The organism is Mesorhizobium sp. M1143, assembly GCF_040318435.1.
GTDB lineage: Bacteria > Pseudomonadota > Alphaproteobacteria > Rhizobiales > Rhizobiaceae > Mesorhizobium.
On the sequence record NZ_JAMYMJ010000007.1, the window covers coordinates 56375 to 112757 of the forward strand.

Annotated in this window: 55 protein-coding genes and 1 pseudogene (2 of these 56 cut by a window edge); 24 read left to right on the top strand and 32 right to left on the bottom strand. The window is 63.1% G+C overall.

Annotated features, from left to right (window positions below; translation table 11 throughout):
- The 4 genes in view from NKH35_RS08110 to NKH35_RS08125 are tightly spaced (at most 33 nt apart) and all read left to right on the top strand, a layout consistent with a single transcriptional unit that may run on beyond the window.
- Window positions 1–402, top strand: the 3' portion of a protein-coding gene (locus NKH35_RS08110) for an HAD family hydrolase (RefSeq protein WP_352914083.1). The gene continues 261 nt to the left of window position 1, outside the view; 402 of the gene's 663 nt are visible here — the last part of the coding sequence; its start codon lies beyond the left edge, outside the window; its stop codon occupies window positions 400–402.
- A gap of 20 nt (window positions 403–422) precedes the next feature.
- Window positions 423–1772: an aminotransferase class III-fold pyridoxal phosphate-dependent enzyme gene (locus NKH35_RS08115; RefSeq protein ID WP_023708115.1), complete on the top strand. Its 1350-nt coding sequence runs from the start codon at window positions 423–425 to the stop codon at window positions 1770–1772.
- A gap of 33 nt (window positions 1773–1805) precedes the next feature.
- Window positions 1806–3113 carry an aminotransferase class III-fold pyridoxal phosphate-dependent enzyme gene (locus tag NKH35_RS08120; protein ID WP_023732267.1) on the top strand — a complete coding sequence of 436 codons (1308 nt, stop codon included), beginning with the start codon at window positions 1806–1808 and terminating at the stop codon, window positions 3111–3113.
- A complete protein-coding gene (locus tag NKH35_RS08125) occupies window positions 3110–4141 on the top strand; it encodes a phosphotransferase enzyme family protein (protein ID WP_023667832.1) in 1032 nt (343 codons plus the stop codon). The genes NKH35_RS08120 and NKH35_RS08125 overlap by 4 nt, the downstream gene beginning before the upstream one ends.
- Before the next feature lie 17 nt (window positions 4142–4158).
- Here NKH35_RS08125 and hpaH read toward each other — a convergent pair whose 3' ends face one another.
- Genes hpaH through NKH35_RS08150 form a run of 5 tightly spaced genes read right to left on the bottom strand, consistent with a single transcriptional unit; the run spans window position 4159 to window position 8777 of the window.
- Window positions 4159–4968 carry a 2-oxo-hept-4-ene-1,7-dioate hydratase gene (gene hpaH, locus NKH35_RS08130; protein ID WP_023682710.1) on the bottom strand — a complete coding sequence of 270 codons (810 nt, stop codon included), beginning with the start codon at window positions 4966–4968 and terminating at the stop codon, window positions 4159–4161.
- Window positions 4962–5837, bottom strand: coding sequence for a fumarylacetoacetate hydrolase family protein (locus tag NKH35_RS08135; protein ID WP_352914087.1), 876 nt, complete (start codon window positions 5835–5837; stop codon window positions 4962–4964). Before NKH35_RS08135 ends, hpaH begins: the two co-directional genes overlap by 7 nt.
- A 29-nt stretch (window positions 5838–5866) precedes the next feature.
- Window positions 5867–6847 (bottom strand): 3,4-dihydroxyphenylacetate 2,3-dioxygenase, encoded by a 981-nt coding sequence (gene hpaD / locus NKH35_RS08140; protein ID WP_352914089.1) that lies wholly within the window; start codon window positions 6845–6847, stop codon window positions 5867–5869.
- Window positions 6848–6861: 14 nt separating this feature from the next.
- The gene (gene hpaE, locus NKH35_RS08145; RefSeq protein WP_023667828.1) at window positions 6862–8379 is read right to left on the bottom strand and encodes a 5-carboxymethyl-2-hydroxymuconate semialdehyde dehydrogenase; all 1518 of its coding nucleotides are present in this window, start codon (window positions 8377–8379) and stop codon (window positions 6862–6864) included.
- A gap of 11 nt (window positions 8380–8390) precedes the next feature.
- Window positions 8391–8777 (bottom strand): 5-carboxymethyl-2-hydroxymuconate Delta-isomerase, encoded by a 387-nt coding sequence (locus NKH35_RS08150; RefSeq protein ID WP_023686935.1) that lies wholly within the window; start codon window positions 8775–8777, stop codon window positions 8391–8393.
- A gap of 201 nt (window positions 8778–8978) precedes the next feature.
- Here NKH35_RS08150 and hpaR point away from each other — a divergent pair, with 201 nt between their 5' ends.
- Window positions 8979–9374, top strand: a complete 396-nt coding sequence (hpaR, locus tag NKH35_RS08155; RefSeq protein ID WP_023695202.1) for a homoprotocatechuate degradation operon regulator HpaR — start codon at window positions 8979–8981, stop codon at window positions 9372–9374.
- Between the two features lie 10 nt (window positions 9375–9384).
- Here hpaR and NKH35_RS08160 read toward each other — a convergent pair whose 3' ends face one another.
- Both NKH35_RS08160 and NKH35_RS08165 read right to left on the bottom strand, forming a co-directional pair.
- A complete protein-coding gene (locus tag NKH35_RS08160) occupies window positions 9385–9894 on the bottom strand; it encodes a flavin reductase (protein WP_023692271.1) in 510 nt (169 codons plus the stop codon).
- A 6-nt stretch (window positions 9895–9900) separates the two neighbouring features.
- Entirely contained in the window at window positions 9901–11445 is a 1545-nt protein-coding gene (locus NKH35_RS08165; RefSeq protein ID WP_023825931.1) for a 4-hydroxyphenylacetate 3-hydroxylase N-terminal domain-containing protein, read from the bottom strand.
- 92 nt (window positions 11446–11537) lie between these two features.
- On the opposite strand from NKH35_RS08165, the gene NKH35_RS08170 reads away from it, so the two are divergent.
- The 3 genes from NKH35_RS08170 to NKH35_RS08180 all read left to right on the top strand — a co-directional run bounded on the left by NKH35_RS08170 (window position 11538) and on the right by NKH35_RS08180 (window position 13690).
- On the top strand, window positions 11538–12407 hold the full coding sequence (locus NKH35_RS08170; protein ID WP_023699850.1) for a helix-turn-helix domain-containing protein: 870 nt from the start codon (window positions 11538–11540) through the stop codon (window positions 12405–12407).
- Window positions 12408–12675: 268 nt separating this feature from the next.
- Complete coding sequence (locus NKH35_RS08175; protein ID WP_023825929.1) at window positions 12676–13422, top strand: IclR family transcriptional regulator; 747 nt, start codon at window positions 12676–12678, stop codon at window positions 13420–13422.
- Window positions 13423–13444: 22 nt separating this feature from the next.
- Entirely contained in the window at window positions 13445–13690 is a 246-nt protein-coding gene (locus NKH35_RS08180; protein ID WP_081731529.1) for a helix-turn-helix domain-containing protein, read from the top strand.
- Window positions 13691–13758: 68 nt separating this feature from the next.
- On the opposite strand, the gene NKH35_RS08185 is transcribed toward NKH35_RS08180, so the two are convergent.
- On the bottom strand, window positions 13759–14484 hold the full coding sequence (locus NKH35_RS08185) for an SDR family oxidoreductase (RefSeq protein WP_023682721.1): 726 nt from the start codon (window positions 14482–14484) through the stop codon (window positions 13759–13761).
- Window positions 14485–14631: 147 nt separating this feature from the next.
- On the opposite strand from NKH35_RS08185, the gene NKH35_RS08190 reads away from it, so the two are divergent.
- Window positions 14632–15528 carry an AraC family transcriptional regulator gene (locus tag NKH35_RS08190; RefSeq protein WP_023667819.1) on the top strand — a complete coding sequence of 299 codons (897 nt, stop codon included), beginning with the start codon at window positions 14632–14634 and terminating at the stop codon, window positions 15526–15528.
- A gap of 70 nt (window positions 15529–15598) precedes the next feature.
- Here NKH35_RS08190 and NKH35_RS08195 read toward each other — a convergent pair whose 3' ends face one another.
- Window positions 15599–16618 carry an NAD-dependent epimerase gene (locus NKH35_RS08195; RefSeq protein WP_023834918.1) on the bottom strand — a complete coding sequence of 340 codons (1020 nt, stop codon included), beginning with the start codon at window positions 16616–16618 and terminating at the stop codon, window positions 15599–15601.
- Window positions 16619–16649: 31 nt separating this feature from the next.
- Window positions 16650–17930 carry a nucleotide sugar dehydrogenase gene (locus tag NKH35_RS08200; protein WP_023710049.1) on the bottom strand — a complete coding sequence of 427 codons (1281 nt, stop codon included), beginning with the start codon at window positions 17928–17930 and terminating at the stop codon, window positions 16650–16652.
- A gap of 102 nt (window positions 17931–18032) precedes the next feature.
- On the opposite strand from NKH35_RS08200, the gene NKH35_RS08205 reads away from it, so the two are divergent.
- The 3 genes from NKH35_RS08205 (at window position 18033) to NKH35_RS08215 (ending at window position 21559) form a co-directional block, all read left to right on the top strand.
- Entirely contained in the window at window positions 18033–18215 is a 183-nt protein-coding gene (locus NKH35_RS08205) for a hypothetical protein (RefSeq protein ID WP_023667816.1), read from the top strand.
- A gap of 179 nt (window positions 18216–18394) precedes the next feature.
- Window positions 18395–19372, top strand: coding sequence for a UDP-glucuronic acid decarboxylase family protein (locus NKH35_RS08210; RefSeq protein ID WP_023667815.1), 978 nt, complete (start codon window positions 18395–18397; stop codon window positions 19370–19372).
- Window positions 19373–19597: 225 nt separating this feature from the next.
- Entirely contained in the window at window positions 19598–21559 is a 1962-nt protein-coding gene (locus NKH35_RS08215; protein ID WP_352914095.1) for a 3-hydroxyacyl-CoA dehydrogenase NAD-binding domain-containing protein, read from the top strand.
- A 7-nt stretch (window positions 21560–21566) separates the two neighbouring features.
- Here the strand turns inward: NKH35_RS08215 and NKH35_RS08220 are convergent, their stop codons facing one another.
- The 5 genes from NKH35_RS08220 to NKH35_RS08240 form a co-directional block, all read right to left on the bottom strand.
- Entirely contained in the window at window positions 21567–22838 is a 1272-nt protein-coding gene (locus tag NKH35_RS08220) for a cysteine desulfurase-like protein (protein ID WP_023682725.1), read from the bottom strand.
- Between the two features lie 45 nt (window positions 22839–22883).
- Complete coding sequence (locus NKH35_RS08225; protein ID WP_023667812.1) at window positions 22884–23558, bottom strand: amino acid ABC transporter permease; 675 nt, start codon at window positions 23556–23558, stop codon at window positions 22884–22886.
- A gap of 150 nt (window positions 23559–23708) precedes the next feature.
- Window positions 23709–24506 carry an ABC transporter substrate-binding protein gene (locus NKH35_RS08230; RefSeq protein ID WP_023682726.1) on the bottom strand — a complete coding sequence of 266 codons (798 nt, stop codon included), beginning with the start codon at window positions 24504–24506 and terminating at the stop codon, window positions 23709–23711.
- 77 nt (window positions 24507–24583) lie between these two features.
- Complete coding sequence (locus NKH35_RS08235; protein ID WP_023682727.1) at window positions 24584–25783, bottom strand: pyridoxal phosphate-dependent aminotransferase; 1200 nt, start codon at window positions 25781–25783, stop codon at window positions 24584–24586.
- Between the two features lie 155 nt (window positions 25784–25938).
- The gene (locus NKH35_RS08240; protein ID WP_352914098.1) at window positions 25939–26700 is read right to left on the bottom strand and encodes an HpcH/HpaI aldolase family protein; all 762 of its coding nucleotides are present in this window, start codon (window positions 26698–26700) and stop codon (window positions 25939–25941) included.
- 123 nt (window positions 26701–26823) lie between these two features.
- On the opposite strand from NKH35_RS08240, the gene NKH35_RS08245 reads away from it, so the two are divergent.
- Window positions 26824–27915: an LLM class flavin-dependent oxidoreductase gene (locus tag NKH35_RS08245; RefSeq protein WP_352914170.1), complete on the top strand. Its 1092-nt coding sequence runs from the start codon at window positions 26824–26826 to the stop codon at window positions 27913–27915.
- Between the two features lie 22 nt (window positions 27916–27937).
- Here NKH35_RS08245 and NKH35_RS08250 read toward each other — a convergent pair whose 3' ends face one another.
- The 14 genes and pseudogenes from NKH35_RS08250 to NKH35_RS08310 form a co-directional block, all read right to left on the bottom strand.
- Window positions 27938–28333 carry a RidA family protein gene (locus NKH35_RS08250; RefSeq protein WP_023682729.1) on the bottom strand — a complete coding sequence of 132 codons (396 nt, stop codon included), beginning with the start codon at window positions 28331–28333 and terminating at the stop codon, window positions 27938–27940.
- A gap of 54 nt (window positions 28334–28387) precedes the next feature.
- A complete protein-coding gene (locus tag NKH35_RS08255; RefSeq protein WP_023682730.1) occupies window positions 28388–29536 on the bottom strand; it encodes an acyl-CoA dehydrogenase family protein in 1149 nt (382 codons plus the stop codon).
- Window positions 29536–30348, bottom strand: coding sequence for an enoyl-CoA hydratase family protein (locus NKH35_RS08260; RefSeq protein WP_023682731.1), 813 nt, complete (start codon window positions 30346–30348; stop codon window positions 29536–29538). The genes NKH35_RS08255 and NKH35_RS08260 overlap by 1 nt, the downstream gene beginning before the upstream one ends.
- Entirely contained in the window at window positions 30345–30815 is a 471-nt protein-coding gene (locus NKH35_RS08265; RefSeq protein ID WP_023682732.1) for a MarR family winged helix-turn-helix transcriptional regulator, read from the bottom strand. The genes NKH35_RS08260 and NKH35_RS08265 overlap by 4 nt, the downstream gene beginning before the upstream one ends.
- Window positions 30809–31582 carry an SDR family NAD(P)-dependent oxidoreductase gene (locus NKH35_RS08270; protein WP_023682733.1) on the bottom strand — a complete coding sequence of 258 codons (774 nt, stop codon included), beginning with the start codon at window positions 31580–31582 and terminating at the stop codon, window positions 30809–30811. Before NKH35_RS08270 ends, NKH35_RS08265 begins: the two co-directional genes overlap by 7 nt.
- Window positions 31579–33873, bottom strand: coding sequence for a bifunctional salicylyl-CoA 5-hydroxylase/oxidoreductase (locus NKH35_RS08275; protein ID WP_352914101.1), 2295 nt, complete (start codon window positions 33871–33873; stop codon window positions 31579–31581). The genes NKH35_RS08270 and NKH35_RS08275 overlap by 4 nt, the downstream gene beginning before the upstream one ends.
- A gap of 141 nt (window positions 33874–34014) precedes the next feature.
- Window positions 34015–34614: a VOC family protein gene (locus tag NKH35_RS08280; RefSeq protein WP_023804450.1), complete on the bottom strand. Its 600-nt coding sequence runs from the start codon at window positions 34612–34614 to the stop codon at window positions 34015–34017.
- 77 nt (window positions 34615–34691) lie between these two features.
- The gene (locus tag NKH35_RS08285) at window positions 34692–35522 is read right to left on the bottom strand and encodes an ATP-binding cassette domain-containing protein (RefSeq protein ID WP_352914104.1); all 831 of its coding nucleotides are present in this window, start codon (window positions 35520–35522) and stop codon (window positions 34692–34694) included.
- Window positions 35515–36393, bottom strand: a complete 879-nt coding sequence (locus NKH35_RS08290; RefSeq protein ID WP_352914107.1) for an ABC transporter ATP-binding protein — start codon at window positions 36391–36393, stop codon at window positions 35515–35517. Before NKH35_RS08290 ends, NKH35_RS08285 begins: the two co-directional genes overlap by 8 nt.
- Window positions 36390–37238: an ABC transporter permease gene (locus NKH35_RS08295; protein ID WP_023732283.1), complete on the bottom strand. Its 849-nt coding sequence runs from the start codon at window positions 37236–37238 to the stop codon at window positions 36390–36392. Before NKH35_RS08295 ends, NKH35_RS08290 begins: the two co-directional genes overlap by 4 nt.
- Window positions 37231–38238 carry an ABC transporter permease gene (locus NKH35_RS08300; RefSeq protein ID WP_023732284.1) on the bottom strand — a complete coding sequence of 336 codons (1008 nt, stop codon included), beginning with the start codon at window positions 38236–38238 and terminating at the stop codon, window positions 37231–37233. Before NKH35_RS08300 ends, NKH35_RS08295 begins: the two co-directional genes overlap by 8 nt.
- A 42-nt stretch (window positions 38239–38280) precedes the next feature.
- Window positions 38281–38393, bottom strand: a pseudogene (locus NKH35_RS32010) (endonuclease domain-containing protein); the annotation flags it as partial.
- Window positions 38394–38426: 33 nt separating this feature from the next.
- A complete protein-coding gene (locus NKH35_RS08305) occupies window positions 38427–39956 on the bottom strand; it encodes an ABC transporter substrate-binding protein (protein ID WP_023686913.1) in 1530 nt (509 codons plus the stop codon).
- Window positions 39957–40068: 112 nt separating this feature from the next.
- Window positions 40069–41643: a phytoene desaturase family protein gene (locus NKH35_RS08310; RefSeq protein WP_023732285.1), complete on the bottom strand. Its 1575-nt coding sequence runs from the start codon at window positions 41641–41643 to the stop codon at window positions 40069–40071.
- 119 nt (window positions 41644–41762) lie between these two features.
- On the opposite strand from NKH35_RS08310, the gene NKH35_RS08315 reads away from it, so the two are divergent.
- Genes NKH35_RS08315 through NKH35_RS08335 form a run of 5 tightly spaced genes read left to right on the top strand, consistent with a single transcriptional unit; the run spans window position 41763 to window position 48404 of the window.
- On the top strand, window positions 41763–42554 hold the full coding sequence (locus NKH35_RS08315) for a cyclase family protein (RefSeq protein WP_023682742.1): 792 nt from the start codon (window positions 41763–41765) through the stop codon (window positions 42552–42554).
- A 14-nt stretch (window positions 42555–42568) separates the two neighbouring features.
- Entirely contained in the window at window positions 42569–44140 is a 1572-nt protein-coding gene (locus NKH35_RS08320; RefSeq protein ID WP_023815146.1) for a phytoene desaturase family protein, read from the top strand.
- A complete protein-coding gene (locus tag NKH35_RS08325) occupies window positions 44140–44622 on the top strand; it encodes a MarR family winged helix-turn-helix transcriptional regulator (RefSeq protein ID WP_023682744.1) in 483 nt (160 codons plus the stop codon). Before NKH35_RS08320 ends, NKH35_RS08325 begins: the two co-directional genes overlap by 1 nt.
- Window positions 44623–44665: 43 nt before the next feature.
- The gene (locus NKH35_RS08330; protein WP_023815145.1) at window positions 44666–46819 is read left to right on the top strand and encodes a thiamine pyrophosphate-dependent enzyme; all 2154 of its coding nucleotides are present in this window, start codon (window positions 44666–44668) and stop codon (window positions 46817–46819) included.
- Window positions 46812–48404 carry an indolepyruvate oxidoreductase subunit beta family protein gene (locus NKH35_RS08335; RefSeq protein ID WP_023815144.1) on the top strand — a complete coding sequence of 531 codons (1593 nt, stop codon included), beginning with the start codon at window positions 46812–46814 and terminating at the stop codon, window positions 48402–48404. The genes NKH35_RS08330 and NKH35_RS08335 overlap by 8 nt, the downstream gene beginning before the upstream one ends.
- A gap of 133 nt (window positions 48405–48537) precedes the next feature.
- Here the strand turns inward: NKH35_RS08335 and NKH35_RS08340 are convergent, their stop codons facing one another.
- The gene (locus NKH35_RS08340; protein ID WP_023815143.1) at window positions 48538–49434 is read right to left on the bottom strand and encodes a LysR family transcriptional regulator; all 897 of its coding nucleotides are present in this window, start codon (window positions 49432–49434) and stop codon (window positions 48538–48540) included.
- 228 nt (window positions 49435–49662) lie between these two features.
- Between NKH35_RS08340 and NKH35_RS08345 the strand changes: the two genes are divergently transcribed.
- The 4 genes from NKH35_RS08345 (at window position 49663) to NKH35_RS08360 (ending at window position 52586) form a co-directional block, all read left to right on the top strand.
- On the top strand, window positions 49663–50397 hold the full coding sequence (locus tag NKH35_RS08345) for an SDR family NAD(P)-dependent oxidoreductase (protein ID WP_352792282.1): 735 nt from the start codon (window positions 49663–49665) through the stop codon (window positions 50395–50397).
- Between the two features lie 34 nt (window positions 50398–50431).
- Window positions 50432–51184: an SDR family NAD(P)-dependent oxidoreductase gene (locus NKH35_RS08350; protein ID WP_023815142.1), complete on the top strand. Its 753-nt coding sequence runs from the start codon at window positions 50432–50434 to the stop codon at window positions 51182–51184.
- Between the two features lie 32 nt (window positions 51185–51216).
- Entirely contained in the window at window positions 51217–51816 is a 600-nt protein-coding gene (locus NKH35_RS08355) for an NADPH-dependent F420 reductase (RefSeq protein ID WP_023815141.1), read from the top strand.
- A 137-nt stretch (window positions 51817–51953) separates the two neighbouring features.
- Window positions 51954–52586 carry a class I SAM-dependent methyltransferase gene (locus tag NKH35_RS08360; protein ID WP_023815140.1) on the top strand — a complete coding sequence of 211 codons (633 nt, stop codon included), beginning with the start codon at window positions 51954–51956 and terminating at the stop codon, window positions 52584–52586.
- A gap of 269 nt (window positions 52587–52855) precedes the next feature.
- On the opposite strand, the gene NKH35_RS08365 is transcribed toward NKH35_RS08360, so the two are convergent.
- Window positions 52856–53449, bottom strand: a complete 594-nt coding sequence (locus NKH35_RS08365; RefSeq protein WP_023686902.1) for a DJ-1/PfpI family protein — start codon at window positions 53447–53449, stop codon at window positions 52856–52858.
- 160 nt (window positions 53450–53609) lie between these two features.
- Entirely contained in the window at window positions 53610–54308 is a 699-nt protein-coding gene (locus NKH35_RS08370; RefSeq protein ID WP_023729141.1) for a GntR family transcriptional regulator, read from the bottom strand.
- A gap of 174 nt (window positions 54309–54482) precedes the next feature.
- On the opposite strand from NKH35_RS08370, the gene NKH35_RS08375 reads away from it, so the two are divergent.
- Window positions 54483–55712 (top strand): iron-containing alcohol dehydrogenase, encoded by a 1230-nt coding sequence (locus NKH35_RS08375; RefSeq protein WP_352914113.1) that lies wholly within the window; start codon window positions 54483–54485, stop codon window positions 55710–55712.
- 58 nt (window positions 55713–55770) lie between these two features.
- Window positions 55771–56383: the 5' end (the start) of an NAD-dependent succinate-semialdehyde dehydrogenase gene (locus NKH35_RS08380; RefSeq protein WP_245271347.1), read on the top strand. It continues 836 nt past the right edge of the window; 613 of the gene's 1449 nt are visible here — the first part of the coding sequence; its start codon is at window positions 55771–55773; its stop codon lies off the right edge, out of view.

The window sequence follows — 56383 nt, forward strand, 5'->3', positions numbered from 1 at the left end:
TTCGTCCAGCGCGCACGCGGAGCCGAGCCGGAAAAGATCGTGCGGCCCGAAGCCGTCCGCGCCATCCGGACCGTGCATGCGGCGGGATTTCGCCTGGCGATCCTGTCCAACGAGCTAGATCTGTTCTATGGCGCCGGCTTCCGTCAGCGGCTGCCGCTGCTCGAGCTGTTCGACACCATCGTCGACGCCACCTATACCCGCATCCTCAAGCCCGATCCGCGCGCCTATGCCTTGGTGGCCGAGGCGCTTGGCCTGCCTGCCCGCGCCTGTGTGTTCGTTGACGACCAGCAGCGCAATGTCGATGGCGGCCGTGCCGTCGGCATGCGCACCGTTCATTTCGACGTCGCGCGGCCGGCACTTTCCTATGCCGAGGCCCTCGGCCATTTCGACCTCATCTCCTGAGACATTTGCGGAGCCTTGCGATGCGCGACATCAATTTCCTCACCGAGAAAAACGCCAAGCCGATCTGGCATCCGATGGCACACCCGGCCGAGATGCGGGCCAACCCGCCAAAGGTGATCATGAAAGGCGAAGGCGTGATGGTCACCGACATCGACGGCAACACCGTGCTCGATGCGGTTGGCGGACTGTGGAACGTCAATCTCGGCTACTCCTGCGACCCGATCAAGAAGGCCATCGCCGACCAGCTCAGCGCCCTGCCCTACTATTCCGGGTTTCGCGGCACGTCGACCGGCCCGTCGATCGAGCTCGCTTACGAACTCAGCGAATGGTTCGAACCGGAAGGCATGGTGCGGACCTTCTTCACCTCGGGCGGCTCGGATTCGGTCGAAACCGCACTGCGGCTCGCCCGCCAATACTGGAAGATCCGCGGCCAGGGCGACCGGACAAAATTCCTCGCGCTGAAGAAGGGCTATCACGGCACCCATTTCGGTGGCGCGTCAGTCAACGGCAACGCCAATTTCCGCCGCAACTATGAGCCGCTTATGCCCGGCGTCTTCCACATTCCCGCACCCTGGACCTTCCGCAATCCGTTCGATGAGACCGATCCGGCGCGGCTGGCCAAACTGTGCGCCAAAGCGCTGGAGGATGAGATCGCCTTCCAGGGCGGCGACACCATTGCCGCCTTCATCATGGAGCCGGTTCTCGGCGCCGGCGGCGTCATCGTTCCGCATGACAGCTTCATGCCGCTGGTCCGCGAGATATGCGACCGCCACGAAATCCTGCTGATCGCCGACGAGGTGGTCACGGGGTTCGGTCGCACCGGCGCCTGGTCGGGTTCGCGGCTATCCGGCGTGAAGCCGGATTTCATGACCATCGCCAAGGCGATCACCTCGGGCTATTTCCCGCTCGGCGCCACCTTGATCGGCGCCAAGGTCGCCGACGTCTTCGAGGCCGACAAGACCAGCTTCGGGGCGATCGGTCATGGCTATACCTATTCCGGCCATCCTGTCGGCTGCGCGGCAGGGCTGGCTGCACTTGCCGAGACCAAGCGGCTTCGCCTGGACGAGAACGCAGCCGCGCGCGGCATCGAGCTCGCGGCGACGCTGGAGGGGCTAAAAGCCAAGCACGCGATCGTCGGCGACATCAGGTACAAGGGCCTGATGGCTGCGCTAGAGCTGGTCTCCGATCGCACGACGAAAAAGCCGGTGGACAAGAAGACCATGGCCGTGGTTTCGGAAGCCACTTATGACGCCGGCGTCATGCTGCGCGTGTCCGGCAACAACATCATCCTGTCGCCGCCGCTGATCATCGGCGCCGCCGACGTGGCAAAGATCGGCGAGGCCATCGATGCAGGTCTGTCGAGGGCCTGATAGACCCGCTGACGCAATGGAGTTTGGTACGCAATGACCCAATCTGAGAAGAACCCGAGCGAGGAAGCGCTCGTCAAGCGGCGTGCCCGCCTGCTCGGCGCGAAATCGCAATTGTTCTACGACGAGCCCGTGCACCTGGTGCGCGGCGAAGGCGTCTGGCTCTACGATGCCGACGGCCGCAAGTATCTCGATGCCTACAACAACGTCGCCCATGTCGGCCATTGCCACCCGCATGTGGTCGAGGCCTTGTGCCGTCAGGCAAGCCTGCTCAACACCCACACACGCTATCTGCACACCGCAATTCTCGACTATGTCGAGCGGCTGACGGCGACCTTCAATGCAAGCCTCGCCACCGCAATCCTGACCTGCACCGGCAGCGAGGCCAACGACATCGCGCTGCGCATGGCGCAGGCCGCCTCCGGCAATATGGGCATCATCGCCACCGACGCCACCTATCATGGCAACACGACGGCGGTTTCGCAGCTGAGCACGCGCATGCCTCCGATCCGCGGCCGCGCCCCCCATGTCAGGCTGGTGCCGGCCCCCGACAGCTATCGCCATCCCGATGCGATGGCCAATGGCAAGGCCTTTGGCGACGCCGTGCGTCAAGCGATCGCCTCGCTGGCACAGGATGGCATTGGCCTGTCTGGCATCATCTTGTGTCCGCTGCTCGCCAATGAAGGTTTCCCGGCTCTGCCCACCGGATTTTTCGACGACGCCTTGGGGGCCGTGCGCGAAGCCGGTGGTCTGGTCATCGCCGACGAAGTGCAGCCCGGCTTCGGCCGCACCGGCAGCCATTTCTGGGGCCATCAGCGCGCCGGCTTCGTCCCCGACATCGTCACCATGGGCAAGCCGATGGGCAATGGCCATCCGATCGCGGCCGTGGTCACCACCAAGGAGATACTGGCGACCTTCCGCGACGCTTTCCGCTACTTCAACACCTTTGGCGGCAACCCGGTCTCCTGCGCAGTCGCCAATGCCGTCCTCGACGTCATCGAACAGGAAAACCTTGTCGCCAACGCGCAAGACGTCGGTGCCTGTGCGCTTGGCCTGCTGCGCCCGCTGGCCGATCGGCATGAGTGCATCGGCGAGGTCAGGGGGGCCGGACTGTTCTTCGGCGCCGAGCTGGTCCACGACCGCGACACGCGCGAACCGGCGCCCGACATTGCCGAGCAGGTCGCCAATCGCATGCGCCATCGCGGCGTGCTGATGGGCAAGACCGGCATCCACGGCAATGTGCTCAAGATCCGCCCGCCCATGCCGTTCTCGCGCGACAATGCCGAGTTCCTGATCGGCCTGCTGGACGAGGTGCTGGGCCAAGTCGGCGGAGTGCCGGCGTGAATTCTGTTTCCACCCAATCCCAGCCCGAAACGGCAGCCGATGTCACGGAGCTCGCCAGGCGTGCGCTCGAACATTGGGGCGTCCGCAACTCTGAGCCGGAACTTCTGAAGCACCGCGAGAACGCCGTCTTCCGCGTGCGGCTGCCGGATGGCCAGCCGGCAGCCATGCGCATCCACCGGCTCGGCTACCACACGGACGCCGCGCTGCGTTCGGAACTGCAATGGATGGGCTTCCTGCAATCCGCCGGCGTCGCCACGCCGTCTTGCGTCGCAACACAGGCCGGCGATCCGTTCGTGCTTGTCAGAACGGCCACCTCGGCGCAGCCCCGGCAGGCCGATTGCCTGAGCTGGCTGGAGGGCCGCGCCGTGGGCGCACGCGGCGTGCCACTGGCCTACACGGCCGACCAGTCGATCCAGATCTTCACGGCGATCGGGCGGACCATCGCCCATATGCACAATGTCACTGCCTCGTGGACGCCGCCCGCGGGCTTCGTCCGCCATGCCTGGGACTTCGACGGCTTCTTCGGTGCGAACCCGGTCTGGGGCCGGTTCGAGACCTCGCCCTTTCTCGATGGTCCTCGCCGCGCGCTGGTCTTGCAGGCGCGCGACAAGGCAGTGAAGGCGCTGTCGGAACATGAGCGCAGCGCGCGCAATTTCGGCATCATCCACGCCGATCTGGTGCGCGAAAATGTGCTCATCCATGACAGCGCGGTGCGCATCATCGATTTCGACGATTGCGGCCATGGCTGGCACATGTACGACCTTGCCGTCGCCCTCTATCAGAACCGCGAGGAGGCGATCTACCCGCTGATCGAAACCGCTTTGCTTGACGGCTACCAGCAAGAGCGTGCGCTGATCCCGCAGGACATCGCCGCATTGCCTCTATTCGCCGCGTTGCGTGCCTTCGCCTTTCTTGGCTGGGTGCAAAGCCGCGTCGAAGGCGACATCACCAGGGATGTCGGCTTGCGGATGTCGACCATCGCAGCCGATGTGGTGATTGACTACCTGCGCGGCGAACAGCCCAACTGACGAGCCGATGAGAGCCGTCAGCTCTTGGCGAAATGGATGCTGACCGTTCCCGAGCTGCCGAAGTCGGCGACGATGGTATCGCCGGGCCGCGCCTCGACCGGGCGCACAAACGATCCGGACAGCACCACCTCGCCGGCCGCGATGGACATGCCGTAGCGGGCGAGCCTGTCCGCCAGCCAGGCAATGCCCATCGCCGGATGGTTGAGCACGCCGGCGCCAAGCCCGGTCTCCTCGACCTCCGCATTGCGCGAGACGATGGCGCCGATCCAGCGCATATCGGCTTCATCGGGTCGTTGCGGCCGGCCGCCGATGACAATGCCGGCATTGGCGGCGTTGTCGGAAATCGTATCGAAGAAAGTGCGCGCCTTCTTTGTCTCGGCATTGACGCGTTCGATGCGCGTGTCGAGGATTTCGAGCGCCGGCGTGATATAATCGGTGGCGTTGAGCACGTCGAAGATGGTCACGCCTGGGCCCCTCAGCGGCGCCTTCATGACGAAGGCTATCTCGGCCTCGACGCGCGGCTGGATGAAGCGGCCGACGGGTATCGTCGCGCCGTCGTTGAAGAACATGTCGTCGAACAGTACGCCCGAATCCGGCGTGTCGATGGCGAGCGCATATTGCATCGCCTTCGATGTCAGGCCGATCTTCCAGCCCTTCGGGGTCAGCCCGGCATCGGTCTTGCGTTTCACCAGCGCTGCCTGGACGCGATAGGCATCCTCCATCGTCGCGTCGGGAAAATCGAGGCTGAGCAGACGGATCTGGCGGCGCGAACGCTCGGCTTCGAACAGCCTTGCCGCGGCATCTTCAGCTTGCTCGGGGGTCACGATGCTACCTCGTCGACGACGCCGTTGCGGAGCACGCCGATGCCGTCGGCTTCGACTTCGATCACGTCGCCCGGCTTCAGCCAGATCGGCGGGTCGAAGCGGGCGCCGGCGCCGGTCGGCGTACCGGTGACGATGATATCGCCTGGCACCAGCGTGGTGAAGGTGGAGACATAGGCGATGATCTTGCGGAACGAGAAGATCATCCGGCTGGTGCGGTCCTGCTGGCGCAATTCGCCATTGACGCGGGTGGTCAGCGCGATGTCGGCAATCTGCGCCTCGTCGGTGAACGGCACCAGCCACGGACCGAGCGAGCCGGTGCGGTCGAAATTCTTGCCCTGCGTGACGTTGAACTTGGCGTGCCGTACCCAATCGCGAATGGTGCCTTCGTTGCACAGGGATAGTGCCGCGATATGGTCAAGCGCATCCCTCTCGGCGATGCGTCGTCCACCCTTGCCGATGACGATGACGATCTCGCCCTCATAGTCCAGCTGCGGCGATTCCGGCGGCCGCACCAGCGGCGCGTCGTGGCCGACGAAGGAGCGGGGGAAGCGGATGAACAGCGACGGATTGGAGGGCGCTGCCTGGCCGTCTTTGTACTCCTCGTTGCGGTCGGGATAGTTGACGCCGACGCAGACGATCTTTTCCGGGGACGGCACAGGGATTTCATAAGCGACGGCGTCGACTGGAAAATCGACGGCGTAGGCTTCGGCCTCTTCCGCCAGCCGCCGTAGCACGCCGGCCTCGATCACTTCGCGCAGCGTCGGCCACTGGCTGTGCCGCGCCGACAGGTCGACGACGCCCTTATCTGTGACCACGCCATAGCGCGTCTTGCCGCCGACAGTGAAGGTGGCGAGCCGCCCATGTGCAGTCATCCCGGTCTCCGTCAGGTTCGCGTCTGTGGTCACGGTGCGATGATCGGCGACGCCGTCAAATCCGGTTGGCGCGCGGCCGCGCCGGCAAAGATGCTACCCTCCTCGAACCAGCTTTTCGGCGCGGGCGCGCCCCACAGCGTCTGGCGCTGCGGGTCCTTGAGGTCCCACTTGATCGGCTCCAGATCCGGATCCACCGTCTGGTAGTCCGAGCAGTAGATCTCGATGCGGTGATTGTCAGGATCGCGAACATAGAGGAAGAAGGCGTTGGAAATGCCGTGCCGGCCTGGGCCGCGCTCGATGTTTGCGAGGTAACCGGTCGTCGCCATCAGGTCGAGCAGGTCGATGATGTTGAGCGGTGTCGGCACCCAGAAGGCGACGTGATGCAGGCGCGGACCCACACCGTTGGTGAAGGCGATGTCGTGGACGCCGCCCTTGCGGTGCGTCCAGGCCGCCCACAGCTTTCCGCTAGTGGCATCCTCGGTGTATTCGGTGACGCGGAAGCCAAGCTCGTTGTAGAAGGCGACGGACTCGTCGACGTTGGGCGAGAAGCAGTTGAAGTGGTCGATGCGCAGCGGCTTCACGCCCTTGTAGAGCGCATATTTCTGATGAATCGGCGGCAGCCTTTCCATCTGGGCAAAGAACTCGAGCGGAATGCCGTGCGGGTCGCGGGTGCGGAAGGTGCGCGACTGGTAGGGTCGCTCGACCCACTCCACCGGCAGGCCTTTTGCCTTCAAGAAGTGCTCGGCCTTGTCGAGATCCTCATCCGAGAAAACCTTGAAGCCGAGATCGCGGGCTTCGGCGCTGCCGGCCTTCTTCAGCACGATGCAGTGGTGTCCGCGCTCTTCCAACGCCCTTAGATAGATGGCTTCCGATGTCTCGTCGGTAACCTGCAGGCCGAGCGTGTCGACATAGAAGGCGCGGGATTTCGCAAGGTCGGTGACCGCCAGTTCGACATGGCTGAGGCGCACGATGTTGAAGGCGGGATAGAGGTTTGGTTTGGGCAGTGGCATCCGATGTCCTCCGGTCAGCCGCCGAGTTTCTGGATCGCGTGCGCTGAAGTGGCGAAGGCGATGTTCTTCGTCTCCATGTAGAAATCGAAGGAATGGTCGCCGCCGTCGCGGCCGATGCCCGAATTCTTGACGCCGCCAAACGGCGTCGGCAAATGCCGCACATTCTCCGAATTGACCCAGATCATGCCGGCGTCCAGCGCATCGGTGAAGCGGAAGGCGCGGGTAACATCCGACGTCCAGAGATAGCCGGTCAGGCCGTATTGGGTGTCGTTGGCCAGCGCCAGCGCTTCGGCCTCGTCCTTGAAGGAAATGGCGGTCAGCACCGGCCCGAAAATCTCTTCCTGGGCAATGCGCATCCTGTTGGTGGCGCCGGTAAACAGCGTCGGGCTGACATAGCAGCCACCGCCCGGACCGGCGAACTTGCCGCCGCCGGCGGCTACCACCGCGCCTTCCGATTTGCCGATCTCGATATAGGACAGCACCTTTTCCTCGTGCACCGGATGGATCAGCGGACCGACCACCGTTTTGGGATCGAGCGGATGGCCAACCTTGATGCGCTTTGCCTTCTCCGCGACCAGATCCGTGAATGTGTCGTAGACCGAGGCTTCGACCAGCAGCCGCGACGATGAGGTGCAGCGTTCGCCGTTGAGCGAGTAGATCATGAACACGGCCGCATCCGCCGCACGTTCGAGATCGGCGTCGGCGAAGACGATCACCGGGTTCTTCCCGCCCAGTTCGAAATGCACGCGCTTCAGCGTATCGGCGCCCTGTTTCATGATCATCGAGCCGGTGCGGCTCTCACCGACAAAACCGATCGCCTTGATGTCAGGGTGCTCGGTCAGCGCCTTGCCGGCGTGCTCGCCGAGGCCGTTGACCAGGTTCCACACGCCTTTCGGCAGGCCGGCCTCCTCGGCGATCTCGACCAGCAGGCGAGCGGTCAGCGGCGAAAATTCGGCCGGCTTGTGGACGACGGTGCAGCCTGCCGCCAGCGCCGGCGCGATCTTCCATGTCGACAGCATGAACGGCGTGTTCCACGGCGTGATGATGCCGACCGGGCCGATCGGCACGCGCGTGGTGATGTTGACCTGGCCTGTCGTGCGCAGCGTCTCGCCGTCGCGCGCTTCCGGCGCGCGGTCGGCGAAGAAGCGGAAATTCTCGGCGCCGCGCAGCGCGGCCTTGGCCATGAATTTCAGCGCCTGGCCGGTGTCCATGCACTCGACGAAGGCGATCTCCTCGGCGCGCGCTTCGATCGCATCGGCTATCTTGTGCAGCAGCTTCTTGCGCCCGTCGCCCGGCATGGCGGCCCAGGCCGGGAACGCCGCCTTTGCCGCCTTGGCGGCGCGGTCGATATCGGCGGCGCTGCCACGCGCGACCTTGGCCAGCGGCTTGAGATCGACCGGCGACATGCTCTCGAAGGTCGAGCCATCCACCGCCGGCACCGCTTCGCCGCCGATCTGGTTCAGCACGCCGTCGCGCTTGAAACGGGCCAGATAGGCCTCGGCCTTTTTCAGATTGCCTTCGAGGTCGGACATATCAGCTTCCGTCACTTGCCGCGCAGTCGCGGGTGGATTGCATTTTTCTTCCAGCTCAGTACCGGGTCGATCTCCCTGATCTCCAGGGAAAGAGCGAAATGCGGGGTCTCGAACAGGGGGCCAAGGTATTCGCTCACCGCGGCGAAGACCGCCTCCCCGGTTCGTTTCTTGTCCTGGGCGCTGCGCCCGGTTCCAATGCGAAACGACATGTCGAGGAAAGCGTTTTCCGGCAGGCTGTCGGCGATGGCATAGGCTTCCGCGCGGAAGGCCCGCACCCGCACCGCGCCGGTTTCAAACAGCCCGGTGCCGAGCACGGTGCGCAACACCAGCGCGCACAATTCGCTCATGTCGACCTTGGCATCGAGGTTGGCCGAATACTCGATGGAAAAGTGAGGCACCGCGTCTCGTTCCCCGGATTGTTCCACTGCTGTAATTAACGCGTTAATTACATGCAGCATCCCTGAAGTCAAGACTTGCATCCAAGTTGAGGCGACGATACGGGATGGAAAGGTCAGGTTTTGGCGTGCGGTCCCGCCGACCGCCCGCATCATTGGGGACGCTGCTTCTTGCTGCCTGAAAACACCCGTCGTTCTCTGCCGATGGCGCTGCTCCATGCCCGCGAAGTGGTGATGGCGCGGTTTCGCCCTATGCTGGCGGCGCATGACGTGACCGAACAGCAATGGCGTGTGCTGCGCGTTCTGAGCGAGGCCGGCCCTGTCGAGGCGACGGAACTTGCCGATCGCGCTTCGGTGCTGCCGCCCAGCCTGACACGCATCATCAAGACGCTCGAGGGCCGAAAATTCATCACCCGCAACAAGGCGGAAGGCGATGGCCGCCGTGTCGTGCTGACGATCGCCCCGGCGGGTTCCGCCCTTATCGATGCCTTGTCGCCGGAACGCCTCGTCATCTACCGCGACATCGAACAGCGCTTCGGACATGAGAGGCTCGAGCAATTGCTCGATCTGCTGGAGAGCCTGATCGCCGGCGAGAACTGACTGCTCCCGCTCAGCCGCCAAAGCTGCCAAGCCGCGTCGGCTGCGTGTAATTGCGGTCGACATAAAGCAGCGCCGAGCCGCCGCTGCCGTGCCTGACGTCGATAACGCGGCCGATCATGACATTATGCGTGCCGACTATGTGCACATCCTCGATCTCGCAATCGAAATTGACGATCGCATCGGACAGCGCCGGCGTGCCTGAGGCCAGCGTTTGCCAGCGCGCCGCCGAATAGCGTGCCTCCATGTCCCTGGTCGCGCCGGCGAACTTGCCGGCCAGGTGCATATGGTCATGCGTCAGCACGTTGACGCAGAAGCGCCGGTTGGCGAGGAACATGGCGGCCTGCGTCGAGCGGCCGTTCATGCACACCAGCAGTGTCGGCGGTTCGTCCGACACACTGCACATGGCGGTGGCGGTGAAGCCGCCGCGCCCGGCCGGACCATCTGTCGTGACGATGTTGACCGGCGCGCAGACCCTTGCCATGGCGTCGCGGAAATCGGCCTTCGAAATCTGCGTGGCCATCTGACATCACCCGGCCGTAGAAGCGAGCGGATTGAGCCAGGTATCTCCCGTCCAGCCGTTCTCGTCATAGTCGGCCATGCAGGTGTCGACCAGTTCTTCCATGGCCTTCAGCCGGCCGCCGCGTTCGGCGCCCTTCAGCACCTGCAGCCGCACCTCTTCCGGCGCACCGGCATAGTTGAGTTCGTAGAGCGCGTGGCGGCCGCCGAACTCGGTGCCGGTCGCGTCCCACAACAGTTTCATGATCTTGATGCGCTCGACATGGCCCATGTCGTTGGAACCGCGCACATATTGCGCGAGGTATTTGTCGATCTCGGGATTGTTGAAGTCGCGCACTGATGACGGCAGGTAGATCAACCCAGAAGCGATCACCCGGCGCACCGTGTCGATGACGCGCGGATAGGCTTCCGACATGAAAGTCCGGTAGGCAAGGGCTGCTTCCAGGTTGGGCAGGACAGCGCCATTCGCCCAGGGGATCGGATTGTAGGCCATGGCGTTGGAGAAGCTCCAGAACATGTGCCTGAGCGCGATCACCTCGCCCAGCGCCGCCTGGTTGCCGCGGAAGGCATCGCCGCCGGTGGCGCGCAGCGCCTTTGCCAGCAGGCCGGCGAGGAAGTCGAGCTTGACGGCAAAGCGTGTGCAGCCCTGGAAGCAATAGCCATGCATGAAGCCCGAAGCCGGATGGAAGGACAGGATTTTCTGCGCCTCGCGCAGCACCAGCACGTCCTCCCAGGGGATGAAGACATTGTCGAGCACCAGGATGGCATCGTTCTCGTCGAAGCGCGACGACAACGGATAGTCGAACGGAGCCGCCGCCGTGTTGGCCGTCTGCTCATAGGAGACGCGGCAGAACATCTTTACCCCCGGCGCATTCATCGGCACGATGAACATGACCGACAGCGACGGATCTTCGGTGACCGTCGCCGAACTCTGCGCCAGGAAATTGTAGTGGGTCAGCGCCGAGGACGTCGCCACCACCTTGGCGCCGGAGACATAGATGCCGGCGTCGGTCTCCTTGGTGATGTGGACGAAGACATCCTTCACCTGTTCGGCCGGCTTGTGGCGGTCGATCGGCGGGTTGACGATGGCGTGGTTCATGAACAGCACGGCTTCCTGCGCACGCTTGTGCCAGGCGAGCGCATTGTCCTTGAACGGGCCGTACCAGTCGGCATTGGCGCCGAGCGTGTTCATCAGTGCCGCCTTGTAATCGGGCGTGCGGCCCATCCAGCCATAGGACATGCGTGACCACTCGGCGATCGCGGTCTGCTGGGCCGCGAGTTCGCCGGAGGATTTGGCGACGCGGAAATATTTGTGGGTGTAGCCGCCCGAAGCGGTATCGGTAGGCGAGGTCAGCGTGCCCTGCCGCTTGGGATCGTGCAGCGCATCATAGAGGCGCGCCAGCGACCGCGCCGAATTGCGCATCGCCGGATGGGTGGTGACATCGGCAATGCGCTCGCCGTTGATGTAGACCTCGCGGCCGTCGCGCAAGCTCTCCAGATACTCGGCCCCGGTGAACGGGCGCCCATTGTCGGCACGAAAGTCTTCCGATCGCATGATGTTCCTCCACTTATGGCATCAACTCTAGCGCTCCTGGCAAGGATCGGTTAGGACGTAACGGCAAAACCGATTGGACTTTTTCCGGCGCAATGAGCCTCAATTCCATTCCTGATTTCTTTGTCTATGGCGAGCCGGTGCGGCCGCTCGATGTCGGCTTCCTGCATGTCGAGACGGTGCTTGCGCGCAGCAACATTCATCTCGGCCAGGTTGCCGCGCACAAGCATCCGCAAATGGGCCAGATCACCTACTGGACCAGCGGCTCCGGCACCTACCGCATCGAAGACCAATCCTGGGACTTTTCGGCACCGGCCGTCAGCTTCGTGCCGAGCACCATCGTGCATGGCTTCTCGATCGGGCCCGGCACCGACGCCATCGTCGTTTCGGTCGCCGATGATGCGCTTGCGGCAATAGCCGCTCACAGCCTGCTGCCATTGGACCGGCCGGTCTTTGCCGATAGCCTTCCTCAGCACGTCGCGTGGAAAAGGCTGGCGGCGGTGCTGGAGATGATCGCCGCCGAATATGCCGAGGCGCAGGCCGGCAGTGACAAGACCCTGCCGGCGCTGATCGCCGTCGCGCTCTCGCACATCGCGCGCCTTGGTCCCGAGGTGAAGGATGCCACCGGTTCTTCCGATGCTGCATTGGCGCGCGGCTTGCGCCGTCTGGTCGATGCGCATTTCCGCGACAACTGGCCCGTCGACCGCTACGTGGGGGCGCTGGCCACGACACCGCATCTTCTCGACAAGGCCGCCCATACGGTGCTTGGCAGCGGCGTCAAGCGGCTCATGGGCGAGCGACGGTTGCTGGAGGCCAAGCGGTTGCTGCTGTTCACCGTGCGCACCGTCGAGGACATCGCCTACGAAATCGGCTTCGAAGATCCGGCCTATTTCTCACGCTTCTTCCGGGAGCGGGTTGGCCAGGCGCCCGCCGCCTGGCGCCGCGCGCAGCTGGGGCAGAGTTGAAGCTTCCGCGCCGGCCAGGATCAGGCGTTTGGGCCGACACGCCGGCCAGGCGCAGCGCCGCCGAGTTGATCCACCTGTTGATAGGTGTTGCCGCGCAGCATCACCCCGCGCACGGCGCGGCGCATCGAGATTGATGTCGCCGCGAAACTTGCTGGTGTTTTTTGTCGCTTCCAAACGGTTCGTTATTTGAACCACCATTTTATGTGCTATGAGCGGACTGCAAGGTGGATTGGCTTCCGTCCCATGCGAAGTATCTTGAGGACGCACGATGAGCACAGTCGGCAAAGCGATATCGCTGTTGGAACAGTTCACGCTCGGCGAACCGGAGATCGGCCTGTCCGAGCTCGCCCGCAAAACCGGCCTCGACAAGGCGACGGCGCGGCGCCTGCTGATGGCGCTGGCCGACCACCGCCTGATCGAACAAGAGCCGGCAAGCCGCCGCTACCGGCTCGGCGCCGGCCTGTCGCGGCTGGCCCGGTTTCGCGACGCGCATTTTCCCTTCGTGCGCGTGGCAGCACCTGTGGTTCGCGAGCTGGCGCTGGAAACCGGCGAAACGGTGCATCTGTCGGAATTCAGCGCCGGCGCACTGCTGACGGTCCATGTCGAGCTGTCGGCAAAGGCCAACCGGGTCAATGTCGATGTCGGCCAGGTGCTGCCCTTGCACGGCACCGCCTCCGGCATCGCCTTTCTCGCCGCTTCGCCTCGGGAAGCGGCCGAGGCCTATGTCGACAAGCCGTTGCCGACCTTCACGCCACACACGGTGACGCAGCCCGACAGGCTGATGAAGGCGATCCGGCTTGCCGCCAAGCGCGGCTATTCCTCGAGCTCCCAAGGCTATGAAGAAGGCGTGCACAGCATAGCCGCGGCAATCCTCGGCTCCGATGGGCGTCCTCTCGGTGCGCTCGCGGTGGCCTCGCCTGTGTCACGCGCCGATGACAGCATGGCGGCCAGCCAGGGCGAAGCGGTGATCCAGGCGGTGCGGCTGATTTCAGCGCGCCTGGCCGGCGAAGCCTGACATCTCTACCGTCGCAGGGGAGATGATTAGCGGGTTAAGTTCCCAGCGGCGCACCGGCCTTGCCGCGAGACCGGAACGCTTCGTCTGGGACAGGCGGCTGGAGCGCAGCAAGGAAGAATTGTTGTCGCCCGCCCGAGCGTCGCCCACGATCTCGGAAATCGCCTTTGCTTGCGGGTTCAATTCGAGTGCGCATTTTTCGCGCGCGTTCGAGAGCCGGTACGATGTGGCCCGCGGGAGTTGCGCCAGAGGCTGGGGGCGGGTGCATTAAGGGGTGGGCCGTTTGCCGATCTCGGAGAGCGCCCTAGCTCGCCGAAAGCCGGCATCCGGCAGCAAGTTCTACATATTGGCAGCGGTTGGCCGCACGATCACTTCGTTGACGTCGACGCCATCGGGTTGATCAAGCGCAAAACGGATCGCCCGTGCAATGGCGTCCGGTGTGAGCGACTTCTGCCGCCATTCTTTCAGAGCCGTGGCGACCTGAGGATCGCTGATATCGTCGCCCAGTTCGGTTGCGGTCACTCCGGGGGAGATGATCGTGGCGCGGATGTCGTCATGCTCCTGCCGCAGCCCCTCGGTGATTGCCCAGACGGCATATTTCGTGCCGCAATAGACCGCCGCGGTGGGCAGCACGATATGCGCGCCGACCGAGGCGACATTGACGATATGCCCATTCTTCTGGGCGACGAAGCGCGGCAGCACCGCGGCGATCCCGTTCAGCACGCCGCCGATGTTGACATTGATCATGCGAGACCACTCATCGCGCTTCAGCGCGGCAAGCGGCGACAGCGGCATGACGCCGGCATTGTTGACCAGCACATCGATCTGCCCGAATTCGGCATGAGCGGCATCGGCAAAGGCGTCGAAATTCGCCGCGTCAGTCACGTCGAGTTCGCGCCACGCGACGCCTTTGCCTATTTCTGCGGCCAGCGCCTTGAGCCGCTCGGTGCGGCGGGCCCCGATGAACAGTCTGGCGCCGGCACCGGCAAGTTCCCGAACCGTCGCTTCGCCGATGCCGCTGGAGGCGCCGGTGATGAGTACAACCTTGTCTTTAAGTCCCGTCATGATCGTTCCTTTTTCGCTGCGGTGACGGGGAGATAGATGGCGCGAACCGGCAAAGGCCGGTAGCGTGATCGTCCAAAGAGTTTGCACGATCCTCCAAATGAACTCGAAATGCCTTGCAACATTTCGCGCCATGAAGATTTATGCGGCATGGAGAAAATCAATGAACTCGCCGAGCTGATCACCCGCTTTGCGCCGAAATCTGGCATGGCCGGCACTGCGGTGCCGCGGCTGTCGCTCATTCGCGCCAACCAGCCCAGTGCACCCGTGCCTGCGGTCTACGAGGCGTCGCTTTGCATAATCGCCCAAGGATCGAAGCGCGTCTCGCTGGCCGACCAGAGCGTGGTCTATGACGCATCGAGCTACCTGCTCGTCTCGGTCGACCTGCCGCTGGTCGGGCATGTGTTGGAGGCGAGCCCGGCGGCGCCCTACCTCTGTTGCAAGATAGATTTTGATTCCACCGCGCTGGCCGAACTGCTTGTGAAAGAAGGACGTGCATCCCCCAGCAGGGATCTGCCGGTGTTAGCTGCCTATCCAAGTGACCCCGACCTGATTGATGCCGCCTGTCGGCTTGTCAGGCTGCTCGATCGCCCCGAGAGCGTCACCGTGCTGGCGCCGCTGATCGAACGCGAAATCCTTTACCGGCTCCTCACCGGACCGCACGGTGACACGCTTCGCCAGATGGCGTCGGTGGACAGCCACCTGAACCAGGTCAGCCGCGCCATCGCCACGATCCGCAATCATTTCCAGGCACAACTGCGCATCGAAGAGATTGCGGCGGCATCAGGCATGAGCGCGTCGTCCCTTCATGCCCATTTCAAGGCGATTACGCGCATGACCCCGCTCGAATACCAGAAGCAGCTGCGCCTGCAGGAGGCGCGAAGGATTATGCTTGCCGGCGGCGCAAACGCAGGCACGGCCGGGTTCGCGGTGGGCTATGACAGCCCTTCGCAGTTCAGCCGAGAATATCGTCGCCTGTTCGGTGCGCCGCCCCGGAAAGATATTGACCGCCTTCAGGCAACACCCAGTTCGGCTGCGGCTTATTGAGTTTTCCGAGCGGCATGCGCCAGCCATGGCTGGTCAGGAGCCAGCCGCCTCCAAGTGGCGAAGCGTCCGATCATGCTCGGTAGAACTCCCGGTACCATTCGACAAAGCGCGGAACCCCTATTTCGATCGGGATTTTGGGCTTGAAGCCGGTCGCCTCCTCGAGCGAGCTGACATTGGCAAAAGTTGCCGGAACGTCGCCTGGCTGAAGTGGCCTGAGGTTGCGGTTTGCCTTGCGTCCCAGCGCGTCTTCGAGCACCTCGATCAATCGGTTCAGTTGAACGGGCGAATTGCCGCCGATGTTGTGAATCCTGAACGGGGCGTTGCTGGTCGCTGGGTCTGGCGCGACACTTTTCCACTCAGGATTGGGTGTCGCGGGTTGCTGCATGACGCGGATAATACCTTCGACAATGTCGTCGATATAGGTGAAATCCCGCTGCATGTTGCCATAGTTGAAGACCTCGATCGGCTCGCCGGCGAGGATAGCCTTGGCGAAGATGAACAGCGCCATGTCCGGCCGCCCCCACGGACCATAGACGGTGAAAAAACGCAGCCCGGTGGTCGGCAGTCGAAACAGATGGCTGTATGTGTGCGCCATCAGCTCGTTCGCCTTCTTGCTTGCGGCGTAAAGGCTGAGCGGATGGTCCGCCGGATCGTGCACGGAAAACGGCATGCGGGTGCTGCCGCCATAAATCGAACTCGACGATGCATAGACCAGATGGCCGACGGAGGCCTGCCGGCATCCTTCCAGGATGTTGACAAAGCCGCTGAGGTTGCTTTCCACATAGGCGTGCGGATTGCTGATCGAATAGCGTACGCCGGCTTGCGCCGCGAGATTGACGACAACCTCCGGCGCGGCCGAGAGGAAGAGCTCCGAAATACGGTCCCGCTCCGTGAGATCGGCATGCTCGAAACAAAAATTCGAAAACGCTTTCAGCCGCTCGAGACGAGCCTGCTTCAGGCTGACGTCATAATACTCGTTCATGGAGTCGAGGCCGATAACCTGGCGTCCTTCGGCAAGCAGCCTCAGGCAAAGATGAAACCCTATGAACCCGGCTGCGCCGGTGATCAGTATCGGCCTGCTTGATGTCACTGCATATCCTAGCGTTAATTTCAGGCGAGCTTTACAAGCTCCAGTATTTTATGTTGTCGGGAACTTCATTGGGCTTGATGGCCGACTTGACATCGAACAGTGTCCCCCCCGGCCTGATCATTTGAAAAAGACGCGCTCTTTCGTTGGTGAGATATTGCCTGTGAGGCACCGCCAGAACAAGCGCCTGCAAATCGTTTATCTCATCGAGCGGCAGGATTGTTTCGCCGTGATCACGCCGAGCGGTTTCGACATCGGCAAGGGGATCATGGACTTTGGGGACAATTCCGAACTGCCTTAGTTCCTTGACCATGTCGAAAACGCGGCTGTTGCGCAAATCCGGCACGTCCTCCTTGAATGTCAGCCCGAGAATGCCGACAGAAGCCCCTTTGACGGGCGTGTCAGAACCAATCAGCCGTTTGACAACCTGCTGGGCGACGAAGGCCCCCATGCCGTCATTGATGCGACGTCCGGCGAGGATGATCTGCGGATGGTAACCTTCGGCCTCGGCCTTGGCGGTCAAATAATATGGATCGACGCTGATGCAGTGGCCGCCGACGAACCCCGGTTTGAAGGGAAGGAAGTTCCATTTCGTCGACGCAGCATCAAGAACATCCTGCGTCCGGATATCGAGCCGCTCGAAGATCATTGCCAGTTCGTTCATCAGCGCGATGTTCAGATCGCGCTGGGTGTTCTCGATAACCTTCGCTGCCTCGGCCACCTTGATCGACGGGGCGCGGTAGACGCCGGCATCGATGATACGGCCATAAACGTTCGCGATGCGCTCCAGCGTCTCGTTATTCTCGCCGGAGACGACTTTGACGATCTTTTGCAGCGAGTGTTCCCGATCGCCGGGGTTGGCGCGTTCGGGCGAATAGCCGAGGGCAAAGTCGCGGGGATGTCGCAGGCCGGAAACCTGCTCGATGATCGGCCCACAGAAATCTTCGGTCACACCTGGATAGACTGTCGACTCAAAAACGACGACGGCGCCTTTGCTCACCGCCTCGCCGACGAGTTCGGACGCCAGTTTCAAAGAAGCTAGATCGGGAGCGCGATTTGCGTCGATAGGGGTTGGCACGGCAACGATGAAGAAAGTAGCGCCTTTCAACATCTCCCGATCGGTGGTCAGCCCTATCGAGGTCTCCTTGAGCGCCGTTGCGTCAACTTCCCCCGTACGATCGACGCCGCCACGCAATTCCCCGATCCGACGCTCGCTGATGTCAAAAGCTATGGTGCCGGGGAAAACCTTCCCAAAGGCAATGGCTACCGGCAGGCCGACATAACCCAGGCCGATAACTGCAATGCGTTCGGACATCCGTGGGGTTCCTCGAGCCACCTGTTGAGCCGACGTGCTTGTATGGCAGCCTGTTGGCCAATTCAACGATGCTCTATCGCGAAGAGGAATGTCTCACGAAAAATGGTCGTTGCCATTTTCATGTTGCCATCCGCCGATGCCATCGATGTTGTGGATAAAATCCAGCAGGACCGGGTTTCGAGCCACTCTCTGCTGCGGATTGGGGTGAACCGTCAGGTTCTGCCGGCCATCTACGCAGCGGCGGCCCTGACGACAGGGCTGATATTCTCTGCTGCCAATCCATAGGCCACTATCGGCCTCAATCGTGCCTTCTGATCAAACCAAATGCCCGGATCGGAATTCGCATCGGCACCGAGCGGATCTGCGAAATTTCAGTTTGGTCCATGTGCATTGGCTGCGGACACGTCGTATCCTGCGTGTGGCGACCGATATCTGGTCGATCAGCATTTGCCTGGGAGCAGAAATTGGCCAGACTCTATGACAGCCGCAGACGCATTCTCGTTACCGGGGGCGCAGGGTTTATCGGCTCGCATCTTATTGACCGCCTGTTGGAACGAGGCGACGAAATCTTGTGTGTCGACAACCTTTTCACCGGATCAAAGCGCAATATCGACCATTTGGCCAAGCATCCCCGCTTCGAATTCATGCGCCATGACGTGACCTTTCCGCTCTACGTCGAAGTCGATGAGATTTACAACCTGGCGTGTCCGGCCTCGCCTGTTCACTACCAGTACGACCCGGTTCAGACGATCAAGACCGCCGTGCACGGCGCCATCAATGTTCTTGGACTGGCAAAGCGGCTGAAATGCAAAGTCTTTCAGGCCTCCACCAGTGAGGTCTATGGTGACGCGTCTGTGCATCCGCAGCCCGAGAGTTACTGGGGCAATGTAAACCCGATCGGGCCGCGCTCATGCTACGATGAAGGCAAACGCTGCGCCGAAACGCTGTTCTTCGACTATCACCGACAACATGGCTTGTGGGTCAAGGTCGCGCGGATTTTCAATACGTTCGGGCCGCGCATGCACCCGGCAGACGGCAGGGTTGTCTCAAATTTCATCGTGCAGGCGCTTCGTGGTGAACCGATAACCATTTTCGGCGACGGCTCACAGACAAGGTCGTTTTGCTACGTCGACGACCTGGTGAGCGGCATGCTGCGCCTCATGGATACGGGGCCGGAGGTGACCGGTCCAGTAAACATCGGCAATCCAAGGGAAGTAACGATCCGGCGCTTGGCCGAACTGACGACGCAGATGACCGGATCAGGTTCGGATATAATTTACCGCGATCTTCCGCAAGACGATCCGCGGCACCGCCAGCCCGATATCACCCTTGCCAAAAGGCTTGTCGGCTGGGAGCCGACGGTGACTTTGGAAGCCGGGCTGCAACAGACGATCGACTATTTCAAAGCCCTGCTGCCGAAGGTTTCCACAAACTCGCCTTGACCCGGCACCGCAGTGCAACCGTCAAGTCTGACCGATCACCGTCGTGGTAGCGACGCCTTTTGCAGTCGACTCCGGTAGGCTTGAAGTTTTTTGAATTCTAATTATTTTAAGCTTGAAATTATTTGAAGAACCCCATGGCGCTTCATCCGTCCGAGCCGGGACACCGGCATTTGGCGGAGAGCAGAAGGAGGAGGAAGATTTGCCGTCGTTCCGGGATAAAACTCCATGAACACAGCACGATTTTCCGAGAGTGTCACAGGCAAGATCGTCGATGGCGTTCTCGTCGTCACGATCGAAAATCCGCCGGTCAACGCGCTGTCCTTCCATGTCAGGGCCGGACTGATGGCTGCGCTTGGGCGTGCGGCGTTGGATGAAGTGTCTGCCGTGGTGCTGACCGCCATTGGGCGCACCTTCATCGGTGGCGCCGATATCAAGGAATTCGGCAAGCCCGCTATCGAGCCCACACTGCCTGAAGTGATCGAAGCGATCGAGAGCTTCGCGAAACCCGTCGTCGCGGCAGTTGGCGGCGCGGCGCTCGGCGGCGGCTGCGAGATTGCGCTGGCCTGCCACTACCGGGTGGCCAGCAAGGCGGCCAGCTTCGGCCTGCCCGAGGTCAAGCTCGGGTTAGTGCCTGGGGCCGGCGGAACCCAACGCCTGCCCCGCCTCATCGGCACGGTCGCCGCAATCGACCTGATCGGCACGGGTCGGCCCGCGAAAGCCGACGAAGCGCTCACTCTCGGTCTGATCGATGCCATTGCAGACGATCTTCCCGAAGGCGCGCTCGATGTCGCCCGCCGTCTCGTTGGCCAACCGCTGTGGCGCACGGGCGCGCTTTCCGTCCCGCGCTCGCAACCTGAGGCCGACGCGGCAGCCGCAAAGAAGGTACTTTCCCGCAACCGAGGGCAGATGGCGCCTGCAGAAGCCGTGAGACTGGTCCAGGCCGCGTCCACGGCCAAACTTGAGGACGGTCTTGCGGACGAACGCGCGACCTTCCTGCGCCTCCGGGATTCTCGCGAAGCGGCAGCGTTGCGCCACGTCTTCTTTGCCGAGAGGCAAGCCAGCAAAGTCGACAGGCTGGAGGGTGTCACGCCTCGCAAGGTCGAGACCGTCGGTATCGTCGGAACCGGCCTGATGGGTGCAGGCATCGCGGTCTCGGCCTTGAATGCCGGCTATCGCGTAATCGGCATCGAGCAGAACGACGACGCCGCGGCAAAAGGATACGAGCGTATCGCCGGGCTTCTCGACAAGTCGGTCCAATCCGGCCGTCTCACCGATCATGCGCGCAGGGAGGCGCTGAGCCGGTTTGAAGCGGCCAGCGACGCCGGCAGGCTGGTGCAGGCCGATCTGGTCATCGAGGCAGTGTTCGACGATCTCGCGGTAAAAACCGAACTCTTCCGGAAGCTCGAACGTATCGTCCGCCCGGACGCCATCCTTGCGACCAACACCAGCTACCTCAACCCCGACGAGATCGCCTCTGCAACCGCCCGGCCCGAACGGATCGTCGGCCTGCATTTTTTCTCCCCGGCCAACGTCATGCGGCTCACCGAAGTGGTGGATTGCGCGGCGACGGCGCCCGATGTGCTCGCCTCGGCGATCGCCTTCGTCAGGAAGCTCGGCAAGCTGCCTGTCGTGTGCGGCGTTACCGAGGGTTTCATCGGCAACCGCATCTATTCGGCCTACCGCCGCGAGGCGGAGTTCATGGTGGAGGATGGCGCAGCACCCGATGAGGTGGATGCCGCGCTGGAGGCCTGGGGCTTTCCGATGGGGATCTTCGCGGTCAACGATATGGCTGGGCTGGAGATAGCCTGGGCGCGGCGCAAGCGACAGGCGGCGATGCGCGATCCGCAAGCACGTTATGTCGAAATCGCCGACCGGCTGTGCGAGGCCGGCCGCTTCGGCCGCAAGACCGGGCGCGGCTGGTACGATTATTCCGACGGCGAGCGCAGGAGCGACCCGCAAGTGGCCGCGCTGATCGAGGCCGTTCGGGCGGCCAAGGACATCGTGCCGCGCCGCTTTTCGCCCGATGAGATCGTCACGCGCTTGCTGGCGGCAATGGCCGAAGAGGGCAAGGCCTTGCTTGCCGAAGGCATCGCGGCGCGTGCCTCCGACATCGATCTGGTGATGATCAACGGCTATGGCTTCCCGGCCCACAAGGGCGGGCCGATGTTCCGCGCCGGAGAGGTTTAAGGACCAGCTACGACAGCCTTGCGATGACGGCGCGCAGTGCCTCGCCGAAACGCCTGACCTCGTCGACCGTGTTGTAATGGACCAGCGAGGCGCGGATGGCGCCGCTGTCCATCGACAGGTTGAGACGCTTCATCAGCCGGGGCGCATACATATGGCCGTCGCGGATGCCGATCTGCATGTCAGCCATTTCCTCGACGATCCGCTGCGGCGACAGCTTGCCGATGTTGAAGCAGAATGTCGGCACGCGTTCGTTGATGCGGGCTTCCTCGGCGACGCCGTAGATCGTGGCATTGCATCCCTTGAGCACGGCGAGCATCTCACGCGCCAGGAGCACTTCGTAATCGCGGATGGCGCCCATGCCGGCAACGATGTTGTCGCGCCGCGAGCGGTTGTTGGAGGGCGCCAGATTGCGGCCGATCAGTTCCAGGTACTGCACTGCGGCATCCATGCCCGAGACGTTCTCGTAGATGAAGGTGCCTGCCTCGACCTTGTAAGGCGGCTCGTCGGGGATGAAATCCTCGCGGAAGGTCGGCAGCCGCTTCAGCGTTTCGAAGCGGCCCCACAGAAAGCCCATATGCGGCGAGAAATTCTTGTAGCCGGAGCAGACGAGATAATCACAGTCCCAGGCCTGCACGTCGATCAGCCCGTGCGGTCCGTAATGCACGCAGTCAAGGAACACTTCGGCGCCGGCCGCATGCGCGATCGCGGCCACCGAAGCGACGTCGACGATCGAGCCGATCGAATGCGCGGTCACCGTGCAGGCGACGAGACGGGTGCGATCGGAAACCAGCGGCTTGAGGTCGTCGACATGCAGGTTGCCGTCCTCGCGCATGCGCCACCATTTGAACTTGGCTCCGGCGGGCTCCAGCGCCAGCCACGTGGCGATGTTGGCGTCGTGGTCCATATCGGTGATGACGATCTCGTCGCGCTCTGTGTCCTTGGCCAGCATCTGGCCGATGCCGAGGCTGACCAGGCGAATGAACGAGGTGGCGTTCATGCCGAAGCAGATTTCCGACGGACTGTAGGCGTTGATCAGCAAGGCCACGCTCGTCCGAGCATCCGCAACCGATTGGTCGACCGTGACCGAGCGCCCATAGCGACCACCACGCTGCACATTGTGCGAGACCAGGTGATTGGTCACCGCGTCGAGCACGCTCTGCGGGATCTGCGCGCCGGCGGCGTTGTCCATGAAGATGAAATCACCGGCGCGCTGCAAGGCCGGAAACATGGCGCGGATGGTGTCGACCGGAAAGCCGCCGGCGGCTTGGGAATTGCTCAACTGTATCTCCTGCGAATGGCTTGGGAAGCGGGACGGTTGATGAGGTCAGCGCGTCTTCTCGGTCTTGAAGCGGTCTTCGAGCAGGCTGACGAGGCGGACCATGGGCCAGAGGAAGATGAGATAGACCAAAGCGGCGCCGATCAGCGGCGAGGGATTGGCATAGAGCGATTGCGCGTTGGTCGCTTCCTTCAACAGTTCCGGCAGCGCAACGGTGGAAGCGAGCGACGTGTCCTTGAACATCGAGACGCAATTGCTGGTCATCGGCGGGATGACGACGCGGATCGCCTGCGGCAGCACCACCTTGCGCAAGGTCAAAAGGAAAGGCAGGCCGAGCGCCTGTGCTGCCTCGAATTGGCCTTTCGGAATGCTCTCAATGCCGGAGCGGAACACTTCTGCCGAATAGGCCGACATGATGATGGCGAACGCCGTCACGGCGGAGGCCCAGGACGACAGACGGATGCCGAGGAAGGGCAGCGCATAGTAGATCAGGATCAGCACCACCAGCACCGGCAGGGCGCGGAAGATGTCGGTGTAGCCGACCGCCAGCCAGCGCAGCGGCTTCGGCGCATAGAGCCGCAACAGGCTGATCCCCAGGCCGATGGGAATGCCGATGCCGATACTCAAAATGCCGAGCAGCAGCGTGTTCAGGAAGCCACGCAACAGCGCCGGCAGGCTGGACATGATCACGTCAGGATTGAAGAAGGTGTCGATCAGCGACATGGGAGCGTTCCCGAACCCCAGAGCAAAGGATGCTCAAGTTAAAACCAATCGACCTTGCCTCCGATGAGGCTATCCGTGTGGCAGCAGGCGCCGGAGCGTGAAATGAATCGTGCCGGCCTGGGAGCCGGCACGATTTAAGTGCATTGCCGGTCAGGCCTTGGGCAGCGGCATTTCCTTGACCGTCGAGGAATCGGCTGGCGCGTCGCTGCCGAACCACTTCTTGTGGATCGCGGCCAGCGTTCCGTCCTTCTTCATCGCGGTCAGCGCGTCGTTCAGCTTGCCGAGCAGCGGATGGTCCTTGCTCATCATCAGGCCGTACTGTTCGCCGGTCTTGATGCGCTGCTTAACCTTCAGGTCCTTCATCTTGGTGAAGGAGTATTCCATGCCCGGAATATCGCTGACGGCGGCGTCCACGCGGCCCGCGCTGAGGTCGAGCAGAAGATTCTGCTGCGTGTCATAGCCCTTCACGTCGCTGTAGCCGTCAGCCTCCTGATGCGCCTTGACCCAGGTCTCGCCGGTCGAGCCTGAAAGCACGCCGACGATCTTGCCCTTGAGGTCGGCCTCGGTGTTAACAGCGCTATCGGTCTTCGTCGCAATGCCCATGTCGGAGTCATAATAGGGCTGGGTGAAGGACAGCGTTTTCAGTCGCTCCGGCGTGATGGTGATCGAGGAGATCGCGACATCGATGCGGTTGGAACTGACAGCCGCGAACAGCGCCTGGAAGCCGAGGTCGGCAATGTCGGTGGTCATGCCGGCACGCTTGGCCGCTTCGTTGACGATGTCGACTTCAAAGCCCTCGAAAGTGCCGCTCTCGTTCTTGTATTCGAAGGGCGGATTGGTCGGGTAGGCGCCGACATTGAGCACATCGGCGGCAAAGGCGGTGGCCGGGCCGGCAGCGATGCCGATCGTGGCGGCGAGAAGAAGCAGGTTGCGACGAGTGAAGCTCATTTTGTGTTCCCTCTGGTTGTTGATCGGGCGGGTTTGCTCCCGCACGGTTTGTTGCCGTCCCACCTCCCAGCGGGGCGTCAATTCATGGCGGCGACCATGCGCTCGAGCGCGGTCGCTATCTGGTCGCGTTCACGGCACACGCACATCCGCAGGAAGGCCGCTGCCGAATTTCCAAAGAGGTGGCCGGGAGCCAGCCCGACGCGCGCCGTCTCCAGTATCCTGGCGCAGGCCTGCCGGGCGTCGCTTTCGCCGTTCATGGCAAAGAAGGCATACATGCCTCCGCGCGGTTTCGTCGGCAGGATGATGCCGGGAATCTGGGCCAGCCTGTCATAGGCAAGGTCGAGGCCGGTTTTGATCCGCTGCCTGATCTCCTCGACCAGCGGCTCGCCTTGGCGGATGGCGGCGACAGCGCCTGCCTGGATAGGCGCGGCGGTGCCGCTGTTGATGTACTGCGTCATGGCGCCAAGCTGGTCGGCCACCCCCGACGGATGCGTCAGCCAGCCGATGCGCCAGCCGGTCATCGCCCACGCCTTCGAAAAACTGTTGACCGACAGCACCCGGTCGCCATCCTCGGCGATCTGCAGGATGGAAGGAGCAACATTGCCGTCGAAATAGAGCCGGCCATAGACCTCGTCGGAGATGATCCAGATGCCGGTGCGCCGGCTGAAGTCGAGCAGCGCCTGCATCTCCTCGCGCGACGCGGTCCAGCCGGTCGGGTTGGACGGCGTCGACAGGAAGATCGCGCGTGTGCGCGCATCGCAAGTGGCGAACAGCCGGTCGAGATCGAGATGCCAGTCGCCCTTGAAGTCGAGCGAAAACGGCCTTGGCTCGCCGCCGATCAGATGGATGGCGTTGTGGATGTTGGGCCATTGCGGCGCGACATAGACGACGTTGCTGCCGGTATCGACCAGCAGTTCCAGCGCCAGGTACAGCGCCTGCATGCCGCCGGGCGTGACCGTGGTGCGCGCAATCGGGATCGTCCGGCCGTGAATGCGCGTTTGGTATTCCGACAGCGCCTCGTTCAGTAGGGGGTGCCCACGCATGTTAGGGACGTAGAACGTCTGGCCTTCATCGAAGGCGGCCTTCGCCGCGTCGCGGATGAAAGCGGGCGTCACCATGTCGCCTTCGCCGTACCAGAGCGCGATCACGTCGCCCAGTTCTCGGGCGCGCACGGCAAGGTTGGCAATGTTTTCGGTGTGCAGGTCACGGATCTGGGCACGTACGCCGTCGAAAGCATAACGCGCGCTGGACGATGACTGGGGCAGTATGAACGACAAGGACTGAAACCCCTCCCACCCGGAGCACCGCGACGGACTGCCCGGCAAGCCCCACCGGCACGACAGTCGCCATCGAGTTTGGATGCTATCCAATGTGCTGCGCTTTTCAAGGAAAAAGTTTTAAGCTTAAAAAGTTTTTGCCCGATCCCGCCCGTCTACCGCAGCTCGGCGCGCGCAGCGGTGCAGTTGGCCGTAGCGCCGGCGCCAAGAAACATCGTATCGCTGGCCAGCACGAAGAAGCTCGCGCCGATAGCGGCCCACTGGCTGATCGTCTGTGGGCTGGCGCAAAATATACCCGATGTCTTGCCATGCGCGACGGTCGCGCGGATGATCCTTGTGATCGCCTCATTGAGCTTGTCCACGCCTTTCGGCCCGATCGCATCGATCGACACGGAGAGATCGCCGGGGCCGACGAAGACCACATCGATGCCGTCTATGGCCGCGATCGCCTCGATGTTGGCCAGCCCCTCCGATGTCTCGACCTGGACCGCGACGACCACCCTGTCATTGGCCGCGGCCAGATATTCGGGAATGCGATAGCCATAGCCGGCCGCGCGGCCAGGCCCGACGCCGCGCTCGCCCAGCGGCGGATAGCGCGAGGCCTTCACCGCCGCCTCGGCCTGAGCAGCGGTCGAGACGCGCGGCACGAGCACGCCTTGTGCGCCGCTGTCGAGCGCCGCCTGGATAGCTTCCGGCGCATGACCGGGAACACGCACCATGGCCGGCACGCGATGCACGTCGGCCGCGCGCACCATGGTTTCGATCGTGTCGCGCGCGATCTGGGCATGTTCCCAGTCGATGCAGACGAAGTCGAGGCCGGTGAGCGCCATCACTTCGACGGCGACGGGATGGGGAATAGCGGCGAAGGAGCCGACGAGATTGGTCTTGCCGATGCACTTCTGACGGAACGCGCTCATATCCATCCCCCTTTTTTCCCCTCCGAATTGATATCCGCAATCGGCGGCGAGGCGAAGCTATTTCAGGCTTGAAATATTTTTGCGCGGGCCTAGCGTGTCGGTCTCCCGCCACGAGTTCCCATGATGATCAAAACGCATCCCCTGCACGGCTCGAACAAACTGAAGCTCGGCGTCTTTTCGACCAATGCCGATGGCGGTCTGGCCATCACCGATGTGCCGGAACGCTGGACGGCAAGCTGGCAGGACAATCTGACGGCGGCGCAGATCGCCGACCGCGCCGGGCTGGAATTTATGCTTCCGATCGCGCGCTGGCGTGGCTTTGGCGGCCGCAACAAGGTGCGCGAATGGTCGTTCGAGACCTTCACCTGGGCAGCAGCTCTGGCGGTGGCCACCGAGCAGATCGGCCTGTTCATGACCGTGCATGTGCCGCTGGTGCATCCGCTCTATGCCGCCAAGGCGCTGGCAACTGTCGACCATATCAGCCAGGGCCGCGCCGGCTTGAACATCGTCTGCGGCTGGAACCCGAAGGAATTCGGCATGTTCGGCACGCCTTTGGTCGAGAAGGGCTACGACCAGGCCGCCGAATGGATCGAAATCCTGGAAAAGCTCTACGCCTCGGACCAGCCTCTGGACTATGAAGGCACATACTATCGCCTCAAGGAGGCGGTGAGCCGGCCGGCGAGCCTGCAGGTTCCACGCCCGGTGACCATGAACGCTGCTTTCGGTGGCCCGGGCCGGGATTTCGCCGCCGCCCGATGCGATTATCTGTTCACGACCTTTTCGGAAATGAGCGATGCCGGCAAGCATGTCGCCGACATCAGCGAGCGGGCCGACAAGGTTGGCCGCAACGTCGGCGTCTACACGGTGGCGCATGTCGTCTGCCGTCCAACCATGGAAGAGGCGCAGGCCTACTACACGCGCTATGCCGTCGATCTGGTCGACCACGATGCGGTCGATGCTCATATGGCAGGCAAGAAGGAGTTCTCGCAGTCGCATGACCCGCATGCCTATGACCGCTACTGGCAGCGTTTCGCCGGCGGCGCCGGCACCTACCCGCTGGTTGGAACGCCGGAAACGATTGCCGCCGAGATGGCGGCAATAGCCGGGCATGGCTACCAGGGCATCGCGCTGTCGTTCGTCAACTACACCCAGGAACTGCCCTATTTCTGCGACCACGTATTGCCGCTGCTGAAGCGGGCGGGGCTGCGCTGCTGACAATCCGGGAATAACGAATTCGTTAATCCGGAATGACGGCGGTTGCCTGAATTTCGATCTTGGCGCGATCTTCCACCAGCGCCACCACCTGCATGGCGGCCATCGCTGGGAAATGCCGGCCGATCACCTCGCGATAGGCCTCGCCTATACCCTTGAGATTGCCGAGATATTCGGCCTTGTCGGTGAAATACCAGGTCATCGTGGTGATGTGCCGTGGCTCCGCGCCGGCTTCCGCCAGCACGGCGACGATGTTTTGCAGCGTCTGCCGCACCTGGCCGGCGAAATCGTCGGTCTCGAACTGGCACTGCCCGTTCCAGCCGACCTGTCCGCCCACGAAGACGAGCCTGCCGCGCGCGGCAATGCCGTTGGCGTAGCCGACCGGTTTCGCCCAGCCCTCCGGCTGCAGGATCTCGTGCATTTTCAAGCCTCCCCGGTATTCTTAAAGATCAATCTCAAATCAAATACATCGCCGTCAGGCCGCACCCATCACCTGCCGTGCGATCACCACCTTCTGCACATCGGATGCGCCCTCGTAGATGCGTAGCGCGCGGATCTCGCGATAGAGGCTCTCGACGATATGGCCCTTGCGGACGCCGTCCCCCCCATGCAGCTGCACAGCCTTGTCGATCACCTCTTGCGCCTTGTCGGTGGCGAACAGCTTGGCCATCGCCGCCTCGCGGGTGACACGAGCCGCGCCCATGTCCTTGGTCCAGGCAGCGCGGTAGACCAGCAGCGCTGCGGCATCGATGTCCAGCGCCATGTCGGCGATATGGCCTTGCACCATCTGCAGCTCTGCCATCGGAGCGCCGAAAAGTTTGCGCTCGGCCACCCTGCTGATGCTTTCGTCCAGCGCCCGGCGGGCAAAGCCGAGTGCCGCCGCGCCGACCGTCGAGCGGAACACGTCAAGCACCGACATGGCGATGCGGAAGCCGTCTCCCGGTTTGCCGATCAGCGCCGAAGCCGGCACCCGCACCTGATCGAAGGAAAGCCGCGCCAGCGGATGCGGAGCGATCACCTCAAGGCGCTCGGCGATGCCAAGCCCCTTGGTATCAGCGGGTACGAGAAAGGCGGAAAGTCCCTTGGCGCCCGGCGCCTCGCCGGTGCGGGCAAAGACGACGTAGAGATCGGCGATGCCGCCATTGGAAATCCAGGTCTTCTCGCCGCTGAGGATATAGAAGTCGCCATCGCGGATCGCCGTCATTTCGGTGTTGGCGACATCCGACCCGGAGCGTGGCTCCGAAAGCGCGAAGGCCGAGATCGCCTTGCCGGCCGTGGTCTTTGCCAGCCATTGCTGCTGGTCAGGCGTGCCGAACAGGCTGAGCGCGCCGGTGCCGAGCCCCTGCATGGCGAAGGCAAAGTCGGCCAACCCGTCATGGCGCGCCAGCGTCTCGCGCATGATGCACAAAGTGCGGACATCGAGCGGTCCCGGATTGTCCGTATCGAGCGCCGTCGGCTTCAACCAGCCGTCGCGGCCAAGCTTGGCCACCAGCTCGCGGCAGGCGGCATCGACGTCATGGTGATCGACCGGCAGGTTCCTGGCGCACCATGCTTCCAGCCTTTCGGCCAATTCGCGGTGGCGATCTTCAAAGAACGGCCAGTTGAGGAAACTCCTGTCAGCCATCAATTGCCCTCGAACACCGGTTTTTTCTTGGCGACGAAGGCCTTGTAGGCGCGCTCGAAGTCACGCGTCTGCATGCAGATCGCCTGCGCCTGCGCTTCCGCTTCGATCGCCTGGTCGAGGCCCATCGACCATTCCTGGTTCAACTGCGTCTTGGTGATGCCGTGCGCGAAGGTCGGGCCGGAGACGATGCGCGCCGCCATCTCGAGCGCGTCGGCCTCGAGCACTGCGGCATCGGCCAGCCTGTTGTAGAAGCCCCAGCGCTCGCCTTCCGCAGCCGTCATCGTGCGGCCGGTGTAGAGCAATTCGGCGGCACGGCCCTGGCCGATGATGCGCGGCAGAATCGCGCAGGCGCCCATGTCGCAGCCGGCAAGGCCAACGCGGGTGAACAGGAAGGCGGTCTTGGCCTCCGGCGTGGCGATGCGGATGTCGGCGCTCATGGCGATGATGGCGCCGGCGCCGACCGCGACACCGTCGATCGCCGCGATGATCGGCTTGCCGCAGTTGAGCATCGCCTTGACGAAATCGCCGGTCATGCGGGTGAAGGCAAGCAACTCCTTCATGTCCATCTTGACCAATGGGCCGATAATGTCGTGGACATCGCCGCCCGAGCAGAAATTGCCGCCATTGGACAGAAACACCACGGCGTCGACGTCGTCGGCATAGACGAGGTCGCGGAATGTGTCGCGCAGTTCGGCATAGCTGTCGAAGGTCAGTGGATTCTTGCGCTCCGGCCGGTCTAACCGCACCCTGGCGATCCTGCCTTCGACCTCCCACAGGAAGTGCTTCGGCTTGAGGCCGGCCATCGAACTCATTCGCGTCCCTCCCAGTTGCTGCGGAACGAGGTCAGCATGCCGGTCAGCCGGCGCGCATCCTCCTCGCTGACCTTGGCCAGCAATTCGCCGATCCAACCCTCATGCGCCGCGGCCATTGTGGCAAAGGATCTGGAACCCTCATCGGTCAGTCGCACCATGGATGTGCGGCGATCGCCATTGCGGCGCGCGCGCGCGACCAGGCCTTCCGAAACCAGCCGGTCGACAATGCCGGTGACATTGCCGTTGGAGACCAGCAGGAAGCGCGACAGATCGCTCATCAGCATGCCTTCCGGCGCGCGGTAGAGGGCGGCCATGACGTCGAAACGCGGCAGTGTCGTATCGAATTCTTTCTTCAGCCGCTCGCGCAGTTCCGCCTCAATCGTGCGCGAGGCGCGCAGCAGCCTGATCCAGAGACGCAGCCGGTCCTTGCCGGGTCCCGACGGCGCGGGCAATGGGCCGGCTACCATGTTTCGCCTCCTGAGATCGAAATCGCTTGTCCGGTAATCGACGCAGCCGCATCGCCGCACAGCCAGAGCACCGTCGCGGCAACTTCCTGCGGCTGGATGAAACGGCCTTGCGGGTTGGTCGAGGCAAGGCTCGCCCGCGCCTGCTCGACTGAGCGGCCGGTCTTTTCGACGACGCGCTGAATGGAGTCCGCCAGCATGTCGGTCTCTACGAAGCCCGGGCAAACGGCGTTGACGGTCACGCCGGATTTCGCCGTCTCGGCCGCCAGTGCCCGCATCAGCCCGACCACCCCATGCTTGGCCGCCACGTAGGGCGCGACATAGGCGTAGCCTTTCAGCCCTGCGGTCGAGGCGACGAAGACGATCCGGCCCGCCTTGCGCGCGGCCATGCCGGCCAGCGCCGGCTTCACCGTCAGGAAGGCGCCGGTCAGATTGACGTCGAGCGTCCGCTGCCAGTCGGCAAGCGAGGTCCTGTGCGCCGGCGTGCTGCCGGCAATGCCGGCATTGGCGACGACGATGTCGAACGGGCCGCGCACGGCTTCCGCTTGCGCGTAGAGCGATGTCACCGCCGCCTCGTTGGCAACATCGGCTGACATGGCGTGGATGCGGTCGTTCTCGCCAGCTACCTTGGCAAGCTCGGCCTCGCGCCGCCCGCATATGGTCACCTCTATGCCGGCCTCGGCCAGCACGAGTGCTATGGCCCGGCCGACGCCGGAGCCGCCGCCAGTGACCAGCGCATGTTTGCCTGAAATCGCCAAGGCCGTCGTCATACTTTCAGCCCCGCCGCCGCATCGCGCTCGGCCAGCCGGTAGATCTGGTCGCGTCCGGGAAGATAGGGATCCGGCCATTTGACCCCACGGTCAGTGAGCCTCACCGCCGCATGCAGCGTCCAGTAGGGATCGGCGAGATGCGGCCGTGCCAGGGCCACCAGGTCGGCGCGGCCTGCCATCAGGATCGAATTGACATGGTCCGGCTCATAGATGTTGCCGACCGCCATCGTCGCCATGCCGACCTCGTTGCGGATACGGTCCGAGAATGGTGTCTGGAACATGCGGCCATAGACAGGCTTGGCGGCAATCGAGGTCTGACCTGCCGAGACGTCGCAGATGTCGACGCCGGCTTCGTGCAGCATGCGCGCGATCTCCACCGCATCGGCCGGCGTCACACCTTCGATGCCGACCCAATCATTGGCCGAAATGCGCACCGAGATCGGCTTTCGCGTCGGCCAGGCGGCGCGCACCGCATGGAAGATTTCCAGGGGATAGCGCATGCGATTTTCCCGCGAACCGCCATACTCATCCGTGCGCTGGTTGGTGACCGGCGTGATGAAGGACGACAGCAAATAGCCATGCGCGGCATGGATCTCGAGCATGTCGAAACCGCAGCGATCTGCCATCTCGGTGGACGCGACGAACTGGTCACGCACCTCGTCCATGTCGGCGCGGTCCATGGCTTTCGGCACCTGATTCTCAGGCGACCATGCAATCGCCGAGGCCGCCATGACCGGCCAATTGCCCGAGGCAAGCGGCACGTCGGTGCCTTCCCACCCGACACGGGTCGAGCCCTTGGCCCCGGAATGGCCAATCTGGGCGCAGATTTTCGCCTCGGTCTCGGTGTGGACGAAATCGACCAGCCGCTTCCACGCCACCTCATGTTCGGACGCATAGAAGCCGGGACAACCGGGCGTGATGCGTCCTTCCGGGCTGACGCAGGTCATCTCGATATAGACAAGCCCGGCGCCGCCCTTGGCACGCTCGGCATAGTGGGCGAAATGCCAGTCGGTCGGGCAGCCATCGACTGCCTTGTACTGCGCCATCGGCGAAACGACGATGCGGTTGTTGAGCTGCATGTCGCGCAGTTTGAACGGCGCGAACATCGGTGCCCGGCGCTGCCTGTTGCCGCCTGCCCCTGCCTGGCGCTGGAACCATTCCTCGGCGCTTTCAAGCCATTTGGCATCGCGCAGCCGCAAATTCTCGTGGCTGATGCGTTGCGAGCGGGTCAGCAGCGAATAATTGAACTGCACCGGATCGAGGCCGAGATAGCGCTCGACCTCCTCGAACCACTCCAGCGAATTGCGCGCCGCCGACTGCAGCTTCAGCACCTCGGTGCGGCGCGCATCCTCATACTTGCGGAAGGCGGCGTCGAGGTCCGGTTCGGTTTTGACATATTCGGCCAGCGCCACCGCGCTTTCCAATGCGAGCTTGGTCCCGGAGCCGATCGAGAAATGTGCCGAGGCCGCCGCGTCGCCCATCAGAGCCAGGTTCTTGTAGGACCAGCGTTCGCACAGCACGCGCGGGAAATTGATCCAGGCCGAACCTCTGATGTGATTGGCATTGGTCATCAGCGCGTGGCCGCCGAGATGTTTCTCAAAGATGCGCTCGCAGACGGCGATGGATTCCTGCTGCGACATGGCGCCGAAGCCGAAGGCAGCCCAGGTCTGTTCGCTGCACTCGACAATGAAGGTCGCTGTCTCGCTGTCGAATTGATAGGCGTGCGCCCACACCCAGCCATGCTCGGTCTTCTCGAAGATGAAGGTGAAGGCGTCGTCGAATTTCTGGTTGGTGCCGAGCCAGACGAATTTGCATTTGCGGGTGTCGATGTCGGGCTTGAAGACTTCGACAAAGGTGTTGCGCGCCCTTGAGTTCAGCCCATCGGCGGCGACGACCAGATCATGCGTCTCCATATAGGGCTGAGGGTCGGCGATATCGCTCTCGAACATCAGCCTCACGCCAAGTTCGCGCGCGCGTCGCTGCAGCAGGACCAGAAGCCGCTTGCGGCCGATGCCACAGAAACCGTGGCCCGACGAGACCGTGCGCACGCCGTCATGGATGACGGCGATGTCGTCCCAATAGGCGAAATGCTTCTTGATCCAGACAGCGCTGACCGGGTCATTTTTGGCAAGGTTGTCGAGTGTTTCGGCCGACAGCACGACGCCCCAGCCGAACGTATCGTCGGCGCGGTTGCGCTCGAACACCGTGACCTCGTGGGCGGCGTCCCGCAGCTTCATTGAAATGGCAAAGTAGAGGCCGGCTGGTCCGCCACCGAGAACCGCAACCTTCATCCGTGCGATCTCCTCTTCGCTTGCTGCATCTCAAGTATCGCGCCGGAGATAAAATATTTCAAGCTTAAAGTTTCATGTTGGAACGATTGCAGGACACGGGTGGCGCGCCTGCAGGTTGGCCCCACAAGCGCGCTCTGGAAATCACTTCTCCGGGTTCTTCGGGCTCCACAGCACAGTCTCGGCACCCTTCTCATAGGCCATCCCATCGGGATAGCTGATCGCCTCCAGTTGCAATCCCCATGGCGCCTGGAAATAGAGGATGGTCTGGCCGGCCGCCGGACCTTCCTTGACCGGCAGCGGCCCCATCCGCGTCTTCACCCCCTTGCCATCGAGATAGGCTTTCGCCGCGGCGACATCATCGACATACAAGGCAATGTGGAAGCCGCCGATATCGCTGTTCTTCGGCGTCAAATCCTTCTGGTCGGGCGCGGTGTATTTGAACAGCTCTATGTTCGATCCATAGCCGCAACGCACCATGGTGACCTGCTCGATGACAGCCTTCGGATCGACGCCCAGAAGGTCCTGCATGAAGGTGCCCTTGTCGTCGGCGAACGGGCCGAACGACATCGCCTTCTTGCAGCCGACGACTTCGGTGAAGAAGTCGACTGCCTGCTTCATGTCGGGCACCGTGATGCCGGTGTGGTCGTGGCCGCGCATGCCGGGGATCGAATCGGCCGAGGCCGCTCCCACCGAGCCGAACAGGATCGCGGCAAGCATCGTGCCGCGGATTGCATGGTTCATGTTACCCTCCGTTCGCGGGCTGATTTTGCCCTCATGCACGTCCGAAGCCCGCTGTTCGGCGTGGTGGGTGAACAGTCCTATGCCGGCGCTTTCGTTGCTGGCCGCAACCAGTCCGCGTCGATCTCAGGCAGTGGGATGGCGGCAAGCAGGTCGCGCGTGTAGGTCTCCCTGGGATTGTCGAACAGCGCATCGGTGGCGCTCGCCTCGACGATCCTGCCCTCGCGCATGACGATCACTTGTTGGCACAGCCGCCGGATGACCGACAGGTCGTGGCTGATGAAGGCGACCGTCAGCCCCATCTCCGCGGCCAGTCTCTCCAAAAGGGTGAGGATCTGCGCCTGCGTCGATACGTCGAGGCCGGAGACGATCTCGTCGGCCAGCACGAATTTCGGCGAAAGCGCCAACGCGCGCGCAATTCCGACGCGCTGGCGCTGCCCGCCCGACAGTTCATGACGATAGCGACTAGCGAAGCTTTGCGGCAGGCCGACGCGATGCAATGCCTCGGCGACGCGTTCCTTGAGCCTGTCGCCAAGCCCATTCTGCTTGAGCGGCGCGGCAATGATGCCGGCGATGGTGCGACGCGGGTTGAGCGACGACATCGGGTCCTGGAAGATCATCTGCAGGTCGCGGCGCAGAGGTCGCAGCTCCACATCCGGCAGATGGGCGATATCGCGGCCCTCGAAATGGATGCTGCCGACGCTCGGCTCCAGAAGTCTGACAAGCGTGCGGCCGAGCGTCGATTTTCCGGACCCGGATTCACCGACGATGCCGGTCACCAAGCCCCTCGGCAAATCGAAATCCAGGCCTCTCAAAATCTCGGCCAGCGGCGCGCGCCCGATCAGCGGCTTGCGGGTCATGTCGGGCAGCGCCACCTTCAGCCCGCGCACGGAAAACAGCGGCTCAACCATGCGGCCCTCTCCACGCCTGGTCGGAGGCGGCGATCTCCGCAGCGAGTCCTGCCAGCACCGTCTCATCCACCGGCTTCAGCGAGGCAAAGGGATCCGTGTAGCGCGGCGTAGCGGCCATCAATGCCCGCGTATAGGGATGCTCAGGCGCGGCGAAGAGAGCGGCTGTGTCAGCCTCTTCCACCACCTTGCCGGCGTAGAGCACAGACACTTGCTGGCTGATCTTTGCAACGACGCCGAGATCGTGGGTGACGAACAGGATCGCGGTGCCATGCTCGCGCTGCAGCTCGGCGATCAGTCGCAGGATCTGCTTTTGCACGGTAACGTCGAGCGCGGTTGTCGGCTCGTCGGCCACGATCAGCCGTGGCTCGGCGGCGAAGGCGGCGGCGATCAGCACGCGCTGGCGCATGCCGCCGGACAGCTCGTGCGGATAGCATTTCAGCACCCGGTCGGGATCGCGGATCTGCACCTCATCCAGCAATTGCCGGATACGCTTGTCCGCCTTGTCACCGTTCCAGCCGAGAATGCGCACCAGCCGGTCAGTCATCTGCGGACCGATGCGGCGCGACGGGTTGAGCGCAGTCAACGGATCTTGCGGGATCAGCGCCGTGCGAGCGCCGATCAGCGTGCGCCTTGCCTTGGGCTGCAGCCTGCCGAGGTCTCCGCCTTCGAGCTGCATGGCGCCTTCGACGATGCGCACGCTTGACGGCAGCACACCGAGCACCGCCTTGCCGATCATCGTCTTGCCGGCGCCGCTCTCGCCAACAAGAGCACGCACCTCACCCGGCTGCACGGAGAGCGACACCGACCGCAGCACGCGCTGGCCGTTCGGCAGCACGGCGCTCAGATTGGCAATATCCAGGCAAGCGCTCATCGCAGCACCGGATCGAAGCGTGTCTTCAGCGCCTCACCGAACTGGCTGAACGACAGCACGGTGAGGATCAGCGTGACAAGCGGAAACACCAGCAGCCACCAGGCCTGATGGATCGACAGCCGGCCCTCGGCGATGATGCCGCCCCAGGTCGGATCGTCGGTCGAGATCGACAGATTGACGAAGGACAGGATGGCCTCGACGATGACGGCGATGCCCATCTCCAGCGACAGCAGTGCCACGATCGACGGCACCACATTGGGCAGCACCTCGCGCAGCATGATGCCGATGCGGCCATAGCCGGCGATGCGGGCGTTCTCGACATAGTCCATGCGCGACTGGCCCATCGCTTCCGCGCGGATCACCCGGCAAAAGCGCGTCCAGTCGATTATGACGATGGCGAGGATGACGGAACTGAGGCCGGTGCCGAGCACCGCGACCAGCAGGATGGCGAACAGCACCGGCGGGAATGCCATCCAGACGTCGACGATGCGTGAAATGATGCGGTCGGCCCAGCCGCCGAAATAGCCGGCGACCAGTCCGAGCGTCGAGCCGACAAGGCAGGCGGCGATCGCCGCCGCGAAAGCGACGATGAAGGCGATACGGCCGCCGAAGATCAGCCTGGAGAGGAGATCGCGGCCGAGGCTGTCGGTGCCCAGCCAATAGCCGGATTCCGCACCACTCATCCAGAATGGCGGCAGCCGTTCCAGCATCAGGTCTTGCGCCAGCGGGTCCTGCGGTGCGACCAGCGGCGCGAAGATCGCGGCCAGAAGCGCCAGCAGCAGCCAGCCGCCGGCCAGCCACAGCCTCGGGCCCAATCCGCGCCGGACGACGCGCGCCTCATCCATGGCGCAGCCTCGGATTGAGCAGCGCATACATCATGTCGACGCCTAGATTGATCAGCACGAACAGCAGCGCGAACACCAAAACAATGCCCTGGATAAGCGGCAGGTCGCGGTTGATGACGGCATCGATCGCCATGTTGCCGAGCCCTTCGTAGGAAAACAGCCGCTCGACGATGACCGTGCCGCCGATGAGGAAGGTGAACTGGACGCCGACGAGAGTCAGTGTCGGCAAGGCAGCGTTCTTCAGCGCCTCGCGCAGGATAACCTGCGTTTCCGAAAACCCCTTCACCCGCGCCAGCACGACATAGTCGAGGTCCAGCACTTCCTTCAGCGACTGTTTCAGCAACTGCGCGATGATTGCCGCCAGCGGCAATGCCAAGGCTACTGCCGGCATCAGCATGTGTTTCAGCAGATCCCAGGTCAGGTCGAAGCGCAGCCGAAGCAAGCTCTCGAAGAAATAGAACTGGGTGACGAAGGGCAGGTCGAGCTGCGGCGACACGCGGCCGGAGATATCGAAGATCGGCACCAGCACGCCAAACAAAAGGATCAGCACGAGGCCCCACAGGAAATCGGGAATGGAAAGGGCGGCGCCGCTGGCGATATCGATGCCGGCTTCGACCGCCGTGCCGCGCTCGCGGGCTCCGAGGATCGCCGTCGTGCCGCCGAGCCCAACCGCCATGACGAGCGCGATGATGGCAAGTTCCAGCGTTGCCGGCAAACGATTGAAGACAAGGCTGAGCACATCTTGCCTGAGCGAAATCGAGGTGCCGAAATCGCCCCTGACGACGCCGGACAGCCAGATGAAGAATTGCTGCACGATGGTCTTGTCGAGCCCGTAGAGTGCACGCAGCCGGTCGATGTCGGCATCTGTCGCACCGGGGGGCAGCATCATGGCGATCGGGTCACCAGGCGCGACGCGAATCACGACGAAGACGACGACGGCCACGCCGAACAGCGTGATCAGCATCGTCAGCAGACGGATCAGGAATCGTTGCAGGAGCATTCTGGTGTTGGCCCAGTGCGTTTCTAACGAAGAGCCCCCTCATTCGTCCGCTTCGCGGCCACCTTCTCCCCGAGGGGAGAAGAGGTCACGGACAGCTGAGCTGGTCTCTTCTCCCCAGCGGGGAGAAGGTGGCCCGAAGGGCCGGATGAGGGGGCCGCTCAGCGAAGGGTGGCGCCCACAAGCCGATATCAGGCCGGGGTCATCAGCGCCGGCAGCAGCGCGCCGGACACATGCTGCACCACGTTGACGCCCTTGGCATGCACGATAGGTTGCGCATACTGAATCAGCGGCAGCACATAGGCCTGCTCGGCGATATACTTGTCGACAGCCTTCCAGCCGGCGATGCGCTTGGCCTCGTCCTTCTCGCCCCAGAGCGGATTGATCATGTCGATCAGGTCCTGGCTGTCCCACACCGAGTGCGGGCTCGGCCCATACATGGCAAAACCAGTCGACGTTGTCGGATCGCCGATGGCATTGCCCCAATTGTAGAAGGCGGCCGGCGCCAGCTTGTCGGCGGCGCGCAGTTCATAGTGCTTGGCGATCTCGTAGACCTCGATCGTCGCCTCGATGCCGACCTTGCGCCACATGCCGACGATTGCCTGGATCATCTCATAATCCTTGGGCTTGAAGCCCTTGGTCGTCTGGATGGTGAACTTGACCGGTTTTTCCGGCGAATAGCCGGAAGCCGCGAGCAGCTCCTTGGCCTTTTCAGGATTGTGCTCGACCTTGATCGAGGCGTCGAAGGCCGTGTACTCCGGGGTCTCCAGCGTAGCGATCGGCTGGCCATAGCCGCGCAGCAGCCGTTTGACCAGAAGCTCCTTGTCCACAGCCATGACGGCGGCCTGGCGGACGTTCTTGTCCAGCATCGCTTCGATGTCATTGAAGAAGATCATGCCGATGTCGGAAACGGGCTTGCACGAGCCGGCAAGCCCGTCCTTGGCGATCAGCCGGTCATACTCTTCATAGGGGACCTCCAGCGTCACCTGCGAGGAACCGGATTCGATCTCGGCAACGCGGCTCGCCGCGTCGGTGACGAACTTGATCGTCACATTCTCGAAGGCCGGCTTGTCGCCCCAATAGTGCGGGTTGGCCTTCAGTCGGAGGAAAGCATTTCGCTCGAATTTTTCCACCATGTACGGGCCGGTGCCGATCGGCGCCTTCTCGAAACCTTCCGCGCCAACCTTCTCGTAATAGGCCTTCGGCAGGATGTAGCCGGTCAGGAACGACATCCATTTGAAATAGACCGGATCGAACTGCACGACGTCGCCGGTGATCTTGTTGCCGTCGATCTTGAAATTGTTGACGTTCTTCCAGACGAACTGGATCGGATTGCCGGTCTTTTCGTCGCCCGCCCGCTGCAGCGACCAGACCACGTCCTCGGGCGTGAAGGGCGAGCCGTCATGCCAGGTCACGCCTTCGCGCACCGTCATCGTCACCTTGGTGCGATCCTCGTTCCAGCCCCATTCGGTGAGCAGGCCAGGCGCAAAGGACAGGTCCGGCTTTTGCGGAATGAACTGGTCGAACACCGACTGGTAGAGACCCTGGATCGTCGGGTTGACGGCCGAAGGTCCGGTGGTCGGATCCCAGGACGGCAGATTGACGTTGTAGGCGATGGTCAGCTCGCCCGCTGCCGCCTTGGCGATCTCAGGCAGGCCGATCGCCGCCACCCCAAGTGCCGCGGCACTGTATCCCAGCAATTCTCGTCTGTTGATTGTCATGGTCGTTCCCCTTGTTGGTTTTGTTGTCTTTGCGCGGCACTATCAGTTTATCGATCCGGGCTTCGTGGGCAGCAGCGCCTTGCCTCTCGTCGCCTTCATGAAATCTTGCGAGCTACCTCCCGCCAAGCTGTTGCGCGAGCATGAAGCCGGAGGCCGCGCCGGTGCCGGCGCCGGGCCATGTCGCGGCGCCTATGAGATGCAGATTGCCGACCGGCGTGTTCCAGCCGGCATAACCGCGCGCCGGGCGGAACAGGAAATTCTGTGCCAGATGGTGGCTGCCGCAGACCTGGTCGCCGCCGACGAGATTGGGATTCTCGCGCTCGAGGTCGATGGGTGAGAACACCGCGCGGCCGAGGATTTTTGTACGCAGGCCGGGCGCGTAGGTCTCGATGATGTCGAGCACGCGCTCGGCGTAGACGTCCTTGACCTGATCCCAGTGCGCGGGCGCGATCTTGCCGGCCGCATCGCCCAGGATTTCGGCGGGCAGCATGCGCACCTGCACCCACAGCACATGCTTGCCCTGCGGCGCGCGTGACGGATCGACCGCTGTCGGCTGGCCGACGACCAGCACCGGTTCGTCCGGCAGCATGCCCGCCATCGCCTGCTGATAGGCGCGCGACATCGCGTCGAGCGAGGGCGACAGATGCACATAGGCGAACTGCCGCAGCTCGGCCCCGGCGCGCCAGTCCGGCAGGTCGTCGAGCGCCAGATGGATCATCATCGTGCCCGGCGCGTGCCGGAACTTCTGCATAGCCGTGTCGAAGCCGGTGTCGCCGGAACCGTTGGGCAGCAACTTGCCGGTCAGCGCCCTGGGCGCGACGCCGGCAATGACCGCCTTCGTTACCGTATGCGTCTCACCGGACGCAAGCCGCACGCCGGTCGCCTTGCCGGCGGAAACGGTGATTTCGGCAACCTCTGTCCCTGTGACGATCTTGCCGCCCGCCGAGGTGACCATACCTGCCAGCGCCCGGATGATCGTGTCGGCGCCGCCCTTGCCTAGCACCATGCCAAAGGTCTGGTTGGCCATGGATTCCAGATAGGGGAACACGGCGCCGCCGGCGATGTCGGGTGCAAAGTCGAGATGCATGCCCCAGGTGGCAAGCGTTGCCCGCACATGCGCGGACTCGAAATTTTCCTCCAGCCAGGCGCGAGGCGATGACAACAGCAGCCGTCCCGTATCGAGCGCGCCGGACATGCCTTTCTTGCGCCACAGGTTCCAGGCGGTGCCGGCAAGCGCACGCGCACTCATCGGCGATCCCAGCAGCCGGAACAGGTGCTCGGCTTCACCCGGAAAGGCGGCGACCAGTCTACGCCAGGTCGCGGCATCGGCGGCGGAGAAAGCGGCCATGCGGCCGGTGGTTTTTTCCAGATCGTTGCTGACGCCGAACCAGCGTCCGTCCGGGAAGGCGCTGGCAAAACAGTCGGCGACCGGCGCGAACTCAAGACCCTGTGCTTTCAATTCATTTGCATATTTCCGGTGGAAGGCGGAGCCGGCGAACAGGCTCAGATTCATTGCACCGAAATCGTGCCGGAAGCCGGGAAGCGTGTATTCGTGGGTCTGGACGGCGCCACCGATTGCTGCGCTGCGCTCGAAAATCCCGGTTTTCCAGCCTTTGAGCGCCAGATGCGCGGCGCATGCCAGACTGTTGTGGCCCGCCCCGACGAATATGGCGTCAAACTCGCTCACGCCCCGTTCCCATTTCCTTTATGCTTAAAGATAATTGCAGATGCATATGTTTTCGTCTAGTAGGATATTAAGGGCCGAGACGAGCCTTGATCTTCACCATAAAGAGGGAACTTCAGACCATGGACACGCAAAAACTCCTCGGCGAAGTCGCCGGCCAGCTGCTTTCAGGCGCCATCAGGGTGGTCGACCTCTCTGCGCAACTCGGACCCGACACGCCTCTTATCAAGCTGCCGCCGGAGCTTGCCGTCGACACGCCAAAGGTCGAGATCCATAACATCTCCCGTTATGACAAGAACGGCCCGTGGTGGGCATGGAACTGGCTGAAGCTTGGGGAGCATTCGGGCACGCATTTCGATGCGCCGCAGCATTGGATCAGCGGCAAGGATTATCCGGACGGCGCCACCGACACCATTCCGGCGCAGAACTTCGTCGGCCCGGTCAATGTCATCGACTGCTCGAAGGAAGCCGCCGCCGATCACGATTTCCTGCTCACCGTCGACCACATTAAGGCGTGGGAGGCCAAGCATGGCGCCATCAGCCCTGGCGAGTGGGTGGTGATGCGCACCGACTGGTACAAGCGCAATGGTTCGGAGGCTGAGTTCCTCAACGCCAATGAGACCGGCCCGCATACGCCAGGTCCGACGGCCGAAGCCATCCAGTATCTGATCAGCAAGGACATCAAGGGCTGGGGCTCGGAGACGATCGGCACCGATGCCGGCAAGGCCGGCGGCATGGAGCCGCCATTCCCGGCGCACACGCTGATGCACAAGGCCAACCGCTATGGCCTTGCCAGCCTCTGCAACCTCGACCAGTTGCCGCCAAAAGGCGCCATCCTGATCGCCGCACCGCTCAAGATCGAACATGGCACCGGCAGCCCGATCCGCGCGCTGGCGCTGGTGTCGAAAGGCTGAGAAAGCACGCTGAGGTGAGCCAGCCGGATCACATCATCGTTGGCAGCGGCATCAACGCGCTGGTCTGCGCGGCGATGCTTGGCGGCAAGGGCGCGAAGGTGCTCGTCCTCGAGCGCAACGACCGCATCGGCGGCTGCATGCGTACCGAGGAGATCACCGCGCCCGGCTTCATCCATGACGTGATGGCGACCACCTTCGTGCTGTTCATCACCTCGCCGGCCTTTGCGGCATTGGGCAGCGATCTCGCGCGGCACGGGCTGGAGTTCTGTCACACCGGCACGCCAACCGGCGTGCTGCGGCCGGACGGCAGCCATGCCGTGCTCACCACCGACCGCGCCGCCAACGTCGCTGCAATCAATGCGATCGCCCCCGGCGATGGCGACCGGCACGCCGACGATGTCGGCAGCATCGAGCGCAATGCCGGCCTGCTGTTCGGCCTGCTCGGCGGCAGCCTGTGGTCCTATCCGACAGCCAAGCTGTTGGCCGGCGATGCCTGGCGGCGCAGCCCGCGTGGCCTTGCCGCTTTTCTGGGTGAGGCACTGGTGCCGGCGCGCAGCTGGTTGGAAAGCACCTATCAGTCCGAGACAATCCGCGCGCTGTGGGCGCCCTGGGTGCTGCATGCCGGGCTTGGACCGGAAGATGCTTTCTCAGGGCAGATCGCCAAGGTCATTGCCTTCGCGCTGGAAGCGGCCGGCGCGCCGATCGTCAAGGGCGGGGCGAAGAACCTGCTCGCCGCCTTCGAAGCCTTGATCCGTGAACGCGGCGGCGAAATCCGCACCGGCGCCGATGTCGCCTCGATCATCCAGAGCGGTGGCCGCGCGACCGGCGTGCGGCTGGCATCCGACGAAACGATTACAGCAAACAAGAGCGTCATCTGCTCGGTCACGCCGACGCAGCTTTACGGCCGGCTGCTCGGCGCGGATGCTCCCAAAGCCGAGGTCGAGGCGACACAGAAATATCGCTACGGCAAAGGCAATTTCCAGATCCACTATGCGCTGGCCAAGCCGCCGGCATGGCGCGGCGAAGGCCTCGACAAGGTGGCGCTGCTGCACCTGACGCCGGGGCTCGATGGCGTCTCGAAAGCCTGCAACGAGGCGGCGCGCGGGATGCTGCCGGAAGTGCCGACCATCTGCGTCGGCCAGCCGCATGCGCTCGATCCATCGCGCTGCCCGGAAGGCAAGGCGATCGTGTGGCTGCAACTGCCCGAGGCGCCCCGGCACATCAAGGGTGACGCCGCCGGCAAGCTGCAGACGCCGGCTGACGGACAATGGACCGAGGCGCTGCGTGAAGCCTACGCCGACCGCGTCGAAACCATTCTCGCCAGCCACATCGATGGCTTCAAGGGCAGCGTGATTGCGCGCCGCGCCTATTCGCCGGCCGATCTGGAAGCGATGAACATCAATCTGGTCGGCGGTGATCCTTATGGCGGGTCCTCGACCATCGACCAGTCGTTCCTGTGGCGCCCATTCAAGACCAGCCGCAACCACCAGACCGGCATCAAAAACCTCTATCACATCGGCGCGTCCACCCATCCGGGCGCGGGCCTCGGTGGCGGTTCCGGCTTTCTCCTGGCGGGGAGGCTTTGATGGAGCAGAAGGTTCCGGAAAAGCGCCAGCGCATTTCGACGCTTGGCCAGATCGGCCTGCAGCAATTCGCGCCCTATCTGATGAACCGCATCATGGGGCGCTACAACGCCACCTTGCGCGACGATTTCCGCAAGCAGGGCCTGACCATTCCGCAGGTCCGCACGCTGGCCGTGCTGTCGGTCACCGACGGCGTCACCGTCAACGACCTCTCGGTCTACACCGTCATCGAGCAGTCGACATTGAGCCGCACGCTCGACACGTTGGAAGGGCAAGGTTTCGTGCGGCGCGAGCAAGGCGTCACCGACAGCCGCATCCGCCATGTCTTCCTGACCGATGACGGCCGCGCCGAGTTCACCCGCGCCTGGCCGGCCATGCATGATGCGTTCGAGGCGATGTTCGACGATGTCGACGACGCCGAATACGCGGCTCTGATCGCCACATTGCAGAAGATGCTGAAGAACATTCGCAAGCACGACATCTAGACGCAGGCGCCGGCCGCACCGCCGGCAACGGAAGGTTGGAAAAATGGCCGAACGGTCTTTTGCCAAGGAAGTCGAAAAACTCAGGCTCGGCGATGGCGAGGAATTTGCCGGCGAAGGCATTCTCGCCATCACCAAGGCGCTGCTGCAATGCGGCGTCGGCTATGTCGGCGGATACCAGGGCGCGCCGATCAGCCATCTGATGGACGTGCTGGCCGACGCACAGGACATTCTGGGCGAACTCGGGGTGCATTTCGAGGCGAGCGCCTCGGAAGCCACCGCCACCGCCATGCTCGCTGCCTCGGTCCATTATCCGATCCGTGGCGCGGCGACCTTCAAGTCGACTGTCGGCACCAATGTCGCGTCCGACGCGCTCGCCAACCTTGCCTCCGGTGGCGTTACCGGCGGCGCGCTGATCATCGTCGGCGAGGATTATGGCGAGGGTTCCTCGATCATGCAGGAGCGCAGCCATGCCTTCGCCATGAAAAGCCAGGTCTGGCTGCTCGACCCGCGCCCGAACCTGCCTTCAATCGTCAAGGCGGTCGAGGATGGCTTCGAGCTATCCGAGGCGTCCAATACGCCGGTGATGCTGCAGGTGCGCATCCGCTGCTGCCACGTCCACGGCCATTTCATCGCCAAGGACAACAAGCGCCCGCCGATGACGGTGGCCGATGCGCTCGACGCGCCGCGCCGCGACACCGGCCGCATCGTGCTGCCACCCGCCTCCTTCCTGCACGAGAAGGAGAAGGTGCAAAAACGCTGGCCGGCGGCTGTCGATTTCATCGCGAGGAACAAGATCAACGAATTCTTCGGCTCGGATCACGGTTCGGTCGGCATCGTCATGCAGGGCGGCATGTACAATTCGGTCATCCGCGCCTTGCAGCGTCTCGGCCTTGCCGACACCTACGGCGAGACGGATGTGCCGCTCTATGTGCTCAACGCCGTCTATCCCCTGATAGACGATGAGTTCCTGTCTTTCTGCGAAGGCAAGCAGGCGGTGCTCGTGGTCGAGGAGGGCCAGCCCAACTACATCGAGCAAGGCTTTGCCGCCATGCTGCACAAGGCCGGGCGCGGTACCAGGCTGGTCGGCAAGGAGTATCTGCCGATGGCCGGCGAATACACCGGCCAGGTCATGCTCGACGGCATCGGCGCCTTCCTGCGCGCCGAGGCCTCGCATCTCTTGCCGGGCGAGGTGCGCGCGCCCAACAAGGTCGGCGACGGCGTCGACACCGCCGACCTGATCAATGTCGTGCCGGGCCGTCCGCCGGGCTTCTGCATCGGTTGCCCGGAGCGGCCGATCTTTGCCGCGACAAAGCTGGTCGAGCAGGAACTCGGCAAGCACCACATCGCCTCCGACATCGGCTGCCATTTGTTCTCGATCATGCCGCCCTTCGAGCTTGGCGCCACCACCATGGGATACGGGCTCGGGCCGGCCTCGGCTTCAGCCTTCAATTCGCCCGACGCCAAACGGAGGTCGATCTCCTTCGTCGGCGATGGCGGCTTCTGGCACAACGGCCTGACCTCCTCGATCGGCAACGCGGTGTTCAACAAGAATGACGGCGTTATCGTCATCGTCGACAATTTTTACTCCGCCGCCACCGGTGGGCAGGACATATTGTCGTCGCGTGCGGGCAACAAGACCAAGTCGACCAAGCATCCGATCACCGAAGCGGTGAAGGGCATGGGCGTCAAATGGCTGTGCCACATCGACCGCACCTACGATGTCGGCAAGATGCAGGACACGCTGCGCGAGGCGCTGACGACGGAGGAAAAGGGACCAAAGGTCATCGTCGCCTCGTCCGAATGCATGCTCAACCGCCAGCGCCGCGAAAAGCCGCTGGTCGACAAGGCGATCAAGGGCGGAACCCGTGTCGTCAAGCCGAAATTCGGCGTCGACGAGGACATCTGCACCGGCGACCACGCCTGCATGCGGCTGTCCGGCTGCCCGTCGCTGTCGGTGAAATCGCTCGACGATCCCTTGCGTGACGATCCGGTGGCATCGATCGACCAGAGCTGCGTCGGCTGCGGCAATTGCGGCGAGGTGGCGGACGCTGCCGTTCTGTGCCCATCCTTCTACCGCGCCGATGTCGTGCACAATCCGAGCCGCTGGGACCGCTTCCTCGAATCTGCACGTCGCGCCACCATCGGCCTGATGCAGCGCCGCCGCGAGAGCCGCAGGTTGACGTTCGCCGATGCTTGACCAGGCTTCGCCCTTGCGTCCGAAATCCGGTGCCGCCGATACCGAGCCGGTGATCAAGCTCGCTTTGCTCGCGGTCGGCGGCCAGGGCGGAGGCGTGCTCGCCGACTGGATCACCGATGTCGCCGAGCGCAATTCCTATGTCGCGCAATCGACCTCGGTCGCCGGCGTCGCCCAGCGCACCGGCGCCACGATCTATTACGTCGAGATGGCCCGCGACACCGGCCGGCTGCCGGTCTTTGCCCTTTCGCCTTCGCAAGGCGATGTCGACATATTGATCGCCGCCGAGCTGATGGAAGCCGGCCGCGCCATCATCAGGGGCTTCGTCACGCCCGATCGCACCACGCTGATCACCTCCTCGCACCGTATCGCCGCGGTGTCGGAAAAGATCGAGCCGGGTGACGGCCGGGCCTCGTCTTCCAAGGTACGCGCGACGGCGGAAGCTGCATCGAAACGCTTCATCGCCTTCGACATGGAAAAAATCGCCGCCGACAATGGCTCGATGATCTCGGCCAGTCTGCTTGGCGCGCTGGCCGGCTCCGACGCATTGCCGTTCACGCGTGAAAGCTATGAGCAAGCGATCGGCGCCGGCGGCCGGGGCGCGAAAGCCAGCCTCGCTGCCTTCGCCGTCGCCTACGACCGCGCGCGCGGTACGACGGCCCCCGCGCCACAGCCGGCAGAACCGGCCACGGTCGACCCCGCTCCGGGTGCAGGGCGCGTGAGCGGTCCGCAGAACCTGCTGCAGGGTTGGCAGGCGCTGGCCGCCCGCATCGACCTGATGCCCGCGGCGGTGCGCGACATGGCGCTTCGGGGCCTGAGAAAGGTCGTCGACTACCAGGACATCGCCTATGGCCGCGACTATCTCGACCGGTTGGACAAGGCCGTTGCGCTTGATGATCCCGGCCATGCCCATGCATTGTCCATCGCTGCCGCCAAGCATCTGGCCAACGCCCTGTGCTATGACGACATGATCCGCGTCGCCGATCTCAAGACTCGCTCGACCCGCGACCAGCGCGTGCGCCGCGAGGTCGGCGTCAAGGACGGCTCCATCCTGCAGGTGACCGAATATTTCCATCCGCGCATCGAGGAGTTCTGCGGCACCTTGCCGGCGGGGTTTGGCAGCTACATCGAGAACCGGCCGAAACTTGCCGGCTTTCTCGACCGGCGCATCAATCGCGGCCGGCGCATCCGCACCGACAGCTTTGCCGGCTTTGCGGTCCTCTGGTTGATTGGCGGCCTGCGCCGCTGGCGGCGGCGCCTGTTGCGCCACAAGGTCGAGACGGCGCATCTGGAGCGCTGGTATGCGCTGGCGCTCAGCCACGCGCCTCAGGACTACGCGCTCGCCGTCGAAATCTTGAACTGCCGCCGGCTGATCAAGGGCTACAGCGACACCCACCTCCGCGCCCAGTCCAAATTCGATCGCGTGCTGTCGGCGCTCGATCTGGTCAAGGGCCGCGATGACGCTGCCGACTGGATCAGGCGGTTGCGCGAAGCTGCGCTGAAAGACGAGAAAGGCGACATGCTCGATGGCGCGCTGAAGACGGTGGCATCGTTGTCTGATCATGGTGTGGGAAGAGGTCGAGCTTAGGCTGGTACCTCTACGCTACTGCCGCCGTTTCCCTACTCCCACTGGATTCGCGGATTGAACACGCCGCTTCAAGCGATCGCAGCTCGGCTTCCACCCGGATTGCGGGAAGCGTTGCCGGCGGATCTGCCGGGCGTCAGTCGCGCGATATGGACAGTCCCGAGAGAAGCGGAGCGTACGCGGCGAGCCTGCGGGATACGAACTCTGTGAAGAGCCGCACCCGCTTCGTCTTGCGTGTCTCGCCTTGCGTGAGAAGCCAGAGTGTCCCATGCATGGGCACGTCGATCCCCGGCACCCTCACCAGCAGGGGGTCGGTATCTCCGACGAAGCACGGCAGTTTCGTTATCCCAATCCCCTGGTGCGCCGCGATGATCTGCGTCTCGGCGTCAGGTGTCCTGAACGGTACTCCCGTGACGTGAACTTCTCCCTCGCGCGCCCAGTCCGGAATTCCATGATTGTCTATGCCTATCCATCGGATAGGATCAGGCGTGCCCGCACGCCACGCGGCTAGTCGATCGCGAGACATGTAGACGCCGCTGAACAGCTCCGGTCCCTTCAGGCCGTGAAGATTGAGCGGCAGGGTCTTGCGGTCGGCGACAATGCGGATCGCGACGTCGGCCTCTCGGTTGGTCAGATTTGCCAGCTCACCGGACGACAAGATTTCCATCTCGATGTCGCGATGCAAACGCGCGAAGTCGGCGAGATCCGGCATGAGCAGGTGTGTGGCGAGGAACGGTGGAAGCGTCACCCGCAAAAGTCCGCGCGCGCTCTGGTCACGACCGAAGACGCGCGTCTCCAGCTGGTGCGACGACGCTTCCATCTGGGTCGCGAGATCGAGGACATCTTCCCCCGCAGCCGTCAGGCGGTAGCCGGAAGGCAGCTTTTCGAACATCTGCGCCCCGAGGCGTTCCTCGAGCTGAGCGATGCGTCGCAGCACGGTCGAGTGGTTCACACCGAGGCGCGCGGCGGCGGCACGCACCGAGCCTCCACGCGCGGCGGCAAGAAAGTAGCGAACGTCATCCCAGTCGATCATGGTGCATTCCTGCGCAGCGCAGTGCGGCTTGCAAAGCCCATACTAACACGATCAGCCGTAGTTCGTGCGGTCATCGTGGCCTTCAATCATCTAGCTGGATCGTTTTCGCACCAGCGATGTGCGCGATTGCGCACTCACCGCCCGACTTCGGCGAACCCATCTTGAGGCTCTCGCGGGGCTTTCCCGTGCAGCCAAAGACACGAGGCGGCGAAACGAAGGATGCATGACATGAACAGACTGAATGGAAAGACCGCTGTGATAACCGGCGGCGCTACGGGCATCGGCCGCGCCGCAGCCAAGCGCTTTATCGAGGAGGGCGCCTTCGTCTTCATCTTCGGCCGCCGGCAGGAAGCGCTCGACGCCGCCGTGGCTGACCTTGGGCCTAGTGCCCGCGCGGTTAAGGGCTCGGTCTCGGATGAGGCCGACCTCGACCGACTCTACGCTGCGGTGAAGGCCGAGCGCGGAAGCCTCGATATCGTCTTCGCCAATGCCGGGGCGGGAAGCCCGCTTCCGCTCGGCCAGATCACCGCCTTGCACATTGACGAAACCTTCGACACCAATGTGAAGGGTACGATCTTCACGGTCCAGAAGGCGCTGCCGCTGATGAGCCAGGGCGGTTCGATCATCCTGACCGGGTCGAGCGCCGGCACCACGGGCGCTCCGGGGTTCACTGCCTATAGCGCGAGCAAGGCGGCAGTGCGCAACCTGGCGCGGACCTGGGCGGAAGACCTGAAGGGCACCGGCATCCGCGTAAACGTGCTGTCGCCCGGAGCGACGGCGACCGAACTCGCGAAGGAGGCGTTAGGCGAGGAAGGCCAGAAGGCCTACGGCGCGATGACCCCGCTCCAGCGCATGGCCGATCCGGCGGAGATCGGCGCCGCGGCCGCCTTCCTCGCGTCGCCGGACAGCAGCTTCATGACCGCCAGCGAGGTCGCCGTCGACGGCGGCCTGGCTCAACTCTGACCCCTGGCCCGTGCGCAACGAAAGACAAAGAATTATGAAAAAACTCGAAGGCAAGATCGCAGTCATCACGGGCGGAAGCAGCGGGATCGGATTGGCCACAGCCAAGCGCTTCGTAGAAGAAGGAGCGCACGTCGTGATTACCGGGCGAAGAGAGAAGGAGTTGAAGGAGGCCGCAGCCTTCATCATGAAAAACGTTACGACGGTCGTGGGTGACGTGTCGCTCCTGGAAGATCTGGATCGCCTCTATGCCGTCGTGAAGGAGAAACATGGTCATATCGACATTCTCTTCGCCAACGCCGGCGCGGGGACGATCGCACCGATCGCCGTCGCTACCGAGGCACATTTTGATCAGACCTTCGATGTGAACGTGAAGGGTCTGTTCTTTACGGTGCAGAAGGCCCTTCCCCTGTTCAAAGACGGCGGTTCGATCATCCTGAATTCTTCAGTGTCGAACGTGTTGGGGCTTCCAGGGTTTAGTACCTACGCCGCGAGCAAGGCGGCTGTACGCAACTTCGCGCGCGCTTGGACACTGGAATTCAAAGACCGCAAAATCCGCGTCAATGCAATGAGTCCGGGACCAATCGAGACGCCGGCCTTGGAGACAACGACTGGCCTTACCCCTGAGCAAGCCGAGCAAGCGGCCGCCCAGTTTGCGTCACAGATCCCAATGGGTCGCAGGGGCAAACCAGAGGAAATCGCGGCTGCCGTAACGTTCCTCGCCTCCGATGAAAGTTCTTTCGTCACCGGCGTGGATCTCGCCGTCGACGGAGGTATGGCGCAAGTCTGACCCCAACATTAGCACCAGATCGGAGAAGTACTATGAACTATGCAATCGTAGGATTCGGCAATATCGGACAGGCCCTTGCCAAGGCGTTTGCCCGAAACGGCATCGAAGTTTCCGTTGCAACCACACGCGACCCGGAAAGCTTTGCCGCCGATGCGGCCGCGATCGGACCCACGATCATCCGCAGAAAACTGGCGGAAGCCATCAAGGCGGACATCATCTTTTTGGCTGTCCGCTTCGAGGCGCACCCGAATGTCGCGAAGGCGCTCCCTACCTGGCAGGGGAAGACGATCATCGATGTGACCAATGCCTATGGCGTGCCCCCGGAGGAACTGGGAGGACAACCTTCTTCCAAGTTCATCGCGCAGGCCTTCTCTGGCGCAAAACTGGTCAAGGGCTTCAACCATTTGGTCGCCCCGGTGCTTGATCAGGATCCGGCCGTACATGGTGGCCGGAGGGTCGTGTTCCTGGCAAGCGACGATGACGCTGCCGCAACACAGATTGGGGAGCTTGCGAAAAATCTCGGTTTCGCGCCGATCAAGCTTGGCGGGGTGTCGGAAGGTGGCCTGCTGGTCCAGGCGCGCGGAAACAGATGGGGCCATCTGATCTTTGAGGACCTGGTCAAGTTCGACTGACGAGCACGACGTCCCCACCCGCAAAGAGACGACGCACGCGATCGGAGCTCGGATCGGATCAAGCGCGATCCGATCCGAGCAAAATGGAGAAATCACTATGAGCACCGAGAAGAATATCCACTCCTAAGGAGATTTCGATGTACGACCAATCCAAGGTATCCGAGTTAATCTGGTTCGCACGAATCGAGGCGGGCTCCACCGTAATCGACGTTTACCCTGGCGACGGAGACTGGACGCGCCTCTTCTCCGACATCGTCGGATCAGAGGGGCGGGTCTACAGCTTCGTGCCGGCAGAGATCGCCCACTTCAAGAACGATCCGGTCGGCCTCATGCGGACACTCGCGAAGGAGCCGGGCCGAGAGAACGTCGAAGCCGCCTCGGCGGACCTCGTCGCGATGCCGGAGGTTACGCCGCCAGCCGATGTCCTATGGCTGCACCTGTTTTACCACGATCTTCACACCGCCCTGATCCAGAAGAAGGGTGCGACGGCGGCCGACTTCAATCGAGCTGTCTACAAGCGGCTGAAACCCGGTGGGTCCTACGTCATCGTCGACCACGCCGCCGCCGCTGGGTCGGGCACGAGCGACACCCGGTCGCTGCATCGGATCGACCCTGCATCCGTCCGCGAGGAGGTGGAGGCGGCCGGCTTCGTACTGGACGCGGAAAGCACCGTGCTGGTGAATAAGGATGACCCGCACTCGATCAAGGTGTTCGATCCCGCGATCAAGGGCGAGACCGATCGCTTCGCGTTTCGGTTCGTAAAGCCCTGACAGGTCCTGGGCGCCGACTTCATGTCGACCGCCCCATTGAGTCCACCAACTCGAGTTCGGACCCGTCAAGCTGGGAAAGGTCAACGAGGATGGCGCGCTGTGCACGCACGCGATGCGGCAGCGCCTTGAAGGCGTCCGAGGTGATGATGGCCACAGGTTCTGGAGCACACCTGCCGCAGGTTCCTGATCTGAACCTGATGAAATGACGGAAGTCGCCGCGCCGTTTAGGGAGCCGGCGCATCCCCTCAGGATGCGCCGGGACAAACGGTTCAAGAATGGTGGATTTCCGTTCCCAGCACCTTCAGGCATTCACGGATGAATGCCGCAAGCGCGGTCCAGCCTTTGGCTGAAACCATGGTCCCATCGACATAGGCGTCGGTGGGAGACAAATCGATATAAGTGCCGCCGGCAAGCGTCACCTCCGGCTCGCAAGCGGCGAGCGCCGCCACCTTCTTGCCGCGCACGACGCCGTCCACCGCGATCAGAATCTGGACGCCATGGCAGATCGTGAAGATCGGCTTTTTTGCCTCGTGGAAATGGCGCACCATCGCTTGTATCCGCTTGTCGGTGCGGATGTATTCGGGGCCACGACCGCCGGCGCAATACACAGCGTCGTACTGGCTCAGCTGCCTCTCGGCGTCGGCGAAGGTCTTGTTGATCAGCGCATTGTGGCCGGGCTTTTCGGTGTAGGTCTGATCGCCCTCGAAATCGTGCAGCGACGTCTTGATCATGTCTCCGGCGCTTTTGTCGGGGCACACGACATGAACGGTGTGTCCCACCGCTTCCATCGCCTGCTGATAGACGAAGATTTCATACTCCTCGGTGAAATCACCGGTCAGCATCAGGATTTTTTTGGCTGGCATGTCTTTTCCTCTCGGCTTGTTCCAGGGGCGAGGTGCACTGCGCGCCTCCTTCCCGGTATCGAAATCGGCTCAGAACGGGGAGTAGAATTCGTAGGCGGCAGGCTGGGCGAACAGCGGCGCGCCGCGCTTGAGGGTGCCTCGGGCAAGCAGCATCGCCAGGCTACTCGAACGCAGGCAGGAGCCTGTCCCGCGAATTTTCGATGTGCGCACGCATGGCTTTTTCGGCGGCGTCCGGATCGCCCGCGGCAAAGGCAGCGAGAATAGCCTCGTGCTCGTCGAGCGCCTCTTCGGTCACCCTGGAGTGATACATCAGCCGGAAGATATGGAAGTGGGTATGCTGGTGATTCAGTGTCTCGCGAATGAGTTCGTTTTGGGCGAACTCGACGATCTTGTCGTGGAAGATCGCATCCTGACGGGCGAAGTTCGAATAGCGCAGGCGTTCGTCTTTCCCCACCCGTCGGGCCATGACGCCAGCCGCCTCCTGCAGCGCGGCAAGGCGCTCGCCGTCCATTGTTGCGGTGGCTTTGGCCGCGGCGGCAGGTTCAAGCAATAGACGCAGCTCGTAAAGTTCGTCGAAGCGCCGGCGGGTGATTTGTGGGGCGGCGCGATAGCCGATCAGGTGGGTTTTCAGAACCAGCCCTTCCCCCTCCAGCCTGCCAAGCGCTTCACGAATGGGGGTATGTGAGACGTTGAATTCCTTGACGAGATTGTCGACGGTGATGCGCGATCCCGGAGCAATCCTCAAAGACATGAGCTGCGCGAAGATTGCTTCGTAAACGTCGCCGGCCAGACTGTTGGCGCGCTGGATACGACCCCTGGCACGGGCTTCATTGTCAACCGTCAGGTCCGTGTTCTGCATCGTTTGCCTCTTGACAGAACCACCCACTAACACGATGCTCCGCGAAACTCAATCCTATATCCTATACGATTTTATTAGAGGGCATCGCATGATTATGACCTGCAGCGCCGAGGTCGGCCTCTGGCACGAAGCCAAGCTTGTCGGCTTCCAACCCGTCTTCGCAGGATCTTGTGCATGAGCTTGTTTGCAGCGGCGCGCCTGCCGAGCGAGATTCTGTTCGGCAAAGGCCAGCGCCATGTCCTGCCTGCCATCGCCGCCAAATATGGGCGCCGCGCGTTCGTCTGTACCGATGAGCGCTTCGCGGCGACGTCGCAGTTCGCCGAGATTCTCGCTGGCTTGCACAACGCGGCGATCGAGACGTTGTTCTTCGACCGAACGCTGCCGGATGTGCCGCGCGACAGCGTCGCCGCCTGCATTGCGGAGGCGAAGGGTTTCAAGCCCGACGTGGTGATCGGAATCGGGGGCGGCAGCTGCCTCGACATGGCCAAATGCGCTGCACTTCTGCTCAGCCATGGCGGCAAGCTCGAGGACTACTATGGCGAGTTCAAGGTACCCGGCCCTACCCTTCCGGTAATCGCAGTGCCGACGACGGCTGGAACAGGCTCCGAGGTGACCCCCGTCGCCGTGATCTCCGACCCGGATCGGACGCTGAAAGTGGGTATCGCCAGTCTGCATCTCATCGCGGCAGTGGCGCTTTGCGATCCGGATCTGACGGTGACCTGTCCACCGTCCTTGACGGCGATCGCCGGCGCCGACGCGCTGACGCACGCAATCGAGGCCTATACAGCGGCCAAACGCGGCGTCGACCCTCATTTGCCGCAACAGCACGTGTTCATCGGCAAGAGCGCTCTGACCGACCATTTCGCGCTTCTGGCCATCAGGCTGCTCGGCCGCAGTCTCGAAAAGGCATATCGCGACGGATCGGACGAGGATGCGCGCGCCGACGTCATGATGGGAGCGCTGGCCGCCGGTTGCGCCTTCGGTACGGCGGGAACGGCCGCCGCCCATGCGGTGCAGTATCCCGTTGGCGCGCTTACCCACACCCCGCATGGCCTGGGAGTGGCCACGATGCTGCCCTACGTGATGACCTACAATCTGGCCGCAGCAGCCGCGGAGATTGCGGAAGTCGGCACTGCTCTCGGCCTTTCCCATCAGGGCGGCGGCGACGCCGATGCCTTGGCGCACGCCACCATCCGTGAGGTGAGCCGGCTGTTCGGCGCCATCGGCATCACACCGACATTGGCCGAACTGGGTCTTCCCGAAGACAAGATCGACTGGACGGCTGAGCAGGCGCTGGGCATCGACCGGTTGATCAAGAACAATCCCCGCCCGTTCGACCTTGCCGCGATGCGACGGCTGGTCAGGGCTGCTTATGACGGCGACATGTCCGCCACCATGATGTGACCGACCAGGAGTTCATCCAATGAACATTGCCGCAGGCATATCCGACGAGGATCAAGATATGTTCGACTACGCCACGGTCTCGCACGGTCTCTACATTGGCGGACGCTGGCGGCCTTCATCGGAGGGTCGCGTGATCGAAGTGGTCGATCCCTCGACTGAAGCCGTGATCGCTGCGGTTCCCGATGCAACGCTCACTGATGCCGCCGCCGCCGTCGACGCTGCCGCGAAGGCGGCGGCCGGCTGGCGCGAGACCCCGCCACGCAGGCGATCGGAAATCCTGCGGCGCTGCTTCGAACTGATGACCGAACGGATGGAGACGTTGGCTGCGCTGATCTCGCTGGAGAACGGCAAGGCGCTGCGCGATGCGCGCGGTGAAGTCGCCTACGCCGCTGAGTTTTTCCGCTGGAACGCCGAGGAGGCGGTCCGCATCAGCGGCGAGTTCGGCCTTGCACCCTCGGGCGCGAACCGGATCATTGTCGACTACCAGCCCATCGGCATTTGCGTGCTCATCACGCCATGGAATTTCCCAGCCGCCATGGCGACACGTAAAATCGCTCCGGCGCTGGCGGCCGGCTGTACGGTGATCCTGAAGCCCGCCAGCGAGACACCGCTGACGGCCTATGCGCTTGCGGCGCTCTACGAGGAAGCCGGCGTGCCGCCCGGCGTCGTCA

Coding starts and splice junctions, on each gene's coding strand:
- NKH35_RS08115 (WP_023708115.1), top strand. CDS start 423: ATGCGCGACATCAATTTCCTCACCGAGAAAAACGCCAAGCCGATCTGG.
- NKH35_RS08120 (WP_023732267.1), top strand. CDS start 1,806: ATGACCCAATCTGAGAAGAACCCGAGCGAGGAAGCGCTCGTCAAGCGG.
- NKH35_RS08135 (WP_352914087.1), bottom strand. CDS start 5,837: ATGACTGCACATGGGCGGCTCGCCACCTTCACTGTCGGCGGCAAGACG.
- hpaD (WP_352914089.1), bottom strand. CDS start 6,847: ATGCCACTGCCCAAACCAAACCTCTATCCCGCCTTCAACATCGTGCGC.
- hpaE (WP_023667828.1), bottom strand. CDS start 8,379: ATGTCCGACCTCGAAGGCAATCTGAAAAAGGCCGAGGCCTATCTGGCC.
- hpaR (WP_023695202.1), top strand. CDS start 8,979: ATGGCGCTGCTCCATGCCCGCGAAGTGGTGATGGCGCGGTTTCGCCCT.
- NKH35_RS08160 (WP_023692271.1), bottom strand. CDS start 9,894: ATGGCCACGCAGATTTCGAAGGCCGATTTCCGCGACGCCATGGCAAGG.
- NKH35_RS08165 (WP_023825931.1), bottom strand. CDS start 11,445: ATGCGATCGGAAGACTTTCGTGCCGACAATGGGCGCCCGTTCACCGGG.
- NKH35_RS08170 (WP_023699850.1), top strand. CDS start 11,538: ATGAGCCTCAATTCCATTCCTGATTTCTTTGTCTATGGCGAGCCGGTG.
- NKH35_RS08175 (WP_023825929.1), top strand. CDS start 12,676: ATGAGCACAGTCGGCAAAGCGATATCGCTGTTGGAACAGTTCACGCTC.
- NKH35_RS08180 (WP_081731529.1), top strand. CDS start 13,445: ATGATTAGCGGGTTAAGTTCCCAGCGGCGCACCGGCCTTGCCGCGAGA.
- NKH35_RS08185 (WP_023682721.1), bottom strand. CDS start 14,484: ATGACGGGACTTAAAGACAAGGTTGTACTCATCACCGGCGCCTCCAGC.
- NKH35_RS08190 (WP_023667819.1), top strand. CDS start 14,632: ATGGAGAAAATCAATGAACTCGCCGAGCTGATCACCCGCTTTGCGCCG.
- NKH35_RS08200 (WP_023710049.1), bottom strand. CDS start 17,930: ATGTCCGAACGCATTGCAGTTATCGGCCTGGGTTATGTCGGCCTGCCG.
- NKH35_RS08205 (WP_023667816.1), top strand. CDS start 18,033: ATGGTCGTTGCCATTTTCATGTTGCCATCCGCCGATGCCATCGATGTT.
- NKH35_RS08215 (WP_352914095.1), top strand. CDS start 19,598: ATGAACACAGCACGATTTTCCGAGAGTGTCACAGGCAAGATCGTCGAT.
- NKH35_RS08225 (WP_023667812.1), bottom strand. CDS start 23,558: ATGTCGCTGATCGACACCTTCTTCAATCCTGACGTGATCATGTCCAGC.
- NKH35_RS08230 (WP_023682726.1), bottom strand. CDS start 24,506: ATGAGCTTCACTCGTCGCAACCTGCTTCTTCTCGCCGCCACGATCGGC.
- NKH35_RS08240 (WP_352914098.1), bottom strand. CDS start 26,700: ATGAGCGCGTTCCGTCAGAAGTGCATCGGCAAGACCAATCTCGTCGGC.
- NKH35_RS08245 (WP_352914170.1), top strand. CDS start 26,824: ATGATCAAAACGCATCCCCTGCACGGCTCGAACAAACTGAAGCTCGGC.
- NKH35_RS08250 (WP_023682729.1), bottom strand. CDS start 28,333: ATGCACGAGATCCTGCAGCCGGAGGGCTGGGCGAAACCGGTCGGCTAC.
- NKH35_RS08255 (WP_023682730.1), bottom strand. CDS start 29,536: ATGGCTGACAGGAGTTTCCTCAACTGGCCGTTCTTTGAAGATCGCCAC.
- NKH35_RS08260 (WP_023682731.1), bottom strand. CDS start 30,348: ATGAGTTCGATGGCCGGCCTCAAGCCGAAGCACTTCCTGTGGGAGGTC.
- NKH35_RS08265 (WP_023682732.1), bottom strand. CDS start 30,815: ATGGTAGCCGGCCCATTGCCCGCGCCGTCGGGACCCGGCAAGGACCGG.
- NKH35_RS08270 (WP_023682733.1), bottom strand. CDS start 31,582: ATGACGACGGCCTTGGCGATTTCAGGCAAACATGCGCTGGTCACTGGC.
- NKH35_RS08275 (WP_352914101.1), bottom strand. CDS start 33,873: ATGAAGGTTGCGGTTCTCGGTGGCGGACCAGCCGGCCTCTACTTTGCC.
- NKH35_RS08280 (WP_023804450.1), bottom strand. CDS start 34,614: ATGAACCATGCAATCCGCGGCACGATGCTTGCCGCGATCCTGTTCGGC.
- NKH35_RS08285 (WP_352914104.1), bottom strand. CDS start 35,522: ATGGTTGAGCCGCTGTTTTCCGTGCGCGGGCTGAAGGTGGCGCTGCCC.
- NKH35_RS08290 (WP_352914107.1), bottom strand. CDS start 36,393: ATGAGCGCTTGCCTGGATATTGCCAATCTGAGCGCCGTGCTGCCGAAC.
- NKH35_RS08295 (WP_023732283.1), bottom strand. CDS start 37,238: ATGGATGAGGCGCGCGTCGTCCGGCGCGGATTGGGCCCGAGGCTGTGG.
- NKH35_RS08300 (WP_023732284.1), bottom strand. CDS start 38,238: ATGCTCCTGCAACGATTCCTGATCCGTCTGCTGACGATGCTGATCACG.
- NKH35_RS08305 (WP_023686913.1), bottom strand. CDS start 39,956: ATGACAATCAACAGACGAGAATTGCTGGGATACAGTGCCGCGGCACTT.
- NKH35_RS08315 (WP_023682742.1), top strand. CDS start 41,763: ATGGACACGCAAAAACTCCTCGGCGAAGTCGCCGGCCAGCTGCTTTCA.
- NKH35_RS08325 (WP_023682744.1), top strand. CDS start 44,140: ATGGAGCAGAAGGTTCCGGAAAAGCGCCAGCGCATTTCGACGCTTGGC.
- NKH35_RS08330 (WP_023815145.1), top strand. CDS start 44,666: ATGGCCGAACGGTCTTTTGCCAAGGAAGTCGAAAAACTCAGGCTCGGC.
- NKH35_RS08335 (WP_023815144.1), top strand. CDS start 46,812: ATGCTTGACCAGGCTTCGCCCTTGCGTCCGAAATCCGGTGCCGCCGAT.
- NKH35_RS08340 (WP_023815143.1), bottom strand. CDS start 49,434: ATGATCGACTGGGATGACGTTCGCTACTTTCTTGCCGCCGCGCGTGGA.
- NKH35_RS08345 (WP_352792282.1), top strand. CDS start 49,663: ATGAACAGACTGAATGGAAAGACCGCTGTGATAACCGGCGGCGCTACG.
- NKH35_RS08350 (WP_023815142.1), top strand. CDS start 50,432: ATGAAAAAACTCGAAGGCAAGATCGCAGTCATCACGGGCGGAAGCAGC.
- NKH35_RS08355 (WP_023815141.1), top strand. CDS start 51,217: ATGAACTATGCAATCGTAGGATTCGGCAATATCGGACAGGCCCTTGCC.
- NKH35_RS08360 (WP_023815140.1), top strand. CDS start 51,954: ATGTACGACCAATCCAAGGTATCCGAGTTAATCTGGTTCGCACGAATC.
- NKH35_RS08365 (WP_023686902.1), bottom strand. CDS start 53,449: ATGCCAGCCAAAAAAATCCTGATGCTGACCGGTGATTTCACCGAGGAG.
- NKH35_RS08370 (WP_023729141.1), bottom strand. CDS start 54,308: ATGCAGAACACGGACCTGACGGTTGACAATGAAGCCCGTGCCAGGGGT.
- NKH35_RS08375 (WP_352914113.1), top strand. CDS start 54,483: ATGAGCTTGTTTGCAGCGGCGCGCCTGCCGAGCGAGATTCTGTTCGGC.